This is a genomic window from Nocardia barduliensis, assembly GCF_013315795.1.
Classification (GTDB): Bacteria; Actinomycetota; Actinomycetes; order Mycobacteriales; family Mycobacteriaceae; genus Nocardia; species Nocardia barduliensis.
The window spans coordinates 1-57,671 of the sequence record NZ_JABLTE010000040.1 but is presented as its reverse complement, the minus strand read 5'-3'; the positions used below and the strand labels follow the sequence as shown (position 1 = coordinate 57,671).

The 57,671-nt window shown below is 68.3% G+C and carries 47 protein-coding genes, 5 tRNA genes and 1 pseudogene; 20 read left to right on the top strand and 33 right to left on the bottom strand.

The annotated features are described in order from the left end of the window. Window positions 1-193: 193 nt before the first annotated feature. Together HOV91_RS18910 and HOV91_RS18905 are read right to left on the bottom strand one after the other, a co-directional pair. Window positions 194-1,084 (bottom strand): ROK family protein, encoded by an 891-nt coding sequence (locus HOV91_RS18910; protein ID WP_174186732.1) that lies wholly within the window; start codon window positions 1,082-1,084, stop codon window positions 194-196. Between the two features lie 50 nt (window positions 1,085-1,134). After that, window positions 1,135-1,467, bottom strand: a complete 333-nt coding sequence (locus tag HOV91_RS18905; protein ID WP_174186731.1) for a hypothetical protein — start codon at window positions 1,465-1,467, stop codon at window positions 1,135-1,137. A 387-nt stretch (window positions 1,468-1,854) separates the two neighbouring features. Here HOV91_RS18905 and HOV91_RS18900 point away from each other — a divergent pair, with 387 nt between their 5' ends. Next, entirely contained in the window at window positions 1,855-2,577 is a 723-nt protein-coding gene (locus HOV91_RS18900) for a MerR family transcriptional regulator (protein ID WP_051046306.1), read from the top strand. Window positions 2,578-2,945: 368 nt separating this feature from the next. Here HOV91_RS18900 and HOV91_RS18895 read toward each other — a convergent pair. Together HOV91_RS18895 and HOV91_RS18890 are read right to left on the bottom strand one after the other, a co-directional pair. Further along, window positions 2,946-3,022: transfer RNA gene (locus HOV91_RS18895), tRNA-Pro, on the bottom strand. A gap of 47 nt (window positions 3,023-3,069) precedes the next feature. Beyond that, a tRNA-Gly gene (locus HOV91_RS18890) sits at window positions 3,070-3,143 on the bottom strand. Between the two features lie 1,080 nt (window positions 3,144-4,223). Between HOV91_RS18890 and HOV91_RS18885 the strand changes: the two genes are divergently transcribed. Continuing rightward, window positions 4,224-5,174 (top strand): GGDEF domain-containing protein, encoded by a 951-nt coding sequence (locus HOV91_RS18885; protein ID WP_174186730.1) that lies wholly within the window; start codon window positions 4,224-4,226, stop codon window positions 5,172-5,174. A 13-nt stretch (window positions 5,175-5,187) separates the two neighbouring features. Here the strand turns inward: HOV91_RS18885 and HOV91_RS18880 are convergent, their stop codons facing one another. Together HOV91_RS18880 and HOV91_RS18875 are read right to left on the bottom strand one after the other, a co-directional pair. After that, window positions 5,188-6,000, bottom strand: coding sequence for an Fpg/Nei family DNA glycosylase (locus HOV91_RS18880; protein WP_174186729.1), 813 nt, complete (start codon window positions 5,998-6,000; stop codon window positions 5,188-5,190). Window positions 6,001-6,023: 23 nt separating this feature from the next. Then, window positions 6,024-6,497, bottom strand: coding sequence for a ribose-5-phosphate isomerase (locus tag HOV91_RS18875; RefSeq protein ID WP_174186728.1), 474 nt, complete (start codon window positions 6,495-6,497; stop codon window positions 6,024-6,026). 175 nt (window positions 6,498-6,672) lie between these two features. On the opposite strand from HOV91_RS18875, the gene HOV91_RS18870 reads away from it, so the two are divergent. Then, window positions 6,673-7,779 carry a M48 family metallopeptidase gene (locus tag HOV91_RS18870; protein WP_246350388.1) on the top strand — a complete coding sequence of 369 codons (1,107 nt, stop codon included), beginning with the start codon at window positions 6,673-6,675 and terminating at the stop codon, window positions 7,777-7,779. Between the two features lie 40 nt (window positions 7,780-7,819). Here HOV91_RS18870 and HOV91_RS18865 read toward each other — a convergent pair whose 3' ends face one another. After that, on the bottom strand, window positions 7,820-8,461 hold the full coding sequence (locus HOV91_RS18865) for a DsbA family protein (RefSeq protein WP_174186727.1): 642 nt from the start codon (window positions 8,459-8,461) through the stop codon (window positions 7,820-7,822). Window positions 8,462-8,638: 177 nt separating this feature from the next. Here HOV91_RS18865 and HOV91_RS18860 point away from each other — a divergent pair, with 177 nt between their 5' ends. From HOV91_RS18860 to HOV91_RS18845, 4 genes are all read left to right on the top strand, one after another. Beyond that, window positions 8,639-9,871 (top strand): NAD(P)/FAD-dependent oxidoreductase, encoded by a 1,233-nt coding sequence (locus tag HOV91_RS18860; protein WP_174186726.1) that lies wholly within the window; start codon window positions 8,639-8,641, stop codon window positions 9,869-9,871. A 106-nt stretch (window positions 9,872-9,977) separates the two neighbouring features. Then, window positions 9,978-10,379, top strand: a complete 402-nt coding sequence (locus HOV91_RS18855; protein WP_174186725.1) for a YciI family protein — start codon at window positions 9,978-9,980, stop codon at window positions 10,377-10,379. After that, window positions 10,376-11,641: an RNA polymerase sigma factor gene (locus tag HOV91_RS18850; protein WP_174186724.1), complete on the top strand. Its 1,266-nt coding sequence runs from the start codon at window positions 10,376-10,378 to the stop codon at window positions 11,639-11,641. The genes HOV91_RS18855 and HOV91_RS18850 overlap by 4 nt, the downstream gene beginning before the upstream one ends. 212 nt (window positions 11,642-11,853) lie before the next feature. Beyond that, window positions 11,854-12,336, top strand: a complete 483-nt coding sequence (locus HOV91_RS18845) for an NUDIX hydrolase (RefSeq protein ID WP_174186723.1) — start codon at window positions 11,854-11,856, stop codon at window positions 12,334-12,336. A 3-nt stretch (window positions 12,337-12,339) separates the two neighbouring features. Here the strand turns inward: HOV91_RS18845 and HOV91_RS18840 are convergent, their stop codons facing one another. Next, window positions 12,340-13,176, bottom strand: coding sequence for a phosphoribosylaminoimidazolesuccinocarboxamide synthase (locus HOV91_RS18840; protein WP_174186722.1), 837 nt, complete (start codon window positions 13,174-13,176; stop codon window positions 12,340-12,342). Window positions 13,177-13,396: 220 nt separating this feature from the next. Between HOV91_RS18840 and pepN the strand changes: the two genes are divergently transcribed. After that, window positions 13,397-15,979: an aminopeptidase N gene (gene pepN, locus HOV91_RS18835; RefSeq protein ID WP_174186721.1), complete on the top strand. Its 2,583-nt coding sequence runs from the start codon at window positions 13,397-13,399 to the stop codon at window positions 15,977-15,979. A gap of 60 nt (window positions 15,980-16,039) precedes the next feature. On the opposite strand, the gene HOV91_RS18830 is transcribed toward pepN, so the two are convergent. The 4 genes from HOV91_RS18830 to HOV91_RS18815 form a co-directional block, all read right to left on the bottom strand. Then, the gene (locus HOV91_RS18830) at window positions 16,040-16,504 is read right to left on the bottom strand and encodes a DUF5130 domain-containing protein (protein ID WP_174186720.1); all 465 of its coding nucleotides are present in this window, start codon (window positions 16,502-16,504) and stop codon (window positions 16,040-16,042) included. Beyond that, entirely contained in the window at window positions 16,491-16,769 is a 279-nt protein-coding gene (gene ctaJ / locus HOV91_RS18825) for an aa3-type cytochrome oxidase subunit CtaJ (RefSeq protein WP_174186719.1), read from the bottom strand. Before ctaJ ends, HOV91_RS18830 begins: the two co-directional genes overlap by 14 nt. Window positions 16,770-16,873: 104 nt before the next feature. Further along, window positions 16,874-18,436: a glycoside hydrolase family 13 protein gene (locus tag HOV91_RS18820; RefSeq protein WP_174186741.1), complete on the bottom strand. Its 1,563-nt coding sequence runs from the start codon at window positions 18,434-18,436 to the stop codon at window positions 16,874-16,876. Between the two features lie 271 nt (window positions 18,437-18,707). Then, the gene (locus HOV91_RS18815) at window positions 18,708-19,112 is read right to left on the bottom strand and encodes a globin (protein ID WP_174186718.1); all 405 of its coding nucleotides are present in this window, start codon (window positions 19,110-19,112) and stop codon (window positions 18,708-18,710) included. A gap of 243 nt (window positions 19,113-19,355) precedes the next feature. Between HOV91_RS18815 and HOV91_RS18810 the strand changes: the two genes are divergently transcribed. Continuing rightward, entirely contained in the window at window positions 19,356-20,060 is a 705-nt protein-coding gene (locus HOV91_RS18810; protein WP_174186717.1) for an HNH endonuclease, read from the top strand. 5 nt (window positions 20,061-20,065) lie between these two features. On the opposite strand, the gene HOV91_RS18805 is transcribed toward HOV91_RS18810, so the two are convergent. Further along, on the bottom strand, window positions 20,066-20,632 hold the full coding sequence (locus HOV91_RS18805) for a helix-turn-helix domain-containing protein (protein WP_174186716.1): 567 nt from the start codon (window positions 20,630-20,632) through the stop codon (window positions 20,066-20,068). Between the two features lie 310 nt (window positions 20,633-20,942). Here HOV91_RS18805 and HOV91_RS18800 point away from each other — a divergent pair, with 310 nt between their 5' ends. Together HOV91_RS18800 and HOV91_RS18795 are read left to right on the top strand one after the other, a co-directional pair. After that, on the top strand, window positions 20,943-21,638 hold the full coding sequence (locus tag HOV91_RS18800) for an AzlC family ABC transporter permease (protein ID WP_174186715.1): 696 nt from the start codon (window positions 20,943-20,945) through the stop codon (window positions 21,636-21,638). Continuing rightward, on the top strand, window positions 21,596-21,946 hold the full coding sequence (locus HOV91_RS18795) for an AzlD domain-containing protein (protein ID WP_438822678.1): 351 nt from the start codon (window positions 21,596-21,598) through the stop codon (window positions 21,944-21,946). The genes HOV91_RS18800 and HOV91_RS18795 overlap by 43 nt, the downstream gene beginning before the upstream one ends. 488 nt (window positions 21,947-22,434) lie before the next feature. Here the strand turns inward: HOV91_RS18795 and HOV91_RS18790 are convergent, their stop codons facing one another. The 8 genes from HOV91_RS18790 to HOV91_RS18760 form a co-directional block, all read right to left on the bottom strand. Next, on the bottom strand, window positions 22,435-23,103 hold the full coding sequence (locus tag HOV91_RS18790; protein ID WP_312884684.1) for a DUF8185 domain-containing protein: 669 nt from the start codon (window positions 23,101-23,103) through the stop codon (window positions 22,435-22,437). A 45-nt stretch (window positions 23,104-23,148) separates the two neighbouring features. Next, window positions 23,149-23,613 carry an acyl-CoA thioesterase gene (locus tag HOV91_RS18785; RefSeq protein WP_174186714.1) on the bottom strand — a complete coding sequence of 155 codons (465 nt, stop codon included), beginning with the start codon at window positions 23,611-23,613 and terminating at the stop codon, window positions 23,149-23,151. Next, window positions 23,610-28,550 (bottom strand): NAD-glutamate dehydrogenase, encoded by a 4,941-nt coding sequence (locus HOV91_RS18780; RefSeq protein ID WP_174186713.1) that lies wholly within the window; start codon window positions 28,548-28,550, stop codon window positions 23,610-23,612. Before HOV91_RS18780 ends, HOV91_RS18785 begins: the two co-directional genes overlap by 4 nt. Window positions 28,551-28,741: 191 nt before the next feature. Next, complete coding sequence (locus HOV91_RS40535) at window positions 28,742-28,864, bottom strand: hypothetical protein (protein WP_263291371.1); 123 nt, start codon at window positions 28,862-28,864, stop codon at window positions 28,742-28,744. 346 nt (window positions 28,865-29,210) lie between these two features. Further along, window positions 29,211-30,887, bottom strand: coding sequence for an energy-dependent translational throttle protein EttA (gene ettA, locus HOV91_RS18775; protein WP_043721320.1), 1,677 nt, complete (start codon window positions 30,885-30,887; stop codon window positions 29,211-29,213). An 80-nt stretch (window positions 30,888-30,967) separates the two neighbouring features. Next, complete coding sequence (locus HOV91_RS18770; protein WP_174186712.1) at window positions 30,968-31,465, bottom strand: single-stranded DNA-binding protein; 498 nt, start codon at window positions 31,463-31,465, stop codon at window positions 30,968-30,970. Between the two features lie 155 nt (window positions 31,466-31,620). Then, complete coding sequence (locus HOV91_RS18765) at window positions 31,621-32,589, bottom strand: serine/threonine dehydratase (protein WP_174186711.1); 969 nt, start codon at window positions 32,587-32,589, stop codon at window positions 31,621-31,623. After that, entirely contained in the window at window positions 32,586-34,619 is a 2,034-nt protein-coding gene (locus tag HOV91_RS18760) for a bifunctional copper resistance protein CopD/cytochrome c oxidase assembly protein (RefSeq protein WP_174186710.1), read from the bottom strand. The genes HOV91_RS18765 and HOV91_RS18760 overlap by 4 nt, the downstream gene beginning before the upstream one ends. Before the next feature lie 188 nt (window positions 34,620-34,807). Here HOV91_RS18760 and HOV91_RS18755 point away from each other — a divergent pair. After that, window positions 34,808-34,881 (top strand) — tRNA-Arg (locus HOV91_RS18755). A gap of 827 nt (window positions 34,882-35,708) precedes the next feature. Here the strand turns inward: HOV91_RS18755 and HOV91_RS18750 are convergent. Then, window positions 35,709-36,360, bottom strand: a pseudogene (locus HOV91_RS18750) (DUF4389 domain-containing protein). Between the two features lie 396 nt (window positions 36,361-36,756). Then, a complete protein-coding gene (locus tag HOV91_RS18745) occupies window positions 36,757-37,077 on the bottom strand; it encodes a hypothetical protein (RefSeq protein WP_174186709.1) in 321 nt (106 codons plus the stop codon). 389 nt (window positions 37,078-37,466) lie between these two features. Here HOV91_RS18745 and HOV91_RS18740 point away from each other — a divergent pair, with 389 nt between their 5' ends. Then, window positions 37,467-37,997 (top strand): DUF4254 domain-containing protein, encoded by a 531-nt coding sequence (locus HOV91_RS18740; protein ID WP_174186708.1) that lies wholly within the window; start codon window positions 37,467-37,469, stop codon window positions 37,995-37,997. Here the strand turns inward: HOV91_RS18740 and HOV91_RS18735 are convergent, their stop codons facing one another. Genes HOV91_RS18735 through HOV91_RS18725 form a run of 3 tightly spaced genes read right to left on the bottom strand, consistent with a single transcriptional unit; the run spans window position 37,998 to window position 40,620 of the window. Beyond that, window positions 37,998-38,330 (bottom strand): hypothetical protein, encoded by a 333-nt coding sequence (locus tag HOV91_RS18735; RefSeq protein WP_174186707.1) that lies wholly within the window; start codon window positions 38,328-38,330, stop codon window positions 37,998-38,000. Then, window positions 38,331-39,479: a fatty acid desaturase family protein gene (locus HOV91_RS18730; RefSeq protein ID WP_174186706.1), complete on the bottom strand. Its 1,149-nt coding sequence runs from the start codon at window positions 39,477-39,479 to the stop codon at window positions 38,331-38,333. Between the two features lie 19 nt (window positions 39,480-39,498). After that, window positions 39,499-40,620, bottom strand: coding sequence for a ferredoxin reductase (locus tag HOV91_RS18725; RefSeq protein WP_174186705.1), 1,122 nt, complete (start codon window positions 40,618-40,620; stop codon window positions 39,499-39,501). Window positions 40,621-40,791: 171 nt separating this feature from the next. On the opposite strand from HOV91_RS18725, the gene HOV91_RS18720 reads away from it, so the two are divergent. Further along, complete coding sequence (locus tag HOV91_RS18720; RefSeq protein ID WP_246350386.1) at window positions 40,792-41,412, top strand: TetR family transcriptional regulator; 621 nt, start codon at window positions 40,792-40,794, stop codon at window positions 41,410-41,412. Window positions 41,413-41,439: 27 nt separating this feature from the next. On the opposite strand, the gene HOV91_RS18715 is transcribed toward HOV91_RS18720, so the two are convergent. Then, on the bottom strand, window positions 41,440-42,804 hold the full coding sequence (locus tag HOV91_RS18715) for an MFS transporter (protein ID WP_174186703.1): 1,365 nt from the start codon (window positions 42,802-42,804) through the stop codon (window positions 41,440-41,442). 109 nt (window positions 42,805-42,913) lie between these two features. On the opposite strand from HOV91_RS18715, the gene HOV91_RS18710 reads away from it, so the two are divergent. The 3 genes from HOV91_RS18710 (at window position 42,914) to cmrA (ending at window position 46,389) form a co-directional block, all read left to right on the top strand. Beyond that, window positions 42,914-43,471: a PadR family transcriptional regulator gene (locus tag HOV91_RS18710; RefSeq protein WP_174186702.1), complete on the top strand. Its 558-nt coding sequence runs from the start codon at window positions 42,914-42,916 to the stop codon at window positions 43,469-43,471. A 21-nt stretch (window positions 43,472-43,492) separates the two neighbouring features. Continuing rightward, window positions 43,493-45,523, top strand: a complete 2,031-nt coding sequence (locus HOV91_RS18705; protein ID WP_174186701.1) for an NADPH-dependent 2,4-dienoyl-CoA reductase — start codon at window positions 43,493-43,495, stop codon at window positions 45,521-45,523. Window positions 45,524-45,585: 62 nt separating this feature from the next. After that, window positions 45,586-46,389: a mycolate reductase gene (gene cmrA / locus HOV91_RS18700; protein WP_174186700.1), complete on the top strand. Its 804-nt coding sequence runs from the start codon at window positions 45,586-45,588 to the stop codon at window positions 46,387-46,389. 33 nt (window positions 46,390-46,422) lie between these two features. Here cmrA and HOV91_RS18695 read toward each other — a convergent pair whose 3' ends face one another. Next, on the bottom strand, window positions 46,423-48,102 hold the full coding sequence (locus HOV91_RS18695; RefSeq protein WP_174186699.1) for a helicase HerA-like domain-containing protein: 1,680 nt from the start codon (window positions 48,100-48,102) through the stop codon (window positions 46,423-46,425). A gap of 186 nt (window positions 48,103-48,288) precedes the next feature. Here HOV91_RS18695 and orn point away from each other — a divergent pair, with 186 nt between their 5' ends. Both orn and HOV91_RS18685 read left to right on the top strand, forming a co-directional pair. After that, entirely contained in the window at window positions 48,289-48,942 is a 654-nt protein-coding gene (orn, locus tag HOV91_RS18690) for an oligoribonuclease (RefSeq protein ID WP_174186698.1), read from the top strand. 55 nt (window positions 48,943-48,997) lie between these two features. Further along, window positions 48,998-49,073, top strand: a tRNA-His gene (locus HOV91_RS18685). Between the two features lie 137 nt (window positions 49,074-49,210). Here HOV91_RS18685 and HOV91_RS18680 read toward each other — a convergent pair. After that, window positions 49,211-50,443: a L,D-transpeptidase gene (locus HOV91_RS18680; RefSeq protein ID WP_174186697.1), complete on the bottom strand. Its 1,233-nt coding sequence runs from the start codon at window positions 50,441-50,443 to the stop codon at window positions 49,211-49,213. 307 nt (window positions 50,444-50,750) lie between these two features. Between HOV91_RS18680 and HOV91_RS18675 the strand changes: the two genes are divergently transcribed. Continuing rightward, window positions 50,751-50,823, top strand: a tRNA-Lys gene (locus tag HOV91_RS18675). 97 nt (window positions 50,824-50,920) lie between these two features. On the opposite strand, the gene HOV91_RS40845 is transcribed toward HOV91_RS18675, so the two are convergent. The 4 genes from HOV91_RS40845 to HOV91_RS18655 form a co-directional block, all read right to left on the bottom strand. Beyond that, window positions 50,921-52,216 (bottom strand): tyrosine-type recombinase/integrase, encoded by a 1,296-nt coding sequence (locus tag HOV91_RS40845; RefSeq protein ID WP_174186696.1) that lies wholly within the window; start codon window positions 52,214-52,216, stop codon window positions 50,921-50,923. Window positions 52,217-52,243: 27 nt separating this feature from the next. Beyond that, complete coding sequence (locus HOV91_RS41090) at window positions 52,244-52,639, bottom strand: helix-turn-helix transcriptional regulator (RefSeq protein WP_174186695.1); 396 nt, start codon at window positions 52,637-52,639, stop codon at window positions 52,244-52,246. Between the two features lie 496 nt (window positions 52,640-53,135). After that, window positions 53,136-56,099, bottom strand: a complete 2,964-nt coding sequence (locus tag HOV91_RS18660; protein WP_174186694.1) for a PrgI family protein — start codon at window positions 56,097-56,099, stop codon at window positions 53,136-53,138. Next, window positions 56,096-57,671: TrbL/VirB6 family protein (locus HOV91_RS18655; RefSeq protein WP_369009322.1), on the bottom strand; the 1,576-nt coding region annotated here is incomplete at its 5' end. The genes HOV91_RS18660 and HOV91_RS18655, both read right to left, overlap by 4 nt.

The window sequence follows — 57,671 nt, the reverse complement described above, 5'->3', positions numbered from 1 at the left end:
CGGTTGCGTGTTCATTTTGTTCACGTTTCGTTCAAGGGGAGCAACCCGGCCGCCTTCACCCGCGCAGCGGCCCATCGGGCGCGAACCGGTCGGCGCCGACTCGAACAGCTCTACTGGCTTCCACACAGCTAATGTTCGGCGCCGAACCGGTGTCCTTCTCCCCCAGCGACTTACGCCCCGGTGCGCAGGGCACTCACGCGCTGGCGGTCACCGCGAGAACACCGGCGCCCGCGAGCAATCCGATGTCGCCGAGCTGCGATGGAACGACGCGCAGCCCCGGCAGGAAGTTCAGCCGGGCGTGCGTGGCGACGGCTTCGCCCAGAGGTTTCCACAGCGCAGGACCGGCTTCGGCGAGCGAGCCGCCGAGCACGACGAGATCCAGGTCCAGCAGTGCCGCCACCGACGCGACCGCCCGGCCCAGGGCCGTTCCGGCCCGTTCCAGCGCGGCGACGGGGACGCTCTCCCCCACTCCCGCGGCTTCCACCAGTTCGGTTACCGAGGTACCCGCCCAGCCCTGTTCGCGCGCCCAGCGCAGCGCGGACGTGCCGCCCGCGACCGCTTCCAAGCACCCGCGACCGCCGCAGACACAGCGCTCGTCGAAACCGGGGACCAGAACATGCCCCACATGGCCTGCGTTACCGGTCCGACCGACGACAGTGAAGCCACCCACGATGACGCCGCCGCTGATGCGGTCGGACGCGGTGATGGCCAAACCGTCCATGACGCTGCTCAAGGCTCCGAAGTTCCGCTCCGCCAGCGCCAGGCACACCCCGTCCAGCGCGAGGTGGACCGATGCCTTCGGAAACAGTTTCCGTGCCGCCTCCACGATGCCGAAACCAGTCCGCCACTCGGGAACTTCCATCGGCGCGACCACGCCCGCCGCCATATCGATCGGCCCCGCCGACGCGATGCCGAGCCCGGTGACCTCCGCGCCTTCGGCGACGTCGAGCAACAGGTCCCGGCACCGATCCCACGCAGCGCTGGCGGGGATCGGTATCTGCCGGACATCGTCGGCGCCGACATCGTCGGCGACCCGAGTCGCCGCGAACCTGGACGGTCCGATTTCCAATGCCAGCACTGTCATGACTTACGCACCACCGAAGGGCTCGACGCGAAAAGGTTCACGCAGCATGATCACAGACCGTCGGTTCCGGTCGGCTTCAGGGGTTGCCCGAGCACGATGTGCCGACGGGGTGCGGGAAGAGTGGACACGGTGCGCAGCGGCCGAGGGCCGTTGCGGATGATGCGCATAGGGCGCTTGTGGTCGATGGGCGCGGCACGGTGCCGGTCCAGGTTCTCGATGACGCCGCCGGAGTTGTCATAGGCGACGCCGGCCCAGATCATCGCGCGGGGGCCGTCACCGCGGGCCGTGAGGGTCTGCGCCAACTGCTGGCACTGGACGAGCAGCGGGCAACTCTGACAGGTGCGCACTGCCGCTCGCCAGGCGTCCGGGTTGCCGGTGTCCATGTCCCAGTTGTCGGGGACATCGGCGCACGGGGGCCGCAGGTTCGACTTTGCCGGAATCGACGAGATCTTTGCTGCTGCAATGGATCCCGTGTCCATCGGAAGGGTTCGCGTAACGCTCATAGCCATCTCCGGGGATGCCGAGCACACACCTCTGGCAGGTGCGTGGCCCATGAATCGGACGGTCATCAGGGCTGCTCAACAGTCCCCGGAACCCAGCCGCGATAAGCTGGTCTACGCACGGTAGCCCACTGTTGCCCAGCACACAACCTCTTGTGCCGCTATGTAACGGCTCGTTGACCTTGAAGCAACACCCAGCTACCGTCTTTAACGGCACGTTATGAAACGGACCATTTTCCACGGAGGCTCCACTATGGTTTCCTTTTAAACATGGCTGCAGACTCTGAATTCACGATCGACGAACTGGCACGGGCAGCCGACACCACCGTGCGCAGCGTCCGCGTGTACCACGAGCGAGGGCTCCTGCCCTCGCCGGAGGTGCGCGGGCGGATCGGGTATTACGGGTCGGACCACCTCAATCGGCTGCAAACGATCAGCCGCCTGCTGGGGCGGGGCATGAAGCTGAACGGGATCAGGGAGTTGCTCGAAGCCTGGGACCGCGGCGACGGACTGGCCGACGTGCTCGGGGTGAAGAACGCGAACGCGGCCGAAGCGGAGCCGGAAGCCACCACCGAACCCCAGGACAGCTACGCCGAGCTGCCGGACTACGCGAAGCAGGCGCTCGCCTCCAGCGAGGATCCGCTCGAGGCCTATCGGGTCACCAACCCCCGATGCTGCGATCTGGCCACCCGGCTCACCGACACCGGGCTGCCGATGCAAGAGACTTTCCAGTTGGTCGAGCGCCTCCGCACCGACTGCGATCGCATTGCGGACCGCTTCGCCACCGAGTTGTTCTACCGCCTGGCCGGACAGACCTACGAGGAATCCGCGCGGACACCCCGGGATCGCACCAAGCTGGAGACCGACCTGGCGATCGCCCGGTTGATCGTCACCCGCGCCGCGTCCGAACTGATCGATCAGGCGTTCGCCCGGCACTCCGAGCTGCCGCCCTCCTCGGTGGCCGCCGGCCCCCAGGCGCAGGCCGAGCAGTAACAGCGCGCCGCGAACTTCCACTATCGACTGCCGTTCCGGTATTTCCATCCGGCACTGTCGAATACTTACGTAGACAAACCCGTTCACGTCTTTCGCACGGCTGGCCCCGGTGGCGTCTTGTTCGTCGAAGACATTGACCGGCGAATCGACGAAGGTACCTACGCATGCCCTGTGCCGAAAGATTGCCACGAGGTGCCCGGCGGCAGGCCCTTCGGGCGGCGGCGACGGTCCGACATGCCAGGCATCCCCTCGGGCCGTGCCCGCTTACGGCGGCCCATCGGACATACCTACGCATACCGATCCAATGCACCACGACGCCGAAGCGGTGACCGCTACCGGCGACGCGAACCCCCGTGCCCCCCGAACGATGGTCGGGGTGACAGGATTTGAACCTGCGACCCTCCGCTCCCAAAGCGGATGCGCTACCAAGCTGCGCTACACCCCGTGGTCCTCGCGGCGGCGGGGCGGCCGCCGACGAGGATGATTGCTCGGTGGAGCGGGTGACGGGAATCGAACCCGCACCATCAGCTTGGAAGGCTGAGGTTCTACCATTGAACTACACCCGCAGGCATACGACACCGATGGGATCGCCACGATGTCGTGTGCGATCCGACTGTACCGAACCCGGCTTCCGAAATGCCAATCGACCCCCGCGCAGCGAGATCTCGCGGGTTGCCTGCCGAAGCGCTCCAGGGTTGCCACGTCCAGTGTGGCACGGCGGGACCGCGGACGCCCGGCGGCGCGCCGCCGGGAAATTTTAGAGGCTGTTTTTCATTGAAACTCTGGCGTGTCGGATTCCGGTGGGCGAAACTCGATGACACGTGACGACCCCGTCGGGGAAGCGTGGCCCACCGCCACCTGTCACGCCGGGAACTTCGCTCGAGGGAATTCCGATGAGGACCGCACGACTCGCCGTCACGGCCGCCGCGCTCGGTATGTCGCGCAGCCGCGCCCGCGGCACCGAAGGCCGGCCGCGGTCCGCCCGGAGCACGAGTCCGTCCCGCGAACTGCCGGCTGATCGCACGGCAACCTCGGCTCCGAACGCGCCGCCGTGGCGCCCGGCGACCCGGCGCACCGCCCTCGAGCACGCCGCGCGGGCGTCGGCTCCGGCGCGGTCCGCACGAGCGGTGCACGGGGCGGCCCTAGCGGCGCCGGCGCGAGAAACGACGAGCATGCGTCCACCGCTGCGCGGATGTTCAGAACAACCATCGCCGAACACGACAGGAAGATGAGGACTCGCGTGCGAGAACAGATTCTCGTGAGACCGGCGGCGCTGGGCCGGACCGCACCACCCCCCTGGCAGGCGCGCGGCTGTCCGTATACCTTGTACAGCGTGTCGCCAGCGCGTCGCGGCGCGATTTTGCAGCGAACGAGAATCGGGTGTAACACCAACGCGACGGGAACGATCACGTACCCGATCGCTATACGCGAGGCATCGAGAACACGTTGCAAATCGCCGCTTTTCGATGCCGAGTGGCTTGCTAGGATCCTTTTTGCCGGACGGGGGTATCTGGAAAGGGGGCGGTGAGCGTGCGCCGAACCAGGTGGACACAACCGCGTAGCAGTGGGAACGATCAGGGTGACGCCGGCGCCTGTGTCAGTACAGGGCACCTGGGTACCGACGTCGTCCACACCGGGTGAGTCCGATGTCGACCGACATCGAGCCTCCGGTAGCCGCCATGGCCCGAGCATGGGCCCGGGCGGTCTGCGCCGAGCCCGGTTCCGGCGCGGCGCCCCACCAGTTGGAACCGGTACTGGTCGAGATCGTCGAGCGACTGCTCACGCTCGCCAGGTCCGAGCCGTTCCCGGTGCCCGAAGCGCGGATGCTCGGGGCCAGGCTCGCCGAGGCTCCGTTCGACCGGATTCGGATGCTGGCGCAGGCCACGCGCTGGCTGCTCGGATTCCCCTCCGGCGCGCCCGGTTCCCTGGTGGCCACCCGCTGGCCGTTCATCGCCAGCCAGGCCATCGACAGTTACGCCCAGGCGCTGCAGGAGCGGGCGCTGGCGCAGCAGGAGCAGAACCTGTCGGCCAAGGTGTCACTGCGGGTGCAGGAGATCGCGGCGCTGCAGCACCGGCTGCGCCACGAAGCCACCCACGACGCGCTCACCGACCTGGCCAACCGGACCCTGCTGCAGGACAAGGTGCGCATGATGGCCACCGACCCGACCCGCGGCGTCGGCCTGCTGCTGATCGACCTGGACCGGTTCAAGCAGATCAACGACGGATACGGCCACGCGATAGGTGACGAGGTGCTGGTCGAGCTGGCGGGCAGGCTGCGCGAAGCCTGTCCCCCCGACACGGTGATCTGCCGGTACGGCGGCGACGAGTTCGTGCTCGCGACCAACCCGCACCGCAATACGCTCGGCGACCTCGCACACCGGATCGTGGCCGCACTGCGGGACCCGGTCTGGTCGTCGGCGGGGCCGGTTCCGGTGTCGGCCAGCGTCGGCACCGCATACAACCCGCCGGGTGCCCCGTTCGACTTCACCGATCTGCTCCGCCGCGCCGACCGCGCGATGTACTCGGCGAAGACCGCGGGCGGACGCCGCTTCGCCATAGCGGACGAGCCGGATATCGACACCGCGGTCGCGGGCTGACCCACCGATCCGGTCAGCCGGGCTGGCAGGTGGGGCACCAGAAGAGATTTCGCGCCTGCATCACCTGGTGGGCGATCGGCGTGCCGCACAGCCTGCACGGCGCACCCGCGCGGCGGTAGACGTAGGTGCGCGGACGGTCGGGCGCGTACGAGGGCTCACCGTGATCGTGCTCGGGTCGCACCACGACCATCTTGCCGACCCGCACCCCCACCCGCATCAGCGCGAGGAGATCGGTCCACATCCCGGACCATTCACAGGCCGACAGATCCGTGCCCGGGCGGTGCGGCGAAACATGATGGCGGAACAGCAGTTCCGCGCGATAGACGTTGCCGACGCCGGCGACCACCTGCTGGTCCATCAGCAGAGCGCCGATCGGCCTGCGCGAACGATGGATGCGCCGCCATGCCCGGTCCGGGTCGGCGCCGCGCCGCAGCGGGTCCGGGCCGAGCCGATCGGTGAGCGCGGCGACCTCGGGCGGCAGCAGGATCTCGCACGCGGTCGGCCCGCGCAGGTCGGTGCCGAATCCCGGCTGCCCGTCCGGGCCGCCGAACAGGCGCATCCTGACCTGCCCCACGGGCTCCCCCATCGGCAGCTCCGATTCGGTGAACGCCCCGTAGAGGCCGAGGTGCACGTGCACGACCAGCCCGGAGTCGTAGTGATGCAGCAGGTGTTTGCCCCACGCCTCGGATCTGATCAGCACCCGGCCGTCCACCATGGCCGCGCCTTCGGCGAACTTGCCCTGCGGGCTGGATACGCGCACCACACCGCCCGCGAGGCGACGTTGATGCAGCCGCGCGAGGCGGTGCAGCGTATGTCCTTCCGGCACAGCCGGTTACCGCCGCGGTGTGCTCAGTACGCGGGAACCGCCGGGGCGACTCCGGTCTTCTCGTACTCGGCCAGGATGTCGATGCGCCGCTGGTGGCGCTCCTCGCCCGACCACGGGGTGGACACGAACGCGTCCACGATGGCCAGCGCCTCCTCGGTCGAGTGCATCCGGCCGCCGATGCCGATCAGCTGCGCGTTGTTGTGCTGGCGGGCCAGCTCGGCGGTCTCCACGCTCCAGGCCAGCGCGCAGCGGGCGCCGGGCACCTTGTTCGCGGCGATCTGCTCACCGTTGCCGCTGCCGCCGAACACCAGGCCGAGGCTGCCCGGGTCGGCGACGGTGCGGCGGGCCGCCTCGATGCAGAAGGCGGGGTAGTCGTCGAGCGCGTCGTACTCGAGCGCGCCGCAGTCGACGACCTCGTGGCCCGCCTGCTCCAGATGGGCCTTGACGTGATTCTTCAGTTCGAAACCGGCATGATCGGCACCCAGGTAAACGCGCATGGCAGGCATTGTGTCAGGCGGCTCCGGCGCGGACGGCAAGAGGGCGGCACCCGCGATTAACACCGTGGCGGGCCTGCGCGAATCGACTGATACGCCAGTCGTGTTCACGGCCCCCGGCCCGGTGACACGGTTGACCCGCCAACTTCGTTCCCGGCAACTGAATAGAGTTCATCCCATGCAGCCGTTCGAACCCCAGCCGCCCGATCAGGCGGGCCGACAGGCCGACCCGTACGCCCAGCAGGGCTGGGTACCGGCTCCCGATTCGCCTGCCGCGTCCTCCGGTCAGCCGTACACCTCGGGCTCGTATCCGGCCGCACCTCCGGTTGCCTACCCGGCGCCGTACGGCGCCTACCCCGGCGCTCCGGTCCCTCCCCCGGCGCCGCCGCAGCGCCGGCCCCGTGGGCTCTCGCCGTTCGGCATGCCCGCCCGGCACAGCTGGGAGATCCCCATGCTCGTCGTCGTGGTGGTGCTGACGGTGATCGCGTACGCGATCGCGCTGCTGCTGCTGGCGACCGGCAACTTCGACCAGTACGTCCTGGCGTTCGCGGCCGCCCCGCTGCTGCTGTGGTTCGGTCGCGGCATCAACTACGCGAGCCAGCGGGTGAACGGCGTGAAGATGTCGCCCACCCAGTTCCCCGAGGGCTACCAGCTGGTCGCCGAGGCCGCCGCCCGCTTCGGCATGGCGAAGGCGCCGGACGCGTACGTCGTGCTCGGCAACGGCCAGATCAACGCGTTCGCCAGCGGTCACGGCTTCCGGCGCTTCGTGGTGGTCTACAGCGACCTGTTCGAGATCGGCGGCGCGGCACGAGAACCCGACGCGCTGGCGTTCATCATCGGCCACGAGGTCGGGCACATCGCGGCCGGGCACACGTCGTACTGGCGGCAGCTGGGCATGTTCCTCGTGCCGTTCCTGCCGATCATCGGCAGCAGCCTGATCCGCGCGCAGGAGTACACCGCCGACAACCACGGCTACTGCCACCGGCATACCGGGGCGCCCACAGCCATGGGCACCCTGGCCGCGGGCAAATACATGAACAGGCTGGTCGGCTTCGACGAGATGGCCGATCGGGCGCCGTTGGAGAAGGGTTTCTTCGTCTGGATGGTGAACGCCCTGTCCAGCCACCCGGTGCTCACCTGGCGGATGTGGGCGCTGCGCGACCGCAGCAGGCACGGAAAGCTGTTCCTGCGCCCCGAGCGTCCGAGGGGCGCCGGTGTGCCCGTGGGCGGCTATCCGAATTCCTACGCCCAGGTCCCGGCGAGCCCGCCGAAATCCGTGCTCTGACCGGGGCGGGTGCCGCGCGACGGCACCCGCCGCACGGCGCTCAGTCGAACGAGGGGTCTTCGGTCCGCGTGCGCTTCAGCTCGAAGAAGTGCGGGTAGGAGGCCAGCGCCACGGCGCCGTCCCAGACTTTGCCCGCCTCCTCGCCGCGCGGAATCCGGGACAGCACCGGGCCGAAGAACGCGGTGCCGTTGATGTGGATGGTCGGCGTGCCGACATCCGGCCCCACCTTGTCCATGCCCTCGTGGTGGCTCTTGCGCAGCGCCTCGTCGTAGTCGGTGCTCTCGGCGGCCGCGGCCAGCTCGGCGGGCAGACCCGCCTCCGCCAGCGAGTCGGCGATCACCGCGGCGAGCGTCTCCTTGCCGCTCTCGCGTTCGTACTCGGCACGCCGATTGTGGATACGCGTGCCCATCGCGGTGTACAGCGGCAAGAGCACCTTGTCGCCGTGCTCCTGCGCCGCGGCGATCGCGACGCGGACCGGGCCCCAGCCCGTGTCGAGCAGTTCCTGGTACCGCGGGGGCACGTCCTTGCCCTCGTTCAGCACCGACAGGCTCATCACGTGGAACCTGGCCTCGATGTCGCGCACCTGCTCGACCTCGAGGATCCAGCGAGACGTGATCCAGCACCAGGGGCACAACGGGTCGAACCAGAAATCGACGACGTCCTTGGCAGCTTTGTCGGTCACGGGCGGCTTCCTCTCGATCGCATGCGGACGGACGGCACACACCTCGCCGCCCTATCGAGCAACCACCCCGGCGCCCGATTCGTTCCCACCCGGCGCGCCGTTTTCCCGAGCCGCCCGTACCGCTCCCAGTAGGGTTGGTCGGCAGGAGCTTGGTTCCCTTCGGAGAAGGAGTCCGCAATGAGTTCTGATCGGCATTTCGTCATCGTCGGCGGCGGACTGGGCGCGGCCAAGCTCGCGGAAGCGTTGCGGGCCAGAGATTTCGAAGGACTCGTGACACTGATCGGCGCCGAGGAGCACCTGCCCTACGAGCGGCCGCCGCTGTCGAAGGAGCACCTCGCCGGGAAGAAGTCGCTGCCGGAGTTCACCGTCGATCCGGGGCAGTGGTACCGCGACCACCATATCGACGTCCGGCTCGGCACCACCGTCACCGGTCTCGACCCCGCGGCGAAGACGGTCACCCTGCCCGACGGTTCCACGCTGTCCTACGACAAGCTCGCGCTCGCCACCGGTTCCACGCCGCGAACGCTGCCCGTTCCCGGGGCCGACGCGCCCAACGTGTACACGCTGCGCACCATCGAGGACTCCGACACGTTGATCGAACTGTTCCGCAGCGCGCGACGGATCGTCATCATCGGCGCGGGCTGGATCGGCCTGGAGGTCGCGGCGGCGGCCCGCGCGGCGGGCGTCGAGGTGACCATCGTCGAACGCGCCGACCTGCCGCTGCGCGCGGTGCTCGGTCCGGAGATGGCCCAGGTCTTCGCCGACCTGCACCGGGCCAACGGGGTCGACTTCCGGTTCGAGGCCCAGGTCGAGGCGATCACCACCGAGGAGGCCATCGCGACCGACGTCGCCAACGGCGTGCGGCTCGCCGACGGCAGCACGATCGAAGCCGACGCGGTGCTGGTCGCCGTCGGCGCGCGCCCGAATGTGGAACTGGCCGCCGACGCCGGGCTCGCGGTGGACGACGGCGTGCTCGTCGACGAGCGCCTGGCCACCAGCGATCCCGACATCGTCGCGGTCGGCGACATCGCCGCGCAGCAGCACCCGGTGCTCGGCAGGCGGGTCCGCGTGGAGCACTGGGCCAACGCGCTCAACCAACCGGCGGTCGCCGCCGAGACCATGCTCGGCAAGCAGGCCGCCTACGACCGGCTGCCCTACTTCTTCACCGACCAATACGACCTCGGCATGGAGTACACCGGATTCGCGGCGCCGGACGAATACGCCAGGCTCGTCGTGCGCGGCGACACGGCGGCGCGCGAGTTCGTGGCGTTCTGGCTGGACTCGGACAATCGCGTGCTCGCCGGGATGAACGTGAACGTCTGGGACGTGACCGACCGGATCAAGGAATTGATCTTGGCGGGCGAACCGGTCGATCCGGACCGGTTGGCCGACACGACTACGAAGCTGTGATGTGGATCACGACTAAGATGTGTCGACTCCGCACACTCGGCTCCGACCTCTTGGCGAGCGCCACCGAGGCGCTCGACGCGGCCGATCGCCGGAGAGGAAACGAATCATGAAGTACATGCTGCTGAAGACTTACGGCCCCACCGCCCACTGCGACACACCGATCAACGAATGGTCCCCGGAAGAGATCCGCGCACACATAGACTTCCAGCGCGCACTGGGTGAGCAGCTGGCCGAGGCGGGCGAGTTGGTGGATGCGCAAGGATTGGCCGGGCCGGACGAGGCGCGGATCGTGAGTTCGGACGGCCGGTCGGCGCCGGTGGTCACCGATGGACCCTTCCCGGAGACCAAGGAGTTCCTGGCGGGCTACTGGATCGTCGACGTGGACGGCCCCGAACGGGCCTACGAGATCGCCGCGCAGGCCTCCGCCGCACCCGGGCCGGGCGGCAAACCGATCGGCGAGTACATCGAAGTTCGCGCGGTGATGGGCGCCCCCGCCACCGAGCAATGAGCGACCGGCGTGCGGTGCCCGACGACACACCGCTCCCGGCGAGCACCGAGGACCTGCTGCGCGCACTGGCGCCGCAGGTCCTCGGAACGCTCGTCCGCCGGTTCGGCGACTTCGACACCGCCGAGGACGCACTGCAGGAAGCACTGCTGGCGGCCGCGACCCAGTGGCCGAGCCAGGGCCTGCCGGACAATCCACGGGCCTGGCTGATCCAGGTCGCGCAGCGCCGCATGGCCGACGCCGTGCGCGCGGAGGTGGCCCGCCGCCGCAGGGAGACCACGGCCTTCGAGCGCGAGGTGACCGACACCGTCCCGGTGGATCACGACGACACGCTCACCATGCTGTTCCTGTGCTGCCACCCGGCGCTGTCGCCGGCCGCCGCCATCGCCCTGACATTGCGGGCGGTGGGCGGGCTGGGCACCGATCAGATCGCCCGTGCCTTCCTCCTGCCGGAAGCCACCATGGCGCAACGGATCACCCGGGCGAAGAAGAAGCTCGCCACCGTCGAGCGCCCGTTCGCGCGGCAGGGCGACGAGCAGTGGCGGGAGCGGCTCGGCGCGGTCCTGCACGTGCTGTACCTGATCTTCAGCGAAGGACACACCAGCAGCTCGGGGCGGACATTGCAGCGGACGGATCTGTCCGATGAGGCGATCCGGCTCACCAGGGCGGCGCATCGGCTGCTGCCCGAGGACACCGAGGTCACCGGGTTGCTCGCGCTGATGCTGCTCACCGACGCCCGTCGCGCGGCCCGCACCGGCGCGCACGGCGAACTCGTCCCGCTGGCCGAACAGAACCGTGCGCGGTGGGATCGGGCGCTGATCACCGAAGGGACGACCCTGGTCACGGGCACGCTGGCGCACGGCTTGCGCGGGCCCTACCAGATCCAGGCCGCCATAGCGGTGCTGCACGCGCAGGCCGCGCGCTCGGAGGACACCGAGTGGCCCAAGATCCTGGCGCTGTACGACCGGCTCGAACAGTTCTCGGACAATCCGATGGTGACGCTCAACCGCGCGGTGGCGACGGCGATGGTGGCGGGGCCGCGGGCCGGGCTCGCGCTGGCGGAAGCCCTCGACGCCCAGCTTTCCGGGACCCACCGGTTGGACGCCGTGCGTGGCCATCTGTACGAGATGGCCGGCGACGTCGACGCGGCGGTCGCCTGTTACACCAAGGCCGCCGCGCGCACGACGAGCATTCCCGAGCGCGACTATCTCACCATCCGTGCGGCGCGGCTTCGCCAGGATGCTCGCGCGGATCTCGCCCGGTGATCGCAGAGCGCTCCACGGGCCGCGCAGCGATCGTGGGTCGGTCGCGATGCCGGGCCCCAGCGGGAATGAGGTCGCCACGCACGACAACCGCGGACAGCGAGTGCAGGCCGGGCACCCACCAGTCCACGCCGAGCGGCTGCCGCGACAGCTTGCCGCCCGGCGATCGGCAGGGCGCGCCGCGCTGCGGACATCGCCGGGGCAGACTAGCCGGTGTGGCAGACAAACACAGTGCGGGAGTCCTGGTGTTCCGCCGGAACTCGAACGGAACCGTCGAGGTATTGCTCGGACACATGGGCGGACCGTTCTGGGCGCGAAAAGACCTGGGGGCGTGGTCGATTCCGAAGGGCGAGTACGAGCCCCAGACCGAGGACGCCCGCCTCGCGGCGAGCCGCGAGTTCACCGAGGAACTGGGACTGCCGGTTCCGGACGGCGCGTGGCTGCCGCTGGGCGACGTGCGCTACGGCAGCGGCGCGGGCAAGAAGACCCTCACCGTCTGGGCCGTCGAGGGCGATCTCGACCCCGCCGCGATCGTGCCAGGAACCTTTCAGCTGGAATGGCCGCCGCGCTCCGGGCGGTTGACGGAGTTCCCGGAGATAGATCGCGCCGAGTGGTTCGACGCGACCACCGCACGCGACAAGCTGGTCGCGGGCCAGCGGCCATGCCTGGACCGCCTGGCCGAGCGACTGCCGGACTGAGCGCTAGCGCGCCACGCCCGCCCAAGTCCGGCCGGTGATGAGTTCGTAAGCCTCCACGTACTTCTGACGGGTCGCCGCGACCACGTCCGCGGGGATCTCCGGACCGGGCGGCTCCTTGTCCCAGCCGGTGGAGGTGGCCCAGTCACGGACGAACTGCTTGTCGAACGAGCGCTGCGCCCGGCCCGGCTCCCACTCGTCGGCGGGCCAGAACCGCGAGGAATCGGAGGTGAGCACTTCGTCGCCGAGGGTGAGGACCTCACCGTCCCAACCGAATTCGACTTTGGTGTCGGCGACGATGACGCCGCGTTCGGCGGCGTGCGCGGCGCCACGGGTGTAGAGGTGCAGGGTCAGCTCGCGCAGCCGCTCGGCGACCTCGCGGCCCTCCTGGTTCACCACGTCGGCGAAGGTGATCGACTCGTCGTGCCCCTCGGAGGCTTTGGTGGTCGGTGTGAAGATCGGCTCCGGCAGCTTGTCGCCCTCGCGCAGCCCCGGCGGCAGCGCGACCCCGGAGACCGAGCCCGTGCGCCGGTACTCCACCAGCCCGGACCCGGTCAGGTAACCGCGCGCGATGCATTCCACCTGCACCATCTTCAGCGGCTTGACCCGGATGCCGCGGCCGGCGAACTCGGCGGGCACGTCGGTGGCGGAGACCACGTGGTTCGGCACGTCGGTGAAGTACTCGAACCACCAGTTGGACAGCTGCGTCAGCAGCGCGCCCTTGTCCGGGATCGGCGTCGGCAGCACCACGTCGTACACGGACACCCGGTCGGAGGCGACCAGCAGCAGCGTGTCGCCGTCCTCGTACAGGTCACGCACCTTCCCGGCGTGCACATGCTTCAACGTCGAGCCTCCGAATCCGTCGTGGTGAACCTGCGCTGCACCAGGCACAATACCGCCGCCGCCGCAGCGCGGCCGTCACGCGGCCGGTCTCGCACCGCGGTACCCGCGCACAAGGGGCCGGTGTCACTAGGGTTGGTCGGGAAAGTCCCGCGCGGCTCGCCCCACCCAGGTGGCATTGTGGGTGTCGCCCGTGCCAGTTCTTCGACCACGAAGGAGCCTTATGTCCGCACCCAATCTCACTCGCGACCAGGCGATCGAACGCGCCGCGACGGTGTCGGTCGAGAACTACCGCGTCGAGCTGGATCTGACCGACGGTGCGGGCAAACCCGGCGAGCAGACCTTCTTCTCCCGCAGCACGGTGACCTTCACCGCGACGCCCGGCGCGAGCACGTTCATCGACATCGTGGCGCGCGGCGTGCGCTCGGCGGTACTCAACGGCACCGCCGTGGACGTGTCCGGCTACGACGAGTCGACCGGCATCGCGCTGACCGACCTGGCCGAGCGCAACGAGCTGGTGGTGGAGGCCGACTGCGAGTACTCGCACACCGGCGAGGGCCTGCACCGGTTCGTCGACCCCGCCGACGACGCCGTCTACCTGTACTCCCAGTTCGAGACCGCCGACGCCAAGCGGATGTTCGCCTGCTTCGACCAGCCGGACCTGAAAGCCACCTTCGACCTCGCCGTCACCGCGCCCGAAGACTGGCTGGTCGTCTCCAACGGTGCCCTCGTGCAGACGCTCGCCGCGGACCCGGGCAAGCACATCTTCCGTACCACTCCGAGGATGAGCACCTACCTGGTCGCGCTCGTCGCCGGTCCGTACGCCCAGTGGACCGATGTCTACACCGACGAGCACGGCAGCATCCCGCTGGGCATCTACTGCCGCGCCTCGCTGGCCGAGTACATGGACGCCGAGCGGCTGTTCACCGAGACCAAGCAGGGTTTCGGCTTCTACCACCGCAACTTCGGCGTCCCGTACGCCTTCGGCAAGTACGACCAGCTGTTCGTCCCCGAGTTCAACGCGGGTGCGATGGAGAACGCCGGCGCGGTGACCTTCCTCGAAGACTATGTCTTCCGCTCCAAGGTCACCCGGGCGTCCTACGAGCGCCGCGCCGAGACCGTGCTGCACGAGATGGCGCACATGTGGTTCGGCGACCTGGTCACCATGAAGTGGTGGGACGACCTGTGGCTGAACGAGTCGTTCGCCACGTTCGCGTCGGTGCTGTGCCAGTCCGAGGCCACCGAATACACCAACGCCTGGACCACGTTCGCGAACGTCGAGAAGTCCTGGGCCTACCGGCAGGACCAGCTGCCCTCCACCCACCCGATCGCCGCGGACATCCCCGATCTCGCCGCCGTCGAGGTGAACTTCGACGGCATCACCTACGCCAAGGGCGCCAGCGTGCTGAAGCAGCTCGTCGCCTACGTCGGTCTCGAGCCGTTCCTGTCCGGTCTGCGCGCCTACTTCGCCGACCACGCCTACGGCAACGCCACCTTCGACGATCTGCTGTCGGCGCTGGAGAAATCGTCCGGGCGCGATCTGTCCACCTGGGGCGCGCAGTGGCTCAAGACCACCGGGCTGAACATCCTGCGCCCGGACTTCGAGGTGGACGCCGAGGGGCGGTTCAGCTCGTTCGCGGTGGTGCAGGAGGGCGCGCAGCCGGGTGCGGGCGAACGGCGCGTGCACCGGCTGGCCATCGGCGTGTACGACGACCAGGACGGCAAGCTGGTGCGCACCGAGCGCGTCGAGCTCGACCTCGACGCCGCCGAACGTACCGAGGTGCCCGCGCTGGTCGGCGTACCGCGCGGCAAGTTCGTGCTGGTCAACGACGACGATCTCACCTACTGCTCGATCCGGCTGGACGCCGATTCGCTCGACGTGCTGGTCAACCGGATCGCCGACATCGCGGAACCGCTGCCGCGCACGCTGGCCTGGTCGGCGGCCTGGGAGATGACGCGTCAGGCCGAGTTCCGCGCTCGCGACTTCGTCGCGCTGGTCGAACGCGGCGTCGGCGCCGAGAGCGAGATCGGCGTGGTACAGCGGCTGCTCATGCAAGCCAACACCGCGCTGAGCAGCTACGCCGATCCGGAATGGGCCACGACCACCGGCTGGCCGGAATACGCGAACCGGCTGCTGGAGCTGGCCCGCGAAGCCGAACCGGGCTCCGACCACCAGTTGGCCTTCGTCAACGCGCTGACCGGCGCGAAGCTGTCGGCCTGGCACACCGAAGTGCTGCGCGAACTGCTCGACGGTGATCCGGCGAAGGTCGGGCTGCCCGGCCTGGTGGTCGACACCGACCTGCGGTGGCGGCTGGTTTCCGCGCTCGCCGCGGCGGGCGAGATCGATGCCGACGGGCTGGACACGCCGGTTATCGATCAGGAGCTGGCCAACGACTCCACCGCCGCGGGCAGGCGGCAAGCGGCCGCCGCCGCGACGGCGCGCCCGATCGCCGAGGTGAAGGAGCAGGCATGGGCGACGGTGATGGGCGACGACTCGGTGCCCAACATCACCGCCCGCTCCATCGTCGGCGGCTTCGCGCCCGCCGGGCAGGGCGAGCTGCTCACGCCCTACCTGGAACGGTATTTCGCCGAGGTCCCCGGCGTCTGGGAGCGCCGCTCCAGTGAGGTAGCCCAGACCGTGGTGGTCGGGCTCTACCCGCACTGGGCGATCAGCGAGGACGCGGTAGCCGTCGCCGACAAGTTCCTCGCGGGCGATCACCCTCCGGCGCTGCGCCGCCTGGTCAGCGAAGGCAAGGCGGGCATCGAACGCTCGCTGCGCGCCCGTTCCTTCGACGCCCAGCCGTAAACGAAACCGGCGCGTCCACCCGGATGATCGGGTGGACGCGCCGGACTACGACAGCGAGAACTACCTACCGATGGCCGCCGCCATCACGCGAACCGCGGAGACCAGCCCGTCGATCAGCTGACCCTGCCGGAACGAGCTCAGCGCGGCGGTGACGCCGAGCTGGCAGACGCGATCGTTCGCGCGGTCGGCCACCGCACGGCCCGAACGCACCTCGATCGCCTTGTCGTTGGGCGAGACGGCGATGAGCACCGAGTGCGACGCCTCGGGCGTGCCGGGGAAGAGCGCATCCGCGCCCGCGGCCGGGTCGGCACCCAGATCGCCGATGTAGACGTTGAACCGCACCTTGGTCGCGCGGGTCGCCTCGGTGAGCACGTTGTCCATGGTGAGCCGCTCTTCGTCGTCGAACGGCGCTTCCTTGAACACGTCGCCCGCCTCGTGCACGCCGGAGACGCGCCCGCTGCTGGTGATCGCGTATCCGTGCGGCAAATCGGCTTCGACCACCGCGGGCCACTTAGAACCTGCCACTTGCCCGTCCTCCGATCAGCTCCACCTCGGTGGACTCGATGGCCGCATGCTGTCCATGCGGCGTATCCGGAAAGTGGTGACCCGAGCCGATCACCTCTTCAGTGGCACTCCACAGCACCGGCTGCTGGGTCCACTTCTGACCGAGGGCGAAGTGGACCGGCTTCTCGCCAGGCAGTGGCTTACCGAGGAACGACAATCCGGCGATCACGCCGTAGATCACCAGCGGGATGCCGGCGAAGATCAGCACTGTCTCGAGAATGCTCACGGGTCAAAGGTAGACGATGCTCTGTAGTAGTTCTCCGTCCGGTCGAGCCGGGAGGCTGTCCGTGTCGGCTCCACCCGGCTCGAGCTGGGATTTTCCGGCGTCCCTCAGACCAGCCAGGCGGCCGCGTTCGGCGGCAACTGGCCGCCCTCGGCCGCCGCGCTGGCCAGCAGCACGTCTCCCGGCGGTAGCTGGATCGGGGCGTCCGAAGCGTTGAGCACGCAGACCAGTCCGCCCGGCCGGCGGAACGCGAGACAACCCGGCGGGCTGCCGTACCACTCGATCCGGTCTCCCGCGAACTCCGGCCGCACCGAGCGCAGCTCGATGGCCAGGCGATACAGCGACAAGGTCGAGCCCAGCTCCTCCAGCTGCGCTTCGACGGTCAGCGGCGCCCAGTCGGGCGGGATCGGCAGCCATGGCGTCCCGGTGGTGAACCCGAACGGCGGCGCGGCGCCCTCCCACGGCAGCGGCACCCGGCAGCCGTCGCGGCCGCGCTGGGTGTGCCCGGAGCGCTCCCACACCGGATCCTGCAGCACCTCGTCGGGCAGGTCGTCGACATTGGGCAGCCCCAGCTCCGAGCCGTTGTAGAGGAACACCGCGCCGGGCAGCGCGAGTTCCAGCAGGATCATCGCCCGAGCCCGCGCGACGCCGAGCGCGCCGCCGCCGTACCTGGTGACCTCGCGCTCGATGTCGTGGTTGGACAAGGTCCAAGTGGGCACGGCGAAAACCGGTCCGACGGCGGCGAGCGAGTTGTCGATCGCGTCGCGCACCGCCTCGGCGTCGAACGCCGATTCGGCGAGACGGAAGTTGAAGGCCAGGTGCAGTTCGTCGGGGCGCACGTACTCGCCGAAACGGGTGTTGTCGTTCACCCACACTTCGCCGATGGTCACCGCGTCCGGGTACTCGTCGACCACCTTGCGAATCCTGCGGTGGATGTCGTGCACAGCGGGATTGTTGAACCGCGGGTCGCTGTCGTCGTGCGCGAGCAGGGCCGAGACGCTCAGCTCCGGCATGTCGGGCAGGCCGTCGGGCTTTGCCATGCCGTGCGCCACATCGATCCGGAAACCGTCCACGCCCCGGTCGAGCCAGAATCGCAAGGTCTGCTCGAAATCGGCGGCGACCTCGGGGTTGCTCCAGTTCAGGTCGGGCTGCTCGCGGGCGAAGATGTGCAGGTACCACTGGCCGGGTGTGCCGTCGGGTTCGGTGATCCTGGTCCAGGCGGGTCCGCCGAAGATGCTCGGCCAGTTGTTCGGCGGCTCCGCGCCACCTGGCCCGCGGCCGTCGCGGAAGATGTACCGGTCGCGTTCCGGACTGCCGGGGGCCGCCGCCAGCGCCGCCCGGAACCACGCATGCTGGTCGCTGGTGTGATTGGGCACCAGGTCCATCGTGACCCGGATCCGGCGGGCGTGCGCTTCGGCGATCAGCGCGTCCATCGCGGCGAGCCCGCCGAAGAGTTGGTCGATGTCGCGCGGATCGGCAACGTCGTAGCCACCGTCGGCCATCGGCGAACGCATCACCGGACAGATCCACAGCGCGTCGACACCGAGCAGTTCGAGATAGCCGAGTTTGTCCCGGACTCCGCCGAGATCGCCGATCCCGTCCCCGCTCGAATCCGCGAAGGATCTCGGATAAACCTGGTAGAACACGGCCGACCGCCACCACGGGTGCATGGTGCGATCCACCGGCGCCGTTAAGGCTGGTGCATCACTCACATCCGCAATAGTGCCAAAGATTTGTGGTGGAAGCCCTCAGGCGATGTGCGGGCCCAGACAGGGAGCAAACATGTGGCACCGCTGACGCCGCAGCCAAAACACCCCTGCTGCCACGTCTCTCAGCGGCAACGCTCCGGTCACCCGCTGTTCATCAGCGAATCCACCGCGACCACAACGCGGTATTGAACACATTTTCGGCGAGCCCATCCGCCGGGTGGCGAACTCGTTGTCAGAAAGGCGCGTTCACCAGAGAATTGGCCGCCATCTCCAGGTAGTTCAGCAGCGCCGTGCGGTGCTCGTCGTCCAGCGTCTCCGGCTCGATCTCCGCGACCGCGATCCGCATGCACCGCAGCCACGCGTCACGCTCGATCGGCCCGATGGTGAAGGGCATGTGCCGCATGCGCAGGCGCGGATGGCCGCGCTCGTCGGAGTAGGTGCGCGGACCGCCCCAGTACTGCTCCAGGAACATCCGCAACCGGCGCTCCGCCGGGCCCAGATCCTCTTCCGGATAGAGCGGGCGCAGCACCTCGTCGTCGGCCACCTCGCGATAGAACGTCGCGACGAGCCGCCGGAACGTCTCCGCCCCACCGACCGCCTCGTAGAACGACGTCGCCGTTTGCTCGCCCGAAGTCATAGACCCTCTCGATTCACCGGATGCGCCGGTGTCCATTGTGCCCGCGCCCGCGCACCGCCGCCGCACTGCCCTCGCGCCGCCGCTCAGCAACCGGAACATCGCGCGGGTATGGCACTTCAGCCACAGTTAACCGGACATTGTTGAAAATCACCGTGCAATGCCCGACATTCCATGGTCAACTGGGTGACAGTCTCTGCTTTGCAGATACCACATGATCCTGCCAATCATGAAATCGAGGTCGAGATGAAGCAGCGGCACAGCGCGCGGTCACACGAGGCGCGAGCGCACCGACAACTCCAGCCCGCCGACGTCCACAATCGTGGGTCGGGGGCCACTCCGCTGCACATCGTGTCCGAACATCATCCGGGTGGACATCGTGGCCATCACGACCACGGACCCCGCCCCACCGCTCCGCCCGCAGAGGGCCCACACTGGCTCAAGACCAGGGTGCTGCTGTTGAACGCCACCTACGAGCCGCTCACCGCTCTGTCCGCGCGCCGCGCGATCGTCCTCCTCATCTGCGACAAGGCCGACGCCGTTCACCACAACGACGAAGGGCCGATCGTGCACTCCGCCGAGACGGCGGTGGCCATTCCCTCCGTGATCCGCCTGCGCAGCTACGTCCACGTGCCGTACCGGGCCCGGGTCCCGATGACCCGCGCGGCCCTCATGCACCGCGATCGCTATCGGTGCGGTTACTGCGGCGGCAAGGCCGAGACCATCGACCACGTCATCCCGCGCAGCCGCGGCGGAGAGCATTCCTGGGAGAACTGCGTCGCCAGTTGCGCGCCGTGCAACCATCGCAAAGCCGACAAGCTGCTCAGCGAACTCGGCTGGACGCTGCGATCTCCCCTGGTCTCGCCGAAGGGCCCGCACTGGCGCCTACTGTCCACCACGACGGAACTCGACCCCGTCTGGTTGCAATATCTCGGCGAAGGCGCGGCCTGACCTGCTCAGGTGTACTCCACCACCAGCGTCGCCCAGGTGGGCGACGCCAGCGCTTCGAATACGTGCGGCCGATCGCCCGGGTAGGCGATGTAGTCGCCGGGGTGTAGCTCGACGGGCGCGTCGACCGGGCCGACCAGCGCGCGCCCCTCGGCGAGCAGCACATGCTCGACCACACCGGCGATATGCGGGTCCGAGCGGCGCGCATGCCCCGGTTCCGCGGTGATGCGGAACAGGTCGCGGCGGGAATTGGCCGGTCCGGCCGCCAGCAGGGTCGCGCGGTACTCCGACTGCTCGGCCGCGACCACGGGGCCCTCACCGGCGCGGATGACGTGCACGTTCGGGCGCGGCGGGTCGAGCAACCGGGAGAACGGCATGTCCAGTGCGACGCACAGCGCCCACAACGTCTCCAGGCTCGGATTCCCGGCACCCGATTCCAGTTGCGACAGCGTCGATTTCGCGATGCCCGCCCGGCCGGCGACCTCGCTCAACGACAACCCGGCCCGGGTGCGCTCGCGGCGCAGCGCGGCGGCGATCACCGCCTGGGGTGTTGTCGTCGCGTCCTGCCGCGCCATTCCCGCTCCGTGTTGGTTTTTCCAGCGCCTGCGGCGCTGTGTTGGTTTGGCCGCGACTTCGTCGCGGCGTGTTCGCGGCCCCTTTGTGGCTCGCGTCCGAGCGGCCGCCGCTGGCGACTTCGTCGCGGACGCGGCGGCCGCTCGGACGCGAGCCGGGCCGCGAACGGACAATGCTCGGTCTCGCTTCGCTCGAAACCCGGGGTCGAGGTTAGTGGGTACGTTCTGTGGATTCGCTCCATCGATCGCTCGACGGAACCATCAGCAGAAAACCATATTGACGGACCGCTGTGCCATGTTCACTATAGGAAACGTGCGTTCGATATGGCGAACACTTGATCAGGACACGCTGACGGGCATCGGGGCGGTGTGCCTGGCCGTCGGCGTGATCGGGATTTCCTACGGGGCCACGGCGGTGAGCGCAGGCTTTCCGATCTGGCTTCCGGTTCTCCTCGGATGCGTGGTGCTCGCCGGGAGTTCGGAGTTCCTCTTCATCGGCATCGTCGCCGCGGGCGGCAGCCCTGTCGCGGCGGTGCTGGCTGGCTTGCTGGTGAATGCTCGGCATGTGCCGTACGGACTGTCGGTGCCCGACGCGGTGGGCACCGGGTGGCGCAGGCCGCTGGGCGTCCACCTGATGAACGACGAGTCCGTCGCCATGACCATCGCGCAACCCGACGCGCGCCGCAGGCGAGCGGCCTACTGGCTGACGGGCGCGGGGGTGCTGTTCGCCTGGCCCGGTGGCGCGGCCATCGGGGCGTTGATCGGATCGGTGGTCACCGACACTTCGGCGTTCGGACTCGACGCGGTGTTCCCCGCCGTCCTGCTCGCACTCGTGCTTCCCGCCCTGCGGGATCGGACCACTCTCGCGGCGGTCTGTGTTGGCACCGCGATCGCGCTGATCAGCGCTCCGTTCCTGCCCACGGGCTTGCCGGTCCTGCTCGCCCTGTCCGGGGTGCTGGTCGCGGCATGGGAGAAGCGGGAACCGGCGACCACCTCCGGGGCGGCGTGATGCTGGCCGCCGGAATCGTCGCCCTCGCCGCGGGCACCTACGCGTTTCGCTGGGCCGGGCCCGCGCTGCGCGACCGAGTGCGCCCCTCAGCGCGCGTGGTACGCCTGCTGGAAATCGGCGCCGTCGTGCTGCTTACCGCATTGGTCGCCGTCACCACACTGCCGCTCGGCACGGCGAGCCTCGGATTCGCCATGCCCGCAGGAGTTCTCGTCGGCGGAGTGCTGGCCTGGTTCCGACGTCCGATCTTGGTGGTGATTCTCGCCGCCGCCGCGACCACGGCGCTTCTTCGCCTGATCGGCGTCTCCTGACCCACCGAAAAGCTTTTCGCGCCATCGTGCTTCGCGGACGAGGGCGGCGCCGTCCCCTCCTGCCGACGGCGCCGCCCATTCCATCGATCGCTTCCCGGTCTGCCTGTGCTACTCGAAATGCTCCGCAGAGGTATGCCGCTTTTGCCGTTTGCACCGGACGTATCACGCAGTGCGGGCCGCTCAGTGCCGACCGGTCGGCGATTCATGCTTCAAATTTCTTGTACCGCTGCACATTTCGGTATCGACTGATCCGGCGGCAGCGATACTGTGGCAGGCCGACGGCAGCGCGACGACTCGATGGCGTCCGTAAACTCCCCTACTCACTCACACCGCGGCCGATCCGCCTTCGGGACTCCGACCACGCGACACACGCTCGTCCGGACCCGCGCACAACGGCGCCACGCGGTACCGGCGCAGCAGCCAGGCACCATGTGTCGGTCACCGTGCGGCCCGGAATCTTCCGGTGACACCACAGCCACGCGACGCGATCACTGCGGCAGAAGGGGAATTCCCCCGCCGAGGCGGCGGGCGACCGAACCATAGCGGGCGTCGAGCCGCAACCACGTTCTGGTCGCGCGGACGCGCACGATCTCGGTGGGCGGGATGCGGCGCGGGTCGGCCTTCTCCCCCGAATGCGGGATGAAATCCATCGCCGTGAGCGCGAAGACCACCCGCATCGGCACCTGCACCTTCGTTCCCGCGCCGGACACGGTCAGCACCGCCTGATCCAGCAGCGAAGCGGGCGGACCGTGTCCGCTGCCGTGTTCCTTCGCCAGCCGCGCACCCTGCTCGGCGAGTTCGACCAGGGTGCGCGCGGGCACGTCCTCGACGTGCGCGAAACCGTCCGTGGGCGGCAACGCGCCGCGCCATGCGGAGTCCATCGAGTAGCCCAGGTCGATCGGACTGCCGCTCGCCGATCCGGCCAGCACGACATCGGCGCCGACCGTCACGTCGTCGACGCCGAGTTCGGCGACCACGGTGCGCATCGCCAGTGCCTCGAAGCCGGTCGCCACCCAAGCGGACACGTAGTTCTCCCCCCGGCGGCGCAGGCGCACCACCGCCGCCGGGTCCAGGCGCACGGCCCTGGTCAGGAACGTGGCGAGATTCTCCCGTTCCGCCGGATCGGACACGTACAGCACACGCTGTCCCGATATCACGGCTGCTCCGCCGTCAGCATTCGACGATCACCGGCTCGCGGTCGCTCAGTCCATCCATTCGGACAGGTAATCACGCTCGGCGTCGGTGAGCCTGCGCAGCCGCTGCGCCCGCATGTCGAACGCGGCGATCTGGGTGGAGGCGACCACCGCCGCCGGCGAATCGGGAGCGGCGCCCGCCGCCCGCACCTCGTAACCGATGGTGAAGTCGACCGCGCGCAGCTGCTCGATCCACATGGCGATATCCAGCGGCGTGTCCTCGTGCCGCAGCTGGCCGCGGTAGCGGACATGCAGGTCGGCGAGGACGCAGCCCTCGCGCAGCGGAGCGGTCGGGCGGCCGTCCTCGAACAGCCACGGGATCCGCGCCTCCTCCAGCAGCGTCACCATCCGGGCATGGTTGACGTGCTGGAACACGTCCATGTCCGACCACCTGACGTCCACCTTGGCGTGGAATCGCCTGGGCAGCACGAGGCTGCCCGTCGCCGTCCCGTTCCGGTTCACCGAACTCGTCAACGTGGTACCTCCGATTGAGCGCCCACCCCGCTCACCATGCTCCGCACTTGCCGCGCTGCAACCGACAACGTGGCGAGATCGTGGGTTCCGGACTCGAACAATTCCGACAGCGCCGCCCTGGCTCGGCCGAGGCGGGACTGATTCTTCGACTCCCAGTATGCAATCTTCTCATCCGCCGTCTCCTCGGGGTCGCCGCCGGAGAGCACGTCGAGGGTGAGCGAGCGCAGCGACCCGTACATGTCGTCGCGCAGCGCGAGCCGCGCCAGCGCGTGCCAGCGGTCACCGCGCTCGAGGTGGCTGACCGCCTGCAACAGCCAGTCGATCTTGAGGTGATCGTTGAGCGCATAGTACAGCGATCCGACCTCGTCGCCGCCCCGGTCGGTGATGTCGGCGATGTCCACGATGTCCAGCAGCGGGAAGAGGTTGAGCAGACCGAAGACCTCGGTGGCCAGCTCGGTCGGGGCGCCGCGGGCGATCAACTCGGCGGACCGGTCGGTGAGGGTGGACACGTGGTGCCCGCGCAGCCAGCCCGGCACCTTGGGGGCGAGTTCCCGCACATCGGCGCAGTACCGGCTGATTTCCGAGCCCACCGCGATCGGCTGCGGCCGGTTGCTCAGCAGCCACCGGGACGCCCGATCCAGCGTGCGCTTGGTCTCCAGTTCGAGCAGGTCGCGCACCGACGTTGGCGCGTCGCACGCACGGATTCGCGCCCACATCCGGTGCAGGTCGAAGATCCCGCTGGCCGCGGCGAAGGCACGCACCGCATCGGTGGTGGTGGCGCCGACCTCCTCGTTCAACCGGTGCGCGTAGGTGATGCCGCCGTAGTCCACGATCTCGTTGGCCAGCATGGTGGTGACGATTTCCCGGCGCAGCCGGTGGCGCTTGATCGCGGCGCCGAAACGGTCGCGCAGCGGCGTCGGGAAGTAGTCCGGCAGCCGCGTGGCGAAGTACTGGCTGTCGGGCAGGTCGGAATCGAGCAGATCCGCCTTGAGCGACAGCTTCACGTGCGCCATCAGGTTCGCCAACTCCGGCGAAGCCAGTCCGGCGCCCTCTTCCAGCCTGCGTTTCATCTCCTGGTCCGAGGGCAGCGCCTCGAGCTCGCGGTCCAGGCCGCGACGCTGTTCGAGATCCTCGACGAGCCTCATCTGCACACTCAGCATCTGCGGCGCCTCGGTGCGCGAGATGCCCATGAGGAAGTTCTGTGCCACGTTGTCCCGCAACACCATTCGCGCCACCTCGTCGGTCATCGAGGCCAGCAGCGGATTGCGCTCCTCCGGCGGCAGTTGACCGCCGGAGACGACGGCGTCGAGCAGGATCTTGATGTTGACCTCGTGGTCGGAGCAGTCCACGCCCGCGGAGTTGTCCAGCGCGTCGGTGTTCATCTTGCCGCCGTTGCGGCAGAACTCGATCCGACCCAGCGCGGTCGCGCCCAAGTTGCCGCCCTCACCGATCACCTTGACGCGCAATTGCTTTCCGTTGACACGCACCGCGTCGTTGGACTTGTCGCCCACCTCGGCGTTGGTCTCGGCGCTCGCCTTGATGTAGGTGCCGATGCCGCCGTTCCACAGCAGGTCCACCGGCGCGAGCAAGATCGCGCGCACCAGATCCGGCGGCGAGAGCGAGACGACGTCGTCACCCAGGCCGAGAGCCGCCCTGGCCTGCGGGCTGATGGGCACCGCCTTGACGGTGCGGTCCCACACCCCTCCGCCGGGGCTGATCAGGGACGTGTCGTAATCCGCCCACGACGAACGCGGCAACGCGAACATCCGCTGCCGCTCCCGAAACGACACAGCCGCATCCGGATCAGGATCCAGGAAAATATGCCGGTGGTCGAACGCCGCCACCAAACGAATGTGCTCCGACAACAACATGCCGTTACCGAACACATCACCGCTCATGTCACCGATACCGACCACGGTGAAATCCTGCGACTGCGTATCGACGTCCATTTCGCCGAAGTGGCGTTTCACGCTTTCCCAGGCGCCCTTGGCGGTGATGCCCATCGCCTTGTGGTCATACCCGGCCGACCCACCCGAAGCGAACGCGTCACCGAGCCAGAAACCATAACTCTGCGCCACATCATTGGCGATATCAGAGAACGTCGCCGTACCCTTATCGGCCGCCACAACCAAATAGGTGTCGTCACCATCGCGCCGTACGACCCGGGCAGGGGGCAAAACCTCCCCGGTTGCGCGATCCACGTTGTCGGTGACGTCCAGCAAACCGGAGATGAACGTGCGATAGCAGGCAACACCTTCCGCACCCAACGCCTGCCGATCCGCGGCCGGATCACCGGTGGCCGCGGGCGGTTGTTTCACCACGAAGCCGCCCTTCGCGCCCACCGGCACGATCACCGCGTTCTTCACCGCCTGCGCCTTCACCAAACCCAGGATCTCCGTACGGAAATCCTCCAAACGATCCGACCACCGCAAACCACCACGCGCCACCGGCCCGAAGCGCAGATGCACACCCTCCACCCGCGGCGAATACACGAAAATCTCGAACTGCGGCCGCGGCTTGGGCAATTCGGCGATCGCGTGCGGTTCGACCTTCACCGAAACGAAATCGCGCGAGCTGCCGTCGGCGTCGGTCACGTAGTAGTTGGTGCGCAGCGTCGCCGTGATCAAGCCGAGGATCGCGCGGAGGATACGGTCGGCGTCCAGGCTGACCACCTCGTCGATCCGCCCGCGCACCTTGGTCTCCAACTCGGCGGCGTGCTCGGCGGAAACGGTGTCGGGGTCGAAACGCGCGGCGAACAGGTCGACGAACAGGCGCGCGATATCCGGATAGGTGAGCAGCACACGGCAGATGTTCGCCTGGCTGTAGGGAAACCCGGCCTGCTGCAAGTACTTCGCGTAAGTTCGCAGGATCGAGACCGCGCGCCACGGCAGCCGGGCGCGCAGCACCAGCTCGTTCAGCCCGTCCGCTTCCGCGCGGCCGTACCACATGGCCTCGAACGCTTCCACGAACCGCTCACGCAGCCCGCGCACCTCCGCCTCCAGCACGGCGGCGCGACTGGTGGACTCGAGCAGTTCCGCGTCCAGATCCCGGTCGAGCGAACTGCGCAACAATTCGGGACGGGCGAGCAGACCGAAGTCGTAGATCCAGCGCTCCCCACCGGCGCCACCGTCGGACGCGGCGTCCAACTCGATCTGGTAGGGCCGCTCGTCGACCACTTCTACGCCGAGGCTCTGCAACAGCGGAAGCACCTGGCTCAAGGAGATTCCGCCGCCACCGATGTAGAGGGTGAAACGCCACGAACCCGGCGCCGAATCCGGCCTCCGGTAGAGGTACTGGTCGATTCCGCCCTCGCGCAGCCGTTCCAGGCGCACGATGTCCGACAGCGCGCGGGCAGCGGCGAAATCCTGCTTGTAGCCCTCGGGGAAGGCCTCCGCGTACCGTTGCACCACGGCCGGATCGAGCACCGTCGACGTGCTCACCTCGTCGTTCAGGCGGTCGTCCCAGGTGCGGCTCGCCTCCGCGAGCAGGTTCTGCAGACGCAGCCGGTTGGGCTCGGAGGTGTCGGCGGCCGGCGGCGTCCGGCGCGGGACACCGTACTCGGCTTCCGGCATGCGCACCGTGAAATACACTCGCGCCAATTCGCTTTCGCCCACCCGCGCGGAGTAGTCGATGGACACCCCACCCAGTTCGCGGACCAGGATCTCCTGCATCTCCAGCCGCGAACTGGTGGTGTACCGGTCGCGCGGCAGATAGACCAGGCAGGCGACGTAGCGCCCATAGGTGTCCGCGCGCAGGAACAAGCGCACCTGACGCCGCAGGCTCACGCTCAGCACCGCGGTGGCGGTGCGGCGCAGCGTCTCGGCGTCGGCGGAGAACAACTCGGTGCGCGGGAAGGACTGGATGACCTCGAGCATCGCCTGACCGGAGAACGAATCCAGGTCGAATCCGCTGTCCTCGATCGCCGAGCGGACCCGGCGTTCGATCACGGGGATGTCCAGGACGTTCTCGTGCACGGCGGTGACGGTGAAGACGCCGATGAACAGGTGCTCGCCGACGACCGATCCGCTCGCGTCGAAGTCGGCGACGCTGACGAAGTACGGGTACACCGCACGGTGCACGGTGGCGGGGACCAGCCCTTGGGTCAGCGTGAGCAGTGGCCGGTCGCCGCCGTTGACCGGCACGTGGAAGTCGGTGCCCACGTCCGGCCGCAGCACGCCCAGGCACGTTGCGGGCAGGACGGTGGACAGCTCGCGGCCCTCGTCGCTGCTCAGCCGGTAGCGCGCGTAGCCGAGCAGCGTGAAGTTGCCCCGCGCCAGCCAGCGCAGCAGCTTGGCGGTGTCGGTCAGCTCGGCCGGGTCGAACGGCGCCGACTCGGATTGGGCGGCCAGATCCAGGTCGTCGGCCAGCTTGCTCTGCACGTCCTCGATGGCTTCGGTGTCCCCGATCACCTGGCGCACGTCGTCCACCACGTCCGGCACCGCGCTCTCGACCTTGGCCAGCAGCGCCGCGCTGGTCGACGGGTGCAGTTGCACGTGCATCCAGGATTCGCGCAGTCCGACCGCGCCGGTGCCGTCCACCTCGTGCGCGGCGGCGTGCGTCAGGCGCCCTTCCTCGTCCCGCTCGACCTCGAAGATCGGATGGATGATCTCGCTGACGCTGACACCGATCCGGCTCAGCGACGAGCTGATCGACTCGACCAGCAGCGGCATGTCGTCGGTGACGACCTGCAGCGCCGCACCGATCCCCGAGCCGTCGTCCGGGTGGTATACCCGCACCAGCGCGCGGCCGGGGCGGCGTGTCACGGCCAATTCCAGGTGCCTGCGGAAGATCTGGGTGATGCCGGTGATCGCACAGTCCACATCGCCCGCGTCGACGTGGCGGAAGTACGCTTCCTCGAGCGTCGCGAGTTCGCCGCGCAGCGACTGCGGCAAACCCGCGGCCCACGCCGCGCTGGACAATTCGGACGAGACGGTCATTTTCGCCAACTCCCTCGGATATCGGTTCCGTAACAAAGTGACGCCGGTCCGAGGGTAACTGTGCGCCGATGACGCGTGGGTGAATTCCCTTTCGATATCCGGGTGTTCACCACGACCGCGGAGTTCGCCGCTCGTGTGCCGAGATCGGACGGGATGACCTCGGGCACAGCACAGAATCGGACCCGCTGACGTCAGGTGAGCGCGACAGGTCGTATCCGCGGCGGCAGCGGCGCCGCACCGGTACCTCGGGTCAGCTCGGCCACCGCGTCGGCGGTCGAAGCCACCGGTTGCTCGAACTGCGCCTGCGCATTCACGACTCCACCCTAGTGGGCTACGCGCGGGTAGGTGTCACTCCTGTTTCGCGTTCTCGAGAAACCTCGTCGCCCACGCTGCGCCGAAGCGCTTCTCCCCCGATTCCCCCTGACTGCTCGCTCGATCGCCTCGAACCGATACCTACCGGCAAACGCCGGGCAGTGGCCGATGGCCGACCCGGCTCCGAGCGCTCTTCCGCACCGGCGGCGGGAGTCGCACACGATGAAATAACGTCGCGGACATCGGGTCCGGACGCGCGAATATACGCGCGATCCGGCCGGTGCGCCGAGCAGCCCTCCGGCGGGGCGGGTGCGGGCGAAACCGCGCACCCACCCCGTCGCGGCGAACTCAGCCGCGGGTCAGCTTGCGGTGCGTAACCCGATGCGGGCGGGCCGCTTCCGGGCCGAGCCGCTCGACCTTGTTGGCCTCGTACGCCTCGAAGTTGCCCTCGAACCAGAACCACTTGGCCTCGTTGTCCGAGTCGCCCTCCCACGCGAGGATGTGGGTGCAGGTCCGGTCGAGGAACCAGCGGTCGTGCGAGATGACGACGGCGCAGCCGGGGAACTGCTCGAGCGCGTTCTCCATCGACCCGAGGGTCTCCACGTCGAGGTCGTTGGTCGGCTCGTCGAGCAGGATCAGGTTCCCACCCTGCTTGAGGGTCATCGCCAGGTTCAGCCGGTTGCGCTCACCACCGGACAGCACGCCGGCCGGCTTCTGCTGATCGGGGCCCTTGAAACCGAACGCGCTCACGTAGGCGCGCGACGGCATCTCCTGCTGGCCGACCTGGATGTAGTCCAGGCCGTCGGAGACCACCTGCCAGACCGTCTTCTTCGGGTCGATGCCCGCGCGGTTCTGGTCGACGTAGCTGAGCTTGACCGTGTCGCCGACCTTCACCTCGCCGCTGTCCGGCTGCTCGAGCCCCACGATGGTCTTGAACAGCGTGGTCTTACCGACGCCGTTGGGCCCGATCACGCCGACGATGCCATTGCGCGGCAGGGTGAACGACAGGTCCTTGATCAGCTGGCGGTCGCCGAAGCCCTTGTCCAGGTGCTCGACCTCGACGACCACATTGCCCAGGCGCGGGCCCGCGGGGATCTGGATCTCCTCGAAGTCCAACTTCCGCATCTTCTCGGCCTCGGCGGCCATCTCCTCGTACCGGCCGAGGCGGGCCTTGTTCTTGGCCTGCCTGGCCTTGGCGCCGGAACGCACCCAGGCGAGTTCTTCCTTGAGCCGCTTCTGCAGCTTCTGGTCCTTCTTGCCCTGCACCTCCAGCCGCTCGGCCTTCTTCTCCAGGTAGGTGGAGTAGTTGCCCTCGTACGGGTAGGCGCGGCCACGGTCCAGCTCGAGGATCCACTGCGCGACGTTGTCCAAGAAATACCGGTCGTGGGTGACCGCGAGCACGGCGCCCTGGTACTGCGCCAGGTGCTGCTCGAGCCAGTTCACGCTCTCGGCGTCGAGGTGGTTGGTCGGCTCGTCGAGCAGCAGCAGGTCGGGCTTGCTCAGCAGCAGTTTGCACAGCGCGACCCGGCGGCGCTCACCACCGGAGAGGGTGGTGACCGGCTCGTCCGGCGGCGGGCAGCGCAGCGCGTCCATCGCCTGCTCGAGCTGGGAGTCCAGGTCCCACGCGTCGGCGTGGTCCAGCTCCTCCTGCAGCTTGCCCATCTCCTCCATGAGCTCGTCGGAGTAGTCGGTGGCCATCAGCTCGGCGATCTCGTTGAAGCGATCCAGCTTCACCTTGATCTCGCCCAGGCCCTCCTCCACGTTGCCGCGGACGGTCTTCTCCTCGTTGAGCGGAGGCTCCTGCTGCAGGATGCCGACCGTGGCGCCGGCGGCGAGGAAGGCGTCACCGTTGTTCGGCTGGTCCAGTCCGGCCATGATCTTCAGCACGCTGGATTTACCCGCGCCGTTCGGGCCGACGACGCCGATCTTGGCGCCGGGAAGGAAGTTCAAGGTGACATCGTCGAGCACGACTTTGTCGCCGTGCGCCTTGCGAACCTTCTTCATCTGGTAAATGAACTCAGCCATAAGTGTGAAGCCTATCGGTGCGGGAGATGGGGGGACGAGGCAGAGCTACCCTGCCGCCGGGACGGAAACCGGTCGCGCGATCACGCGTCGACGGGCTCGGGTGCGCTGCCGCGCGGCGGTGCCGAACCGGTGACTGCGACATTCTCCCCCGGCGCGTCGGCGACCGGCACCCGACCTTCAGCGCTCACGGCCCCGGAAGTATTCCGCGACGGCAGGTCGGACAACCGGGTCGGCTGTGCGGCGCAGCGGGACAGGTCCGGTCCGACCACGCTGGCGCGCATCTCCAGATCCCGCCGTTCCACCCCGTCCTTGCTGCGGTACTCATGGGAGCGCAGCTGACCGTAGGCGATGATCGGATCGCCGCGCCGCAGCGACGCGTCCACACCCGCCACCAGTCGGCGCCAGCAGCTGACGGTGAGATACAGCGTGCCGTTGTCCACCCACTGCCCCGAGGCGTGATCCAACCTGCGGGAATTGCTCGCCAGCCGGAAGGTGACCACCTGCTCGCCGTTGGCCAGGTCGCGCTTGACCGGATGGGTGGCGATCGTGCCGATCACGGTCGCATTGGCCTCGTACATGATTACGCCCCTTCACATTCGGATCCGGTCTGCCCGGATCTCCTCCCCCTCCAGGAGGCTCTTCCAGGATGGCCCCGACCCGCGGGCGCCGAACGATCCGATCCGGGAATGTGCACAACCTGCGGAAGTGTGAAGATCGCGCCTTTCACGCGCGATCAGAACACCGCCACGTCGGTGTTGGCGCCGCAGAGCACGACCACCGGGCGCTCGTCCGGAGCGGGCACGTAGGCGCCGCTGTGCACCGCGGCCAGCGCCGCGGCGCCGGCGAGTTCGACCAGGATGCGGAACTCGCGCCACAGGTACTCGCGCGCCGCGGCAATCGCGTCGTCGCTGACCAGCAGCGATCGCACCCCGTGGCGACGGGCGACGTCGAGGGCGATGTCACCGATCCGCGTGGGGCCCAGCGTGTCGACGGTGATGCCGGACCCGAGAATGTCCACCGGACGCCGCGCGTCCAGCGCCGCCCGCAGGATCGCCGCGCCCTCGGGTTCCACCCCGATCACCTGCTGACGGCGCCCGAGCGCGGCCGCGATCCCGGCCACCAGTCCGCCGCCGCCCACTGCCGCCAGCACCGGAGGACGCCCGCGCACCTGCTCTTCGAGCTCCAGCCCGACCACACCCACGCCGGCGACCACGGCGGGCAGGTCGTAACCGTGCAGCAGCAGCGCGGCGCGTTCGGCGGCCAGTTCGGTGGCGTGCTGCAGAGCCTCGCCGTAGGTGGTGCCGTGCCAGAGCACCTCGGCGCCGTGCGACCACATCGCGGCGACCTTGGTGTGCGGCGCCGTCTCCGGGACGACGACCGTGCATGCCTTCCCCAGCCGCGCCGCGGCCAGCGCGGCCGCGATACCCGCGTTGCCCGCGGAGGCGATCACCACGTGATCGAGGCCGCCGCCCGACTCCAGCAGCGCGTTGAGACTGCCGCGCACCTTGAACGTCCCGCCGTGCTGGAGGTGCTCGAGCTTCATCGTCACCGGCACCGGCCCGGACGGGGTCGCGACGGAGGTGTGGAAGACCGGCGTCTTGCGGATCTGTCCGGCCAGCCGCTTGCGCGCGGCGCGCACGTGCGACCGTTCCACCCGCCCTACCGGTCTGTGTTCGGAGACCACGGTGGCGCGTTCACTCACTTACGCACTTCTCCATCTCGCTTGGCCAGTTGGGCGAACATCGCGTTGTGTGCGGCGAGAGCGGCGTCGTTGTCGCGTTCGGCGGCTCGGTCGGTGCGTCGCGCGAGCCGATGGTCGCTGCGAGACCATTGGATCAGCAGCGCCAGCATCACCACCACGAGGGGGACCTCTCCACTCGCCCAGGCGAGGCTGCCTCCGGTGCGCTGGTCGCCGAGCAGATCACCGTTCCAGCCCAGGCCGAGACCGCGGTAGAACCAGCCGCCGAGCACGGTGTTCATGCTCATCAGCGCGACGCCGAAGAAGGCGTGGAACGGCAGCGAGCCGAACACCATGGCGAGCTTGGTCAGCGGCTCCACCTGCCGAGGCTTGGGATCGATGCCGATCACCACCCAGTAGAACAGGTAGCCGCTGAGCAGGAAGTGCAGGTTCATCAGCAGGTGGGCGGCGTGCGAGTCGGCGTAGGTGTCGAAGATGCCGCCCAGGTACAGCGCGTAGAACCCGGCGACGAAGATCGCCGAGGCCACGATCGGGTGGGTCAGGAAACGCGACACCGGGTTGTGCACCGCGGCGAGCAGCCATTCGCGCGGCCCCGGCACGCCACCGCGGCCTGCGGCCGGCAGGGCGCGTAGCGCCAGCGTCACCGCGCCGCCCAGCGCGAACAGGATCGGCGCGAGCATGGACAGCGCCATGTGCGCTCCCATGTGCACGCTGAACATCGCGGGCGAGTACCGGCCGACGCCGGACGATGTCGCGACCAGCAGCACCACGCAACCGGACAGCCAGGCGAGCGTGCGCCCGGCCGGCCACGCGTCACCCCTGGCTCGCAATCGCCGCACGCCGAGCAGGTACAGCACCGCCAGCACGAGCGACAGCGTTCCGAAGATCAGATCGAAGCGCCAGTCGAACAGCATCCGGGCCAGGCTCGGCGGCCCGGCCAGCTCGTAGCCCAGTTCCACTTCGACGGGGGTCGGCACGGAATCCGGTGGTGGCGGCGGCGTCCGGCCGAGCCCGACAGCGAGTCCGATGGTCGCGGCGAAGATCAACACCTCCACGCCCGCGTACCTGACCAGCGCCGTGCGGTCCCCTGGATCGGCGGCGAGGGCGGGCAGCGCCGCGCGGCGCTGCAGGTAGCCGAGCACGCCGAGCAGCCCCAACGCGGCGGCCTTGGCCAGCACCAGCCTGCCGTAGGTGCTGGTGAACAGTTCCTCCGGCGGCACGCGGACCCACGAGTTGATCACGCCGCTGATCGCGATCACGGCGAACGAGACCGTCGCGGTCAGCGAGAAGCGCCGGGTCGCCACGTCGGTGTGGGCGCCGCCGCGCAAGGCGTGGGCCAGCACCGCGAACAGGCCGCCGACCCAGATCGCGGACGCGATCAGGTGCAGGATCAAGCTGTTGGTCGCCACGTCGTGCGACCCGCCCGAGGACGAATGCCCGGTCAACGCCAAGGGCATCATGGTGGCGATCGCGGCGCCGAGCAGCACCGGAGTCCAGCCCCAGCGCAGGGCCAGCCGCCCGCCGACGGCGACGATCAGGGCGAAGATCACGGTGGTGCGCCAGGCTCCGGCCAGCTCGATCTGCCCGATCGCCCGCCACAGGCCCTCCGGCCGCAGGACGTCGGTCACCGGCTGACCCGTGGTATCGGAAACCGTCAGGGGCACCAGAAGCGCCGCGCAGCACGCCCAGACCAGGGCGAAGTTCGACGCCCGGCGCACCGCGCGGTACCCGCCGACATCCAGCAGCCCGTTCGGCTGCGGCGGCACGAGGAACGCAGCGAAAAGCAGGGAACCCACGGTCAGCGCCGCCGCCAGATCGGCGAGCGCCCGGACCGCGGGCAAGCCGTAGGTGGTCGGCGCGCCCGGATCGGGGATGCCGAGCAGACTCAGTGCCTGCGCCGCCGACAGGCCGACCACCAGCGCCGCCGCCACGGCCGCGATGGCGCCCGCCAGCGCGGTGACCGTCGCGAACGTCGCCCCGGACCGGGAGGTCGCGGCTTCGGGAGCGGCGGACGAGGTAGGGGCGGACGACATACGACTGAGCGTAGTTCGGCGAGTATTCCGTGGCCCGGTCGGGTTTGTACCGATATTGTGGGCCGCGCGTCACCTACTGTCTCGGGATGGCTGAAACGTTGCTAACGCTAAGAGTTCGGACACCTGGACGGTCGCTATAATCGACCCGCTGGACAGCACGGCCAATGTCGGCCATCGTGGAACCCGCTGCCTCCGTAGCTCAGTTGGATAGAGCAAGGGCCTTCTAATCCCTAGGTCGCAGGTTCGATTCCTGCCGGGGGCGCAGCACACTGGAGACCTGCAGCTATGCGGGTCTCCAGTGCTATTACCCCATCGTCTCGAAGCTCAAACACCCGGAGACATCGCTCGGCCACGCCCCTCCGTGACGAGCGGACGCGGCGATCCGCCCGGTGCGCCGACGACTTCGCGAGCGGTTTGCGGCCGCACCACGAAGCTCCACAGGTTCCCCCCGAACGTGCAGCGCCCACCACGAGGCGAAGCCGTCGCCATCCACCGATTCCGAGCGGCGCTCGGACAGCGAGTCCAGGTTCCGCGCCAGGCTTGCCTGAACTGTTCGATCTGCCCGGCGGCCGCCGCTGCCTGGCCGGTCTGCCACAACAACAGATCCTTCTCCGCGACGACCCGCGCGGAGTATGGAATCTCGTTCTCCGCGGCGTTCAGCAGTGCGAAGGCTCGCTCGATTCCGAGACGGCTTCGGGATGACGAAGCGCCTCAGGGCACATGCCGGGGCTGGTGGGATCGATCACATATGGTGAGCTCGGCTGGCCGAGCCCTGCGGCCTGATTCTTGACGTATTAATTGTGCGCGTCACGCCAGCTTTCCACCGTTGACATTTCGCGGAGTCGATGCCGGGCATATATGCGTCGACCCGAGCCTTGGGAATATTCTCGTCCAGCAGGAAATTCCGGGCAACAGACCTGCGATCATCCACATGCGGATCACTCGCGGCCTCCCACAGCAATGCCGCGAAATCGCGATCCGAGTTGAAGTGTCCCACCATCAGCGCATCTCATCGCGCAACCGACGGCGGATATACGAATCGGCCCGCCGACGCGGCGGGCGGATTCGACGGGGTCGGCGATATCGGTTTCAGTCGGACTCGCGGGCGCCCTGGTCGAGACGGAAGGGCGGGTACTCGTCCCGCATCAGACTCGCGTAGGCCTGCACGCGGATCATCCAGCGATTGAGTCCCATCACGAAGTCGTAGACGCCCTGCGGATAGCGCGCCGTGAACAGCAACGCGATCAACGCGACGAGCAGCAGGACGCTCAGCAACGAGATCGAGGCGCCGGCCCAGTCGTCACCGCCCCCGGCCACGATGCCGCCGCTCACCACCGCGCCGATGATCAGATAGTGCGGAATGGCCAACAGCCACCACTTCACCAGCACCAGCCCGCGGTGCAGCGTCTCCGGATAGTCGATCTCCAGGTCGGCCGGGTAGTCCGCGTCCGGCTGCAGGCTGAACGGGGGGTACTTGTCGGTGCCGAGCACCGAGAGCGCATAGAAGGTCACCCGCCACCCCCCAGCGCATGACGCCGACGTTGAAGTCGAACAGTCCCCGCGGGTACCTGCCGGTGATCAGGATCGCGAAGAAGGCGACGATCGTGAGCACCACGTACGCGACGTGCAGGAAGAACAACACGACGTAGTGCGGTATGGCCAGCAGCCACTTCACCAGCCACATCCATCGCGACAGCGCCGGGTCCAGATCCCCGCGGACGCGGATCGGGTCGGGCGGCACGACGGACTTCTCGAGTTCCATGATCGACACTCCTCACAGGTGCTGTGACCCAAGCCACAGAGCAATGTCTGATTGTCGCTTATCGGACCGATCGGGAACGGCACCATCCGATACCGACACGCCAACGAATAGGGGTCGGCGAGGGAAAGCCGAGTCACCTTGCGGAGTAGCCGATTTCATGCGCGCCGCTCGACACCGCCTAGTGCAGCCGAACGCACATCCCGGAAGAACCAGTGGAGTGAAGATTCTGTGCCGCAGGAGTATTGATCGCCGTAGTGGCATAAGACCTGTCCGCATCGGCCTGCAATACTCCGATGCGCGATCCGACCGTCGGCACCCCGCTGCCGATCGTCGCTGTGCAGGGAGTTCGACCCGCCCGTCCTCCGTACCGTCCGCTCAGGCCGGTCCGCTCGACTGCGCCGAATACAGGCTGACCTCGCCGTCCTCACTGAGGAACGCGTTGACCAGCATGGTGCGCGTGGTCCGCAACTCCTCCTGGTCCGGCGCGGCGGTGGTGATCGAGATCTGCGGGATGACCGCCCAGTTGACCACGTAGCGCTCCGGCGGGCCGTCGTCGTCAGACAACCGGGCGAGCCGGAAGACGGAGACGGTCTTGCGGACGATCAGATTGCGCACGACCTCCGCGATTCGCTCGGGATCTTCCAGCGCGAACATGAAGCCGAATGTCAGCTCCGGCGATGACACGTAGGCGGGCACGAACACCGAGGCTAGCGGATCGGGCGACGGCGCGCAGCGCTCGTATCGAATCGGTTGCCCGTCGTGCGCTCGACAATTCGCGGGCGCGCTCGCCGCGGAAGCGGCCCGGGTGACCGATCCGTAACGGAACATAACAATTTCCCGGCAGCTCTCGGATTCGCACGGCAGAGTATTGCGCCGATTCCACTACCGCGCTTTCCTGAAAGTGTCCCGATATCTCGGACCGTCTTCTCTCGCATCGTCGCGGATTTCCCGGTTTCTCTGCCGTGCCGATGAACCGTGGGATGGCGTCCGGGGGCGGGACTGCGCCGGAGCCGAGGGGCCGCCCCTCCCCGAAATCCCCCTCGGCCCTGGCGTACCCAGGATTCATCGTGCCGCAGAGGTCTGCCATGCCCACCGAATACGCTCAGCGCGGTTTCGGAGCCCAGGAACTGCCACCGCCCGCCGCCCTGCTTCGCGCGATTCGCGAACCCGGCGAGGACCAGCACCTGCACAGCGTGCTGCACGCCGCCCGGAAACTCGTCGAGTGCCACGAGCGGCGGCAGCGGGCGCTCGAGCGAGCACACGCGCCGGGGGCCTCGAGCACGCACGTCGCGGCGTGCAGTCAGCAGGTGGAGGACATCGACGGCTGCCGGACCGAATGGATCGGCCGGATCGATGCCTGGGTCGCCGCCAACGTGCAGCACCGGGAGGGCGCCTCCCTGCACACCGAAACGCTCGGGGCGGTCATCGATCGAATCGCGGCGAAATGGGTTGCGGCTCGACACACTTTGGGCGACGAGGTCACGACTCGACCGCATCCGATGCAGGCGGGCGGGGAAGCCCACCTGCAATGGACCAGGCTGGCCGAGCTGATCGACGGCTATCAGGATCTGATCGCCGACGTCGTCGCCCACCGGCGCAGGCTGCCGGTGTGGTGATCAGCGCGGCTCGTCGACCCCCGGCTCGACGACCTCGGGCTCGACGACCTCGGCGTCGAGGAACCCCTCCGTCTCGCCCACCGGCGGCTTCGTGACCGTTACCTCGGTCTCGTCACCGAGGTCGGGATCGAGATCCTGCCGCGCCGCCGCGTCCCGGCGCGCGGCGGCCGCCGCCTCGTTCATCTCGATCGCGTCGGTGATCCACTCACCGATTTCCCGGGTGACCTCGGCGACGGTGCCGGTGATGATGTTGGCGATATTGCCGACGTGCCGGGCGCCGGAGGACGTCAATTCCTGAATGAGATCTTTGTTGCTCTCGAATTTCCCGATCATTCACACGCCCGCTTCGCTCGCCTTCGGCTGACGCATCACGATAACACCGGGCGACGGCTCGCTCCGGACCCAGCTCGGCGGCAGGGCCAGCTTGAAGATTTTCTTCCACACCGAGCCGATCTGCTTACCGAGCGGGCCGGTGTTGTACGGCAAACCGTACTTTTCACACAGTGCGCGCACGGTCGGCGCCATCTCCGGATAACGGCTGGCGGGCAGGTCCGGAAACAGGTGGTGCTCGATCTGGTGCGACAAATTGCCGGACATGATGTGGAACAGTTTGCTTCCGGTGATGTTCGCCGAGCCGAGCATCTGCCGGATGTACCACTCGCCGCGGGTCTCGTCCGCGGTCTCCTCCTCGGTGAACGTCTGTACGCCGGTCGGGAAGTGGCCGCAGAAGATGATGGCGAAGGCCCACACGTTGCGCACCAGGTTGGCGGTGACATTGCCGGCGAGGGTGTGGAAGAACAGCGGCCCGGTGAGCGCGGGGAACACCAGGTAGTCCTTGAGCACCTGCTTGCCCGCCTTGCGCCACTGTCCGAGGATCAGCTGCTTGACCTCGGGCCACTTCTTCTTGCCCGCGAGGATGTTCTCGACCTCGAGGTCGTGACCCATCACGCCCCACTCGAACAGCATCATCAGCACGAACGCGTACAGCGGCTGCCCGAGCCGCAGCACGTTCCACTCCTGGGCCTCGTCCATCCGCAGGATGGAGTAGCCGATGTCGCGGTCCTTGTTGTGGATGTTGGTGTAGGTGTGATGCAGGTAGTTGTGCGAGTGCTTCCACTGGTCGGCCGGGCAGACCGTGTCCCACTCGAACACCCGGGAGTTCAGGCCGGGCTCGCGCATCCAGTCGTACTGGCCGTGCATCACGTTGTGGCCGATCTCCATGTTGTCGAGAATCTTCGACACACTCAGCGACGCCACCGCGGCCAGCCAGAACGGCGGAAGAAAGCCGAGGTACATCAGGCCGCGCCCGGCGATCTCGAAGCCGCGCTGCGCCTTGATGATCGAGTACAGGTATTCCCGGTCGCGCTCGCCGAGGTCGGCGACGATCGCCGCGCGCAGCTCGTCGAGTTCGCGGCCGAGTTCTTCGATCTGGTCCGGGCTCAGGACCAGCGGTCCGTTGTCGGTTTCGGTGAGGATGGTCATGATTGGCTCCCCTTCGTGATCAGATGTCGATGTCGACGTCGCCGACCGGCGCGCTGATGCACAGCTGGATCGGCTGGTCGGGATCGCTGTCGGTCTCGCCGGTGCGCAGATTGCGCGTGCAGCCCGAGCGGCGCACCGCGGTGCAGGAGAAGCAGATCCCCATGCGGCAGCCGTACTCGGGACTCAGCCCGGCGGACTCGGCCTGTTCCAGCAGCGTGGCGCCGTCGTTGCGGGCGCTCACCCCGCTGGCCGAGAAGTTCACCGTGCCGTGCGCGTCGGCGGCGTTGGCCGGCGCGAGCGCGATCGTGAACTCCTCGGTGTGCAGCCGGTCTTCCAGCTGCTCGGCCTGATAGATCGTGCGCACCGCGTCCATCAGCGACTGCGGGCCGCAGACATAGGTCTGCGCGTCGGCGAACCAGGGCGCGACGCGCTCCAGCTCGTCGTAGTCGAAGTATCCGCTGCCTTTGACCGGGGCCAGGTCCACCCACGGCGCGCCGGGGTCGACCCGCGGCGCCACCTCCCGCGCGCCGTGCGGATACCGCAGTTCGATGCGGAAGTTGCGGTGCTCTCGCGCGATCGCGTCCAGCTCGGCTCGGTGCGGCAGCACTGCCGGCGACTTCGCGTAGTGCAGGAACACGACCTCGCCCGGATGATCCTCCGCGGCGAGTGTGCGCAGCATGGACAGCACCGGCGTGATGCCGCTGCCGCCGCTGATCAGCAGCACGCGCTCCGGACGCGGCTGCGGCAGCCGGAACACGCCGTCGGCGGGTGTCAGGTCGACCACCATGCCGGGAGCGGCGTTGCGGTAGAGATACTGCGACACCAAGCCGTCCGGATGCGCTTTGACGGTCAGCTGGATCCGGCGATTTCGCCCGCTTTCCGGGTTCACCGGCGAATAGCACCGCGTGTGGCGCACGCCGTCGATCACCACGCCGATCTGCACGTACTGTCCGGCGACGTGGCCCGTCCACTGCCGGGTCGGGCGCAGGGTGAGCGTCACCGAACCCGGCGCGCTGCGGCGCACGTCCGTGATTTCGGCCCGCATGTCCCGCACCGTGAGGGTGGGGCGGACCAGTTCCAGATACCGGTCCAGCGGGTGGGGCGAGGTGAGGGTCTGCACCAGGTTGATGAGATCCACCATTACTTCTCCGTGCCTCTTGTTCGGGCTGACGACGTGCACCCAATCTCAGTGCACGTCTGTACACTCAACTAGTGTGCAGGATGACCGGGGCGGGGTGTCAACCGGCGAAACGTGTGACTCGAACTACATCTATGGATAGGTCGAATGGTGAACGGATGTATGCTCACCGGGATGAGTGAGCAGGCAGCTACCCGAGGCGAACGCAAGGAGCGGACCAGGCAGGCACTCCTGGACGGCACCCTCGCGCTGGCCGCCGACCGCGGATTCGCCGCGCTCAGCCTGCGCGAGATCGCCCGTTCGGCCGGTATCGTGCCGACCGCGTTCTACCGGCACTTCGCGTCGCTGGAGGACCTCGGCGCGACGCTGGTCGACGACGGTGTCACCGCGCTGCGGCTGGCGCTGCGCGAGGTCCGCCGCAATGCCGACGCCGGCCTGTCGGACACCGTGCGCTTCGTGTTCACACAGGTGGGCCCGAAGCGCGAGCTGTTCGGCTTCCTCACCAGAGAGCGCCACGGCGGGTCCGCGGCGCTGCGCACGGCCATCGCGCGGGAGATCCAGTTGATCGTGCGCGAGCTCGTCGCGGATCTGTCCCGGATCAGGGCACTGGACTCCTGGACGCCGCGCGACCTCGAGATCGCCGCCGACCTGATGGTCACCACGGTGACCGACGGGATCGCCGCCTACGTGTCGGCCGCGCCGCGCGACGAGCAGGCGATCATCGAGCGCACCGTCCAGCAGATGCGGTTGGTCGCGCTCGGCATGGGCGGCTGGCGGCCGCCGAAGCGCCGCTGATCCGGCGCTGGGCCACCCGCCGCGAGATCACCCGGCCGATCGGGACTTCTCGGCGTCACCGTCGATCGCCGCGATCGGATCCGGCGGGCGAACCGGCAGCAGCACCGCCAGTCCCACCGCCAGCACGACCAGCAGACCCGCGATGCCCGCGCGGTCCGCGTCGAACAGCAAGACGAACAGGCCGAACAGTGTCGGCGCGAGGAAGGACACCGCGCGCCCGGTGGTCGTGTACAAGCCGAAGAGCTGACCCTCACGCCCCGGCGGCGCGAGGCGGGCCAGGAACGAGCGCGCCGCCGCTTGGGCGGGACCGACGAAAACCGTGAGCAGCAATCCGAAGATCCAGAACATCAGCGGGCCCGACACCACGAGCAGGGCCAGCCCGCACACCAGCATGGCGGCCAGGGACCACACGATGACAATCTTCGGCCCCACCCGATCGTCCAAGCGTCCCGCGACGATCGCGCCCAGCGCCGCGACCACATTGGCCGCGATGCCGAACAGCAGCACGTCGGAGTCGGCGATGCCGTAGACGCGCACGGCGAGCACCGCCCCGAAGGTGAACACCCCGGCCAGCCCGTCCCGGAACACGGCACTGGCCACCAGGAAGACAACCGTGCGCCGGTCGGTGCGCCACAGCTCGCGCAGGTCGCGCCACAGCACGCGATAGGAGCCGAGGAATCCGGCGTCCGCCGCGCCGGGATCGGCCTCGGTGCGGGGCAATTCCGGCACCGCGAACAGCACCGGCAGCGCGAAGGCGGCGAACCAGACGGCGGCCAGCACGGCGACCAGGCGGATATTGATCCCGTCGTCGGTGGGTACGCCGAGCAGTCCGCGGTTGTCGCCCTCGCCGGCGATGAAGCCGAAGTAGCAGATCAGCAGCAGGAAGATGCCGCCGAAATAGCCCATCGCCCAGCCGAATCCGGAGATCCGGCCCACCGTCGCCGGTGTGGACACCTGCCGCAGCATCGCGTTGTACGGCACGTTCGCCAGCTCGAAGCAGGCCGACGCGAAGGCCAGCAACACCAGGCCGAGCCACAGGTCGCGATAGTCGTCGTGTACGAAGAACATCAGCGTCATCGCCGCGACCGTGAGCGCGGTCAGCACGCCGAGGGAGCGTTTGCGTTTCGCCGACGCGTCGAAGCGCTGGCCGCTGATCGGCGCGGTCAAGGCCACGATCAATCCCGCGATGCCCAGCGACCAGCCCAGCCAGGCGCTGGCGGAGACGCCGCCGGGCAGGTCGTCGCCGACCTTGTCGGTGAGATATACCGAGAACACGAACGTGAGGATCACGGCGTTGAATGCCGCGGACCCCCAGTCCCACAGACCCCACGCCACCACTTGCCCGCGCCCGGCAGCCTGCCCGACCGTCGTCCGGGCGTTCACCTCGGTCATGCGCGCAGCTTAATGCGCGCGACCGGCGCGGTCCGGCCGAAACCGCGACGGACGGCGATGGCTATGCACCCAGTTGCATAGTACCGAGTGTCACGGCTATTCTCACCGCATGGCCCTCGAGCATGCGCTGCTGGTATCGCTGTCCGAGCGCGCGGGATCGGGATACGAACTGGCGCGCCGCTTCGACAAGTCCATCGGCTACTTCTGGAGCGCGACCCACCAGCAGATCTATCGCGTTCTCAAACGCATGGAGGACTCCGGCTGGGTCGACGGCGAGTCGGTGACGCAGGAGGGCAGGCCGGACAAGAAGGTGTATTCGGTGAGCGAGTCGGGGCGCGCCGAACTCGCGCGCTGGATCGCCGAACCGAGCGACTCCGACACCCCGCGCAACGAACTCGGGGTGAAGATCCGCGCCGCCGCCTACGGCGACATCACCGCACTGCGCGCCGAGGTGGCCCGCCATCGCGACCAGCACGCGCAGCGGCTCGAGCTGTTCCGGCACATCGAGAAACGTGACTTCCCTGCCCCGGAGCAACTCACCGGCACAGCTCTGCACCAGTACCTCGTCCTGCGCGCGGGCGTCCGCGTGGAGTCGGGGTTCGTCGAATGGTGCGACGAAGTTCTACAAGCACTGCACCCGCGCGCGACAGCCCCGCACGCGGATTGACGGAGAAAGGCGACCGCACCGATGAGCCCCTTCCCCCATTTGTTCGAGCCGCTCGATTTCGGCTTCACCACCTTGCGCAACCGCGTGGTGATGGGATCGATGCACACCGGGCTGGAGGACCGCGCCTGGGACACCAACAAGTTGGCCGCCTACTTCGCCGAACGCGCACGCGGTGGCGCCGGCCTGATCATCACCGGTGGCTACGCGCCCAACCGGGCGGGCTGGCTGCTGCCCTTCGGCGCGAAACTGACCAACAAGACCGAGGCTTACCGGCACCGGACGATCACCAAAGCGGTGCACGCGCAAGGCGGCAAGATCGCTATCCAAATCTTGCACGCGGGCCGCTACTCCTATATGCCGGGCAGTGTGTCCGCGTCATCGATCAAGGCGCCGATCAACCCGTTCCGGCCGCGCGCGCTGTCGACCAAAGGCGTAGAGCGGACCATCGAGGACTACGCCCGCTGTGCGAAGCTCGCCCAATTCGCCGGGTACGACGGCTGCGAGATCATGGGCGGCGAAGGCTATTTCATCAACCAATTCCTCGCGCCGCGCACCAACAAGCGCACCGACGCGTGGGGCGGCTCACCGCGGAAGCGGCGCCGGATCGCGGTGGAGATCGTGCGCCGCACCCGCGCCGCGGTCGGCCCCTCTTTCCTCATCGTATTCCGGTTGTCCATGGCCGAGCTGGTGGAGCAGGGGCAGAACTTCGACGAGATCGTCGCCCTGGCACAGGAACTCGAAGCCGCCGGGGTGAACATCCTGAACACCGACATCGGCTGGCACGAGGCACGGGTGCCCACCATCGTGACCTCGGTGCCCCGCGCGGCCTTCGTCGAGTTCACCGCGAAGATCACCGCGCAGGTGAGCATTCCGGTGTGCGCGTCGAACCGGATCAACATGCCCGAGGTGGCCGAGGAGATCCTGACCAGGGGCGACGCGCAGCTCGTCTCGCTGGCCCGGCCTTTGCTCGCCGACCCGGAATGGGTGAACAAGGCCGCGCAGGATCGCGCCGACGAGATCAACACCTGCATCGCGTGCAACCAGGCCTGCCTGGACCACGCCTTCCAGCACAAGACCGTCTCGTGTCTGCTCAACCCCCGCGCCGGGCACGAAACCGAACTGACGTTGCTGCCGACCCGCCGCACCAAGCGCGTCGCCGTGGTGGGCGCGGGACCGGCCGGGCTCTCGGCGGCGGTGAACCTCGCCGAACGCGGCCACCGGGTCGAGCTGTTCGAGGCCGACGACAAGATCGGCGGCCAGTTCGACATCGCCCGCCGCATCCCGGGCAAGGAGGAGTTCAGCGAGTCGATCCGCTACTACAACCGGATGCTCGAGCTGACCGGCGTCACGGTGCACCTGAACAAGCGAGTCGGCGCCGAGGAACTGATCGCGGGAAGCTATGACGAGGTGGTGCTCGCCACCGGCGTGCAGCCGCGCATTCCCGACATCCCGGGTATCGACCATCCCATGGTGCTGTCCTACGCCGAACTGGTCCGGGAACAGAAGCCGGTTGGCAAGCGCGTCGCCGTGATCGGCGCGGGCGGCATCGGCTACGACGTCAGCGAATTCCTCACGGTGGACGGGCATCCCACGCTGAAATTGGACGAGTGGAAACAGGAGTGGGGTGTCACCTCCGACGACGAACAGGTCCCCGGCCAGCTCGCCACGCCGAGACCTTCGCCCGCCGCACGCGAAGTCGTCCTGCTGCAACGCAAGACCACTCCGTTCGGCAAGGACCTGGGCAAGACCACCGGTTGGGTGCACCGCGCCGCGCTGAAGGCCAAGGGCGTCGAGCAGATCGGCGGGGTGAACTACGAACGCATCGACGACAACGGCCTGCACATCAGCTTCGGCGCGAAACGGCAACGGCCTCAGCTCATCCCGGTCGACAACGTCGTCGTCTGCGCGGGCCAGGAATCCGTGCGCGATCTGGAGGCCCCGTTGCGCGCCGCCGGGGTCAGTCTGCACCTGATCGGCGGCGCCGAACTCGCCGCCGAACTGGACGCCAAACGAGCCATCGATCAGGGCACCAGGCTGGCCGCGCGGCTGTGATCGAGCGCGGCGGCCGGGCTCGATGCCCGGCCGCCGTCGCCGCATCGCCTAGGCTGCACCGGGTGAGCCTGCCCTCCCCCACTTCCGAGAACCGCGCGGTCGTCACCGGCGCCTCCTCCGGCATCGGCACCGCGCTCGCCGCCGAGCTCGCCGCCCGCGGCTACTCGCTGATCCTGGTCGCCCGCCGCGACGAACTGCTCACCGAGCTCGCGCAGCGGCTGACCCTCGCCCACGGCATCACCGCCGAGGTGCGCCCCGTCGACCTGGCCGACCGCGACCAGCGCGGCGCGCTGGTAGAGGAACTGACCGCCCGCGACATCGCCATCCTGTGCAACAACGCGGGCATCGCGACCTTCGGCGCCGTCGCCGAACTCGACCCGGCCTACGAGCGCGCGCAGATGGAACTCAACGCCGTCGCCGTGCACGATCTGACCCTGGCCGTGCTGCCCGGCATGCTCGCTCGTGGCGGCGGCGGCATCCTGATCAGCGGCTCGGCCGCGGGCAACATGCCGATTCCGAACAACGCCACCTACGCCGCGAGCAAAGCGTTCGCCAACACCTTCTCCGAATCGCTGCGCGGCGAACTGAAGGGCTCCGGCGTGCACGTCACGCTGCTGGCGCCCGGGCCGGTGCGCACCGAGACGCCGGACCCCACCGAAGCGTCCATCGTCGATCGGATGGTGCCCGACTTCATGTGGGTCTCCTCCGAATACACCGCCAAGGTGTCCATCGACGCGCTGGCCCGCAACAAGATGCGCGTGGTTCCCGGCCTGATCAGCAAGGGGATGAGTGTGGCGGGGCAGTACGGACCCCGGGCCGTCACCGCACCCATCGCCGGCGCGTTCTACAAGAAGCTCGGCAACTGAGCGGCCGGTCGACGACATCCGCCCCCGCGCCGCTCAGCGACGCCTGGTCCCGAACAAGCTGCGGGTGATCTGGCGGCCGGCCGCGCTGGCCGCCGAACGCAGGAAGCTGCGCACCGCGGGGTTGTTCATGATCCGTTCGGCGGCGGATTCCTCTGGCGCGCGGCTGGCGGCACGCCCGGGGACGGGCGTGGGCTCCGGCTCCCGCGCCGCCGCGGCCACTTTCGCGGCGAGCATCTCGTAGGCCGACTCCCGGTCGATCGCCCGTCCGTACTTCGAGGCCATCGGGCTGGACAGGGCCCGCGAGGTGATCGCGTCCGCCCCGATGGTGTCCATCAGCGATCGGGGCGGCCGCATTCTGGTCCAGGCCACCGGTGTCGGCGCGCCCCGCTCGGACAGCACCGTCACGATGGCCTCGCCGGTACCGAGTGAGGTCAGCGCCTGCTCCAAGTCGTAGACGGCGGTCCTGGGATAGGTGCGGACGGTCTTCGACAACGCTTTCTGGTCGTCCGGGGTGAAGGCGCGCAGCGCGTGCTGGATGCGCGCGCCGAGCTGGGAGAGCACCTGATTCGGGATATCGGTGGGCAGCTGGGTGCAGAAGAACACACCGACACCCTTGGACCGGATCAGCTTGACGGTCTGCTCCACCTGTTCCAGGAAAGCCTTCGAGGCGTCGGAGAACAGGAGATGGGCCTCGTCGAAGATGAAGACCAGCTGGGGCCGGTCCACGTCGCCGATCTCGGGAAGCGTCTGGAACAGGTCGGCCAGCACCCACATCAAGAAGGTGGAGAACATCACCGGCCGCGCCGCCTGCGCGCCCAGCTCGAACAGCGTGATCACGCCTTTGCCGTCCACGATCCGCACCAGGTCGGCCGGGTCGAGTTCGGGCTCGCCGAAGAATGTGTCGCCGCCGTCGGCCTCCAGATTCACCAGCGCACGCAGGATCACGCCCGCGGTCGACGCGGAGACGCCGCCGATGCCCTTCAGGTCTTCCTTGCCCTCGGGGCTGGTCAGATGCGTGATCACGGCCCGGAGATCCTTCAGGTCCAGCAGCGCGAGACCGTTGCTGTCGGCCCAGTGGAAGATCAGGCCGAGGGTGGATTCCTGCGTCTCGTTCAGACCGAGCACCTTGCTCAGCAGCACCGGGCCGAACGAGCTGATCGTCGCGCGGATCGGCAGCCCGGGGCCGGTGTCGCCCAGCGCGACGAACTCGGTGGGGAAGCCGGTCGGCGCCCAGTCCGCGGCGCCGGTCTGCGCGGCGCGCGCGGCGAGTTCTTCGCTCGGCTGCCCCGGCTCGGCCAAGCCGGACAGATCGCCTTTGATGTCGGCGAGCACCACCGGAACCCCGGCGCTCGACAACTGCTCGGCGATGCCCTGCAACGTCTTGGTCTTCCCCGTGCCGGTCGCCCCGGCGACCAGACCGTGCCGGTTCATCATCCGCATCGGGATACGGACGCGCGCGGTGCGGTCCACGCTGCCGTCGACCACGACGGCGCCCAGCTCCAGCGCACTGCCTTCGAAGGCGTAGCCCGCGGCGATCTCCTGTGCGGCGGGCACGCCGATCCCCTCGGTGACCGGCTCGGCTCGCGCCGCGGTCGTCTGCTCGGCCAGCTCGCGTTCCGCGGCCTCCGCGGCCGCGGCCGCCTCCGCCGCGATCCGCGCCGCCTCGTCGGCGGCCTTGCGCGCCGCGGCCGCCTTCTCCTGCGGAGTGGTCATCGCGCGTCCTCCGTCCTGGCTCGACTGGAACTGCGTTACGCAGTGTTTGCTGTCGCACCGAAAACGCCGAGTGCCGATCTGAGAGAACTGTATCCCCGCCGGTGGGGCCGGGGGCCGCATCAGTGGCTTCGCGGTTGCCGCGCCGCACCGCGAGCACCAAGCCTAGGCCCGGCTAATGTTGCACGGGTGTCCGACAAATACATGGTGTGGATGGATTGCGAGATGACCGGCCTGCGCTTGGACAGCGACAAGCTGATCGAGGTGGCCGCCCTGGTGACCGACAGCGATCTCAACATCCTCGGCGAGGGCGTGGACATCGTCATCCACGCCGACGACGACGCGCTGGCCGCGATGCCGGCGGTGGTCGCCGAGATGCACGCGCGCTCCGGGCTGACCGACGAGGTCCGCCGCTCCACCGTCACCCTCGAAGAGGCCGAGCAGCGCGTGCTCGACTACATCCGTCAGTACATCCCCACCCCGCGCACCGTGCCGCTGGCCGGTAACTCGATCGCGACCGACCGCGGTTTCATCGCCAGGGACATGCCCCTGCTGGACGCGCACCTGCACTATCGGATGGTCGACGTGAGTTCGATCAAAGAGCTGTGCAGGCGCTGGTACCCGCGCATCTACTTCGGGCAGCCGGAGAAGGGGCTGAGCCACCGCGCGCTGGCCGACATCCAGGAATCGATCCGGGAACTGGAGTACTACCGGCGAACCGCGTTCGTCGCCCCGCCCGGGCCCTCCACCACGGAGATCGCCGCCATCGCCGCCGAGGTCGCCGACATCGCGGAAGAGCGGACCGAATCGGCCCAGGTCAACGGCTCGCCAGAAACCGATTAGGGCGGGAGCGGGTTGACACGCTAATATCTAGCCCGCCGGTTGTTCACCGGCGATGGTGAGCGTAGTTCAGTTGGTAGAGCACCAGGTTGTGATCCTGGCTGTCGCGGGTTCGAGTCCCGTCGCTCACCCCACAGGCCCGGGTGGGCTCCGAGAGATCGGAGCCCACCCGGGCCTTTCTTGCCTTCGTCGGCGCCATCCTGCTCACGGCCCCAAAGCCGAACGGGCCACCGGATTCGCTCCGGTGGCCCGTTCGGCGTTCGAGTTCGGCTCAGCGATTGTCGTCGGCGTTGCCCGCCTTCCAGACCGGCCACGGGATGTTCCAGTCGCCCAGGCCGTCCACGCCGGAAAGGGTGCCGCCCACCGTGTTCTTCACGATCGTGATGTCACCGCGCTTGGCGTTCTGGTAGACCCACTGCGCGTTCGCCGGGCTGAGGTTCAGGCAGCCGTGACTGGTGTTGCTGTATCCCTGCGCACCCACCGACCACGGCGCCGAGTGGAAGAAGATGCCGCTGTAGGACAGCCGCGTCGCGAAGTCCACCGGCGTCTTGTACCCGTCCGGCGAGTTGACCGCCACGCCGTAGGTGGAGGAATCCATGATGATCTTCTCGTGCCGGTCGGCGACGATGTAGATGCCGTTGTCGGTGGGGGTGCTGTCCTTGCCCATCGAGGTCGGCATGGTCCGGATCACCCGACCGTTCTGCTCGACGGTCACCTGCTTGGTGTCGTCGTCCGCGGTGAAGATCACCGCGTCGCCGATGGTGAAGAAGGAGTGGATGTTCTCCTGGCCGTACAGACCGTTGCCGAGATCACGTCCATAGACGTTCACGTCGATCGTGACCTTCGTCCCCGGGGCCCAGAAATGCTCCGGCCGCCAGCGGACCTCGCGGTTGTTCACCCAGTAGAAGGCACCCTCCACCGGCGGCTCGGTGGTGATCTTGATCGCGTCCTGCGCGGCCTTCCGGTCGGGGATGTTCTCGTCGAACTGCACGGCCACCGGCTGGCCGACACCGACGACCTCACCCTCTCCCGGGATCAGGTAGGGCTTGGTCTGGTTACCGGGCGAACTCGTGGTGAAGCTGAGCGTCGCGGAGTTCGCGCCACCGAGCCCGATCGCGTCCGCCTTCAACTGGTAGGTCTTGCCGTAGCCGAGCACCTCGGTGGTCTCCCACGACCTTCCGTCGGCGGCGAGCTTGCCGCTCACGGCCTTGCCCTGCGGGCTGACCAAGGTCACGTTGGTGAACTTGCCGTCCTCCACCTTGAACGTCATCGGAACGCCCGGCGATACGCCCACTTCGCCGTCCTTCACCGGGGACATCAGCTTGGGCTTGATCAATTCCGTGATGGGGTTGCGGTCGATGGCCGCCTGCGCCGCCTCGGTGGCGTCGGATGCCGAGCATCCCGTCAACGCCAGTGCGGCGACGGCGACGACGATCACCGGTGCCGCGATAGTCCGTATCGACCACCGTGTGGCCGACTTGTGCCGACCCTGACCACCACTCATTTTCAACCCCGTTTCAAAGTCTCGGTGCTCCAGGACACACCGATGGCTTCGGATACCGACCGCCACGCCGCTCACCCCGCCGTGTACGCGGGCGGTCGAGACCACAACCGGACATTCTGCCAGTGCGTCACGTCCAGGCCAATGTGAACACCGCGTCCGTCACTGCAGCGTTACCACCTGTAGATCAACTCGACGACCCGCGGCGTTACCGGCGCGGGCGCACATCACATCAGCGCCGGTCAGAACGCGATTTCACTTCTACGGCCCCCGCCTGTTAAGGTTTGTCCCGCACCGGAACACGGGGCGCGCGCCATTAGCTCAATTGGCAGAGCAGCTGACTCTTAATCAGCGGGTTCGGGGTTCGAGTCCCTGATGGCGCACCTAAAATAGCAGGTCAGGACCGGATTATGGTCAGTACGCGTTCCGCTCTACCGGACCGGCACCAAAAAAACACCAAAAATTCACCACCAAGGTTCCTCAGCTGGCCGTGCCCAGCCCCAGCTCCAGCACGGCCGACGAGTCCGGCGCCCGCTCCGGCGAGACGATGTAGTGCCGCTCCGTGATGCCCTCACGAGAATGCCCCAACTGCTTCGCGGCCGTCTTCGAATCCGACGCCTCAGCGATCAGCGTCGCGACTGTCTTCCGGAATGTGTATTGCGTCACATCTTTGTACAGTGCGCCTCGTGCGTCCCGCCATGTCCTGTTGAAGTTGTGCGGATCACGGAGCACTCCACCCCGGCCGGGAAACACGAGCGGCACCTTGTCCTCGATCTCGAGCACGCTGCCACCCACTTCACGAAGCGCCTTCACCAGACACATCTGCCCGTGCACCGGGTCGGCTCGTAGCCGCTTCAACATGCGGGTCGTGAACTCTGGAATGGCGACGACTCGGTAACCGGCATCAGACTTCGCCCACTCCTGCCGGAACAGCCCCTTCCCGGTCAGCCTGACGACGGTCGCCGATACGGTGAATGTCGCCGGTTCCGCCTCGAGATCGAACTGATCCCAGGAAGCCGCCAACGCTTCTCCCGGGCGTACTCCAGAGCCAAGGATCAAGTCGGCTACGTCGACTACGAGCCGATCACGCTTCGGGCCGTGGGTATACGCGGGAGTTCCCGGGATCTCGTTCCCTGCCAGCCACTGCTGAAGCTGAGAACGCAAGCCGTTCAGACGTTCGCGTTCGATGATCTGGGGTTTCGTCTTGCGTCTGCGCATACGGGACGTATCACGTACCGGGTTCTCCTGGAGGGCGCCGTATCGGACGGCGACCCCCATGATCCCGGTCAGGATAACCTTGTGCAGTCGTGCCTTCGACTTCAGTCCGGCAGCAGCGATCGACTGGATGTGTTCATCGAGTCGGCCTGTATCCGCCTCCCAGACACGGAGGTTGCCGATGGCGGGACGCAGCTTGACCGCATCCTTTTGAGCGCGCCTGTCATCGCTCGCGTCTATCTCACCCTTGTACCGGTCGTACGATTGATGGCCTACGCCTTCGTCTCGTTTCACCTCGTCAAGCCACATGTCCATGAGGACAGTGAGGCGGGTATCCCGAGTGACCTTGCCCCGCGTGCGGCCCTTGTACTGCTTCTGACGGGCTGTGAGCTTCTTCCGTAACGTCGTCTTGGCTTTGTTCTCCGTCGTCCCGCAGGCATCCACGAGGCGGCCCTTGCCGTCGTAGTCTCGGAACGTCGCCCAAGCCCTCCAACTCCCGTCTTCCTGCTCTTTGGTGCCGATGTCGCCGTAGCTGCCGAGTTCAGTGACTGGTCTTGGCACTGCGGTTTCCTTCCTTCGGGGGTTTGCTTACGCTGCTTCGGGCTGCTCTTCGGTATGCACCATGCACGCCTCGAGATAGGCGTCCAGGTCTGTGAGCCGATACATGCACGAGTTGCCGGATGGCTTCGAGTAGCGGGGGCCTTGCCCCCTAGCGGCCCAGTTCGCGAGAGTGCGCGGGTGAACACCCAGGTATTCACCCGCCTCTGCACGAGTGAGCCACCGTTTGTGACTGCCGGAGCCGGACGAATTCACACCGCCACGCCGGGTCGGATCCTGCAGGTCGGTGGTCGATGTGGGGCGTGCATACGTAGTCCGATCTACCTCCCCGCCGCTACCGGCAGCATTCCCCTTCCCAGCGAAAGAGGGTTGCGTTGAGCTGCCGCGTCCTGTCGATTGGCGGAATTTCTCTGGCCCAGTTGCCATCGGTGCCTCCTATAGCCCTTGTCCTTGCAGGTCAGCCAGCATCTCGCCCGCATGACCATCTCCGATACGAATCTCGATGCCTCCTTTCCGATGTATCGATGTTGTGGTCGACGTGCCCGAATGCAGGTCCATGAACGCTCCCTACACCGGCCGTCGTCAAGCGAACCCGGGATTGCCCGCGCCACGGTGCGGTGTTCCTGCGCGATGTTCGGCACAACTCGTGTCGGGCTGTCGTGCCGCCGATTCTGGGTCGGGCACCGCGACCCGGCCACGCCGCGAATAGGCGGCAGACGGGCGTTCCGGGCGGCGCGGCAGGTGATCCGATGCGGTCCTGTCGTCGGGTGCGCGTGTAACCCACCACCGGGGTGCGTGAACCCGGTCCCCGCGGTCGGCGACAGCGCCGTGTGTAGGCATCCGGGTCGGTAGGACCCGAGTGCAGCCGCCGCGCCCAGTGGTCGGGGCCTGTGCACGGTGACGCGGGGCGGCGAAACCGCGCTCATGTCGACCGGCCGTCGAGAATTATCTCTTCCCCGCTGTCGGCGTCGATGTCGTCGTCGGCGAGGTCTCCGGTCCCGGCCTCCGTGTCGCCGTGCTCGGTGAGTGGAGCCAGCGGCGGCAACTGGTCGATGTCGATGTCAGTGTCGCCGGTATCACTGGTGGTGGCGAGTTCGCTGGGGTCGGTGGTGATCAGTGCGTTTTCGGTGGGTGATGCCAGCGACCCGAACACGGCGCGGTCGGTGCCGCCCACGGCGAGCAGGCCGCTGCCGCGCGCCGCGGAGAGCAGGAACTGCTGTTCTCCGTCGGAGAGGCGGAACGCGGCGGCGACCTCGTCGATGGCCTGTGGGGCTTGGCGCAGCAGAATCTGAGTGGCGGCGTTCGAGACGATGGCGCGCCCCAACTCGGTCGAGAGCACGTCGGCGCAGTCCTGGGTAGCGACGGTGAGACCGGCCCAGTGCTTACGGAAACTCTTCGCGGCCCGGAACAGGAACTGCGCTCCGGCGGGCTGGCGCATGAGCAGCCACGCCTCGTCCACCGTGACCATCCGGGGCCGCCGATCGGCCGGGCTAGACACCCGCCGCCACGTCGCGTCCAGCACTAGCAGGGTCCCGATCGTCTTCAACTCCTCGGGCAAGTCCCGCAGCGAGAACACCACCAGCCCACCCTTGGGATCGGTTGTGGTCGGCCCGTCCAACAGCCCGGCATAGGCCCCGCCGCCCACGAAAGGGTGCAGCGCGGCGGCCAGTTCCCCGGCGGCCGGCGAGTCGAGCCGAGCGAGTTGGTCACGCAATCCGCTCAGGATCGGGGCAGGCCGAGTCCAGGTGGCGGGGTCGTCGGTGATCCCGGCGGTGGTGTAGGTCGCCGCCAAGGCTGTGTCCAGAGCTGCTCGCTGCTCGGATGTCTGGACACCGAGCAGGACCTGGACGAGAGTGTGCAGGAACAGTTTCCGCCGGTTCAGGGCATCGGAGGGAGCGGTGCGGCGGCCATCGGCGCGGGTGTGGATTTCCAGGTCGAACGGGTTGAGCCGCTGCCCCGCACCGAGTCGGATGTGGATCCCGCCGACTGCCTCGGCGAGGCGGCGGTATTCGTCTTCGGGGTCGATGACCACCTGCTCGATACCGCGATACAGCGAGCGCAGGATCTCGGTCTTGACCAGATACGACTTACCCGCGCCACTGCGGCCCAAGACCACCATGTTGTGGTTGTGGGCTTCGGGGGCGAACCGGTCCACGAACAACAACCCCGAAGCGGCGTCGCGGCCGTAGAGCACCCCCTCGGGGCGCGCGGCCCGGACCGGGTCGGCTACCGGCAGTTGCGGAGAATCAAACGGAAACGCCGCCGCGAGCGCGGCGGTGTCGAAAGTGCGCAGCACCCGGATCAAATCCAACCCGAGCGGCAGCGTGGTCGCCCAGCCCTGCGCGGCGCGGTAGGACAGGGTGCAGGTGTCCACGAGCAGGCTCGCGGCCAAGGCCCGTACGGCGGCGACCTCGTCGGCCAGCTCGGCTTCGGTGTGGGCGTGCACAGTGAGATACACCCCGACCCGGAACAGTCGCGCCTCCGCGCGAGCAACCCGCGCCGACAACTCGGCGGCGTCCTCGACCGCGACGTCGACCTGCGGGTCGGATAGGCGGCCCCGGCTCGCGTCGTGCATCCGGGAGGACTCCAACCGTGCCAACTGGTGGCGTAGGCGGGTGGCGGCGGTGACCGGGTCGACGGGGTCGATGTGCACGGCGACCTCGACCCGTCCGGGATGCGACAGCAGTGGCGCGAGCCAGCCCGCTGTCACCTCGCGTGGATATCCGGTGACCGCGAGAGTCGCTGCCCAATCGGAACCGATCTCGAGATGCCGGGTGCCGATCGTTAACGACTCCGGCGCGAACCCGGTGTCGAGCGCGAAGGGGTCGGTGGGAACGGTGTCGGTGTCGGCGAATCCAGCGGCGCTGGTGACGATGGCGTTGCGGCCCACGACGTCGGCGGCGGGCGACACCAGAGCGTCGGGATTGCAGCAGGCGCTCAGCACAGCGGCGGCCTGGAGGTCATCGAGTGCGGTGACCGTGATCCCTAGCGGGGCGAGGACGTCGGCGGCCTCGGTCATGCGACGCAGCAGTCGCGACTCGGCTCCACGACGCGCGGCGGCCGACAAGCCGCGGCGAGCCCGGCCACCTCCGAACAGCCTCGCACCAGGCGCGGTCGCGGCGGGTGTATCGAGAGGTTCGCGCCACACCAACAACACCTGGCGACGAGTCAGGTCCTCCCCGGCCGCCAGCTCGGACAGGTGCGCGGCGTGATCGTGGGCGGCGGCGGCCAGGTCCGGCGACATGTCCAGCGCGGCGCTGTGCAGGGACGCGAGGTGGGCGGACAGGTCCAGGCGTGCCGAACGTATGAGGATCTGGACGGGTTGGCGCAGGGTGTGCAGCCAGCCCGCGAGCTGTCCGACGAGGCTGTCTTGTTCGGCCGGGGTCCGCAGGGCGAGGTTGAGGGTGCCCGCGACCGCGACCACCGCGAGCCCGTCTCCCCCGAGGTCGATCACCCCGACACCGCCACCACCGGGGGTGACCGACTTCGGTAACCGCAACCCCTCGGCAGTCAACGTCGCCGGAACCGGCGGGCGAGGCCGGCCTCTGGTGGCTCGGTCGGTGACCCACGTCGGCGCCGCGAGTGCACCTGTCTCGGATTCGGTCACGAGGTGACGTGGCCGGGCGTGGTGTCGGATCGCGGCCACCAGCAGCAGGTCGGCGGGCAGTCCGTCGCGGCGGGTGAGGATCGCGACGGTGACCACGGCCGCGATCGGCACGACCACGGCCAGGAACACCAGCGGCGCGACCACCGCCCGGGTCGCGATCCAGGCCGAGTACAGCAGCGGTGCGGTGGCGGCGAGGATGGCGAGCTGGCGGGCGGTGAACGGCCCCAGCAGCCGGTCACTGCGTTCGACGTCGGCGGGGATGCGCACGGTCGTGGTCATCGGAGCTTTCCTCCTCGGGGTGCGCGGGGGGCGCGGCGGCGCACGGGCAGGTCGGGTAACGGCAGATGCAGTTGCCGCCCCACCGGCCGCACCGGCGCGGGCGGGGGTGGTTGTGGTGGCGTGCGCGGCGGCGGTACAGGTTTCACGCGGGTCACCGGGAACGGCAGCGGGTACTGGCCGCTGCGCGTCGGCCGGAGACGCTCGTAGGGGTCGGTCGGTGGTGGTGGCTCGAAATCGAAAGCGAGCTGCTCGGGTCGACGGCCTCGGGGCACCGCCGCACGCGCTGGCGCGCGTGGAGGTTCAGGCGGTGGCGTGGGCTTGACTCTGGTCACCGGGATCGGCAGCCGGTACTGGCCGTCGCGGCCGGGACGGATCCCTCGGTAGGGGTCGGGCGGGGTGAAGTCGAAGGCGAGTTGCCGCCCGCGCGCCGCGCGGGCCGCACGAGCCGAGGCGGCGCTCGTCGCGTCGGGCTGGGATGCGGCGTGGTTCGGGTTCGGTGGCCGCTGGACCCGGCGCACGCCTTCCAGGGGAAGCATCAACTGGCCGTCGCGGGTAGCACGTACTCGCGTATAGGGGTCGGGTAGCCCGGTCGTCGCGGCCCGCCGTCCGTGTGCTCGTGGCTGGCGGGGTGTGGCCGCACCCGCACGCGCCCCGCCGGGTGTGTTGCCGCCTTTGAGCAGGCCGAAGGTTTTGTAGACGACGTAGCTGCGCGCGACGGAGCCGACGAAGCCGCGACCATGCCCGATCTTGAGAACGGATAGCAGCCAGAACGGGGTCTTGATCAACACGCCCATCAGCGCGAGCGCCACGATCAGGTCCACGATCCCGTTCGCGTCGGGGCCGAAGAACTCCCACCCGCCCGGGGTGAGGAACACCCGCAGCACCGTCACCAACGTCAGCGACTGCACCACCTGGATCGCCAAACAGGCAGCGAACGAGCGCCACCACCACCGCGCCACCGCCTCCGTGCCCGGCAACCCGTGGCACATCAACGCCAGCGGCGCGGCGACGATGAGCAGGACGGTGACCGCGACGCGCACCACGTAGGCGACCAGCAGCACGACCAGCATCACCATCAACGCGACCATCAACAGCAACGCGAAGACCCCGCTCTGGGTGCCGCCGGTCGCGGTCAACTCGGTCAAGGCCGCCGCCGCCGAATTGGAGTCGACTCCGTTCCCGGCGAGCGCTTGGGCGAGGGCGTTGGCGAACCCGATCGCGGTGGTCGCGATCACCATGCTCATCGCTCCGGCGATGAATCCGACCACCAGCCGTGGTGCCAGCTCGCGGATCGACCACCGGGTCTGCAGGGTCTCGCGCACCATCAGCAGCACCCCGGCCGCCATCACCACCAGCACATACATCGCGGCCACCAACTGCCACGACTGCGACCACAGTGCTCCCACCTGCGGCAGCTCGCCCGGTTCGGGGGTGGTGAGAAGAGTGTGTGACAGCAGGTCCAGCAGTGGGTTGAGCGCGGAGTCGACCAGACGCTGGAAGAACCCGTCGATCGCCTTGGCTACGCACCCGGAGATGTTGCTCACCCCGCACTCGCCAGCCCCCGCCCCCGGC

What these genes read in the sequence shown, in the direction of transcription:
- HOV91_RS18680 (WP_174186697.1), bottom strand. Translation starts at nt 50,443, where the DNA reads ATGAGTGGTGGTCAGGGTCGGCACAAGTCGGCCACACGGTGGTCGATA.
- HOV91_RS18810 (WP_174186717.1), top strand. Translation starts at nt 19,356, where the DNA reads ATGAAGCAGCGGCACAGCGCGCGGTCACACGAGGCGCGAGCGCACCGA.
- HOV91_RS18885 (WP_174186730.1), top strand. Translation starts at nt 4,224, where the DNA reads ATGTCGACCGACATCGAGCCTCCGGTAGCCGCCATGGCCCGAGCATGG.
- HOV91_RS18780 (WP_174186713.1), bottom strand. Translation starts at nt 28,550, where the DNA reads ATGACCGTCTCGTCCGAATTGTCCAGCGCGGCGTGGGCCGCGGGTTTG.
- HOV91_RS18725 (WP_174186705.1), bottom strand. Translation starts at nt 40,620, where the DNA reads ATGGTGGATCTCATCAACCTGGTGCAGACCCTCACCTCGCCCCACCCG.
- HOV91_RS18735 (WP_174186707.1), bottom strand. Translation starts at nt 38,330, where the DNA reads ATGATCGGGAAATTCGAGAGCAACAAAGATCTCATTCAGGAATTGACG.
- HOV91_RS18795 (WP_438822678.1), top strand. Translation starts at nt 21,596, where the DNA reads ATGGGAGAAGCGGGAACCGGCGACCACCTCCGGGGCGGCGTGATGCTG.
- HOV91_RS18760 (WP_174186710.1), bottom strand. Translation starts at nt 34,619, where the DNA reads ATGTCGTCCGCCCCTACCTCGTCCGCCGCTCCCGAAGCCGCGACCTCC.
- HOV91_RS18705 (WP_174186701.1), top strand. Translation starts at nt 43,493, where the DNA reads ATGAGCCCCTTCCCCCATTTGTTCGAGCCGCTCGATTTCGGCTTCACC.
- HOV91_RS18815 (WP_174186718.1), bottom strand. Translation starts at nt 19,112, where the DNA reads ATGACTTCGGGCGAGCAAACGGCGACGTCGTTCTACGAGGCGGTCGGT.
- pepN (WP_174186721.1), top strand. Translation starts at nt 13,397, where the DNA reads ATGTCCGCACCCAATCTCACTCGCGACCAGGCGATCGAACGCGCCGCG.
- HOV91_RS18710 (WP_174186702.1), top strand. Translation starts at nt 42,914, where the DNA reads ATGGCCCTCGAGCATGCGCTGCTGGTATCGCTGTCCGAGCGCGCGGGA.
- HOV91_RS18855 (WP_174186725.1), top strand. Translation starts at nt 9,978, where the DNA reads ATGAAGTACATGCTGCTGAAGACTTACGGCCCCACCGCCCACTGCGAC.
- HOV91_RS18720 (WP_246350386.1), top strand. Translation starts at nt 40,792, where the DNA reads ATGAGTGAGCAGGCAGCTACCCGAGGCGAACGCAAGGAGCGGACCAGG.
- HOV91_RS18860 (WP_174186726.1), top strand. Translation starts at nt 8,639, where the DNA reads ATGAGTTCTGATCGGCATTTCGTCATCGTCGGCGGCGGACTGGGCGCG.
- HOV91_RS18850 (WP_174186724.1), top strand. Translation starts at nt 10,376, where the DNA reads ATGAGCGACCGGCGTGCGGTGCCCGACGACACACCGCTCCCGGCGAGC.
- HOV91_RS18910 (WP_174186732.1), bottom strand. Translation starts at nt 1,084, where the DNA reads ATGACAGTGCTGGCATTGGAAATCGGACCGTCCAGGTTCGCGGCGACT.
- HOV91_RS41090 (WP_174186695.1), bottom strand. Translation starts at nt 52,639, where the DNA reads ATGGCAACTGGGCCAGAGAAATTCCGCCAATCGACAGGACGCGGCAGC.
- HOV91_RS18695 (WP_174186699.1), bottom strand. Translation starts at nt 48,102, where the DNA reads ATGACCACTCCGCAGGAGAAGGCGGCCGCGGCGCGCAAGGCCGCCGAC.
- HOV91_RS18715 (WP_174186703.1), bottom strand. Translation starts at nt 42,804, where the DNA reads ATGACCGAGGTGAACGCCCGGACGACGGTCGGGCAGGCTGCCGGGCGC.
- HOV91_RS18820 (WP_174186741.1), bottom strand. Translation starts at nt 18,436, where the DNA reads ATGCACCCGTGGTGGCGGTCGGCCGTGTTCTACCAGGTTTATCCGAGA.
- HOV91_RS18770 (WP_174186712.1), bottom strand. Translation starts at nt 31,465, where the DNA reads ATGTACGAGGCCAATGCGACCGTGATCGGCACGATCGCCACCCATCCG.
- HOV91_RS18805 (WP_174186716.1), bottom strand. Translation starts at nt 20,632, where the DNA reads ATGGCGCGGCAGGACGCGACGACAACACCCCAGGCGGTGATCGCCGCC.
- HOV91_RS18660 (WP_174186694.1), bottom strand. Translation starts at nt 56,099, where the DNA reads ATGACCACGACCGTGCGCATCCCCGCCGACGTCGAACGCAGTGACCGG.
- HOV91_RS18905 (WP_174186731.1), bottom strand. Translation starts at nt 1,467, where the DNA reads ATGGACACCGGCAACCCGGACGCCTGGCGAGCGGCAGTGCGCACCTGT.
- HOV91_RS18730 (WP_174186706.1), bottom strand. Translation starts at nt 39,479, where the DNA reads ATGACCATCCTCACCGAAACCGACAACGGACCGCTGGTCCTGAGCCCG.
- HOV91_RS18875 (WP_174186728.1), bottom strand. Translation starts at nt 6,497, where the DNA reads ATGCGCGTTTACCTGGGTGCCGATCATGCCGGTTTCGAACTGAAGAAT.
- HOV91_RS18740 (WP_174186708.1), top strand. Translation starts at nt 37,467, where the DNA reads ATGCCCACCGAATACGCTCAGCGCGGTTTCGGAGCCCAGGAACTGCCA.
- HOV91_RS18870 (WP_246350388.1), top strand. Translation starts at nt 6,673, where the DNA reads ATGCAGCCGTTCGAACCCCAGCCGCCCGATCAGGCGGGCCGACAGGCC.
- HOV91_RS18900 (WP_051046306.1), top strand. Translation starts at nt 1,855, where the DNA reads ATGGCTGCAGACTCTGAATTCACGATCGACGAACTGGCACGGGCAGCC.
- ettA (WP_043721320.1), bottom strand. Translation starts at nt 30,887, where the DNA reads ATGGCTGAGTTCATTTACCAGATGAAGAAGGTTCGCAAGGCGCACGGC.